This is a genomic window from Aromatoleum sp. (assembly GCF_036675785.1).
Taxonomy (GTDB): domain Bacteria; phylum Pseudomonadota; class Gammaproteobacteria; order Burkholderiales; family Rhodocyclaceae; genus Aromatoleum.
Map to the genome: position 1 here is coordinate 1 of NZ_JAKFEF010000029.1, position 56,622 is coordinate 56,622.

50 protein-coding genes (1 of these 50 only partly in view) are annotated in these 56,622 nt (G+C 68.9%); 37 read left to right on the forward strand and 13 right to left on the reverse strand.

What is annotated here, in order from left to right:
- The 3 genes from V6M37_RS08135 to V6M37_RS08145 form a co-directional block, all read right to left on the reverse strand.
- Window positions 1-944: cation:proton antiporter domain-containing protein (locus V6M37_RS08135; RefSeq protein WP_332672179.1), on the reverse strand; the 944-nt coding region annotated here is incomplete at its 3' end.
- A gap of 121 nt (window positions 945-1,065) precedes the next feature.
- Window positions 1,066-2,880 carry an ABCB family ABC transporter ATP-binding protein/permease gene (locus V6M37_RS08140; protein ID WP_332672180.1) on the reverse strand — a complete coding sequence of 605 codons (1,815 nt, stop codon included), beginning with the start codon at window positions 2,878-2,880 and terminating at the stop codon, window positions 1,066-1,068.
- A 346-nt stretch (window positions 2,881-3,226) separates the two neighbouring features.
- A complete protein-coding gene (locus V6M37_RS08145) occupies window positions 3,227-3,874 on the reverse strand; it encodes a LysE family translocator (RefSeq protein ID WP_332672181.1) in 648 nt (215 codons plus the stop codon).
- Between the two features lie 361 nt (window positions 3,875-4,235).
- On the opposite strand from V6M37_RS08145, the gene V6M37_RS08150 reads away from it, so the two are divergent.
- From V6M37_RS08150 to V6M37_RS08190, 9 genes are all read left to right on the forward strand, one after another.
- Window positions 4,236-4,949, forward strand: a complete 714-nt coding sequence (locus tag V6M37_RS08150) for a TetR/AcrR family transcriptional regulator (RefSeq protein WP_332672182.1) — start codon at window positions 4,236-4,238, stop codon at window positions 4,947-4,949.
- Between the two features lie 149 nt (window positions 4,950-5,098).
- On the forward strand, window positions 5,099-7,651 hold the full coding sequence (locus tag V6M37_RS08155; protein ID WP_332672184.1) for an acyl-CoA dehydrogenase: 2,553 nt from the start codon (window positions 5,099-5,101) through the stop codon (window positions 7,649-7,651).
- The gene (locus V6M37_RS08160) at window positions 7,603-8,883 is read left to right on the forward strand and encodes an acetyl-CoA C-acetyltransferase (protein ID WP_332672185.1); all 1,281 of its coding nucleotides are present in this window, start codon (window positions 7,603-7,605) and stop codon (window positions 8,881-8,883) included. The genes V6M37_RS08155 and V6M37_RS08160 overlap by 49 nt, the downstream gene beginning before the upstream one ends.
- Window positions 8,883-10,898 (forward strand): 3-hydroxyacyl-CoA dehydrogenase NAD-binding domain-containing protein, encoded by a 2,016-nt coding sequence (locus V6M37_RS08165; RefSeq protein ID WP_332672186.1) that lies wholly within the window; start codon window positions 8,883-8,885, stop codon window positions 10,896-10,898. Before V6M37_RS08160 ends, V6M37_RS08165 begins: the two co-directional genes overlap by 1 nt.
- A 19-nt stretch (window positions 10,899-10,917) precedes the next feature.
- Window positions 10,918-11,325: an acyl-CoA thioesterase gene (locus V6M37_RS08170; protein WP_332672188.1), complete on the forward strand. Its 408-nt coding sequence runs from the start codon at window positions 10,918-10,920 to the stop codon at window positions 11,323-11,325.
- A 92-nt stretch (window positions 11,326-11,417) separates the two neighbouring features.
- The gene (locus V6M37_RS08175; protein WP_332672190.1) at window positions 11,418-12,689 is read left to right on the forward strand and encodes an OmpP1/FadL family transporter; all 1,272 of its coding nucleotides are present in this window, start codon (window positions 11,418-11,420) and stop codon (window positions 12,687-12,689) included.
- 94 nt (window positions 12,690-12,783) lie between these two features.
- Entirely contained in the window at window positions 12,784-15,177 is a 2,394-nt protein-coding gene (locus V6M37_RS08180; protein ID WP_332672192.1) for a 3-hydroxyacyl-CoA dehydrogenase/enoyl-CoA hydratase family protein, read from the forward strand.
- Window positions 15,178-15,253: 76 nt separating this feature from the next.
- A complete protein-coding gene (locus tag V6M37_RS08185; RefSeq protein WP_332672194.1) occupies window positions 15,254-16,453 on the forward strand; it encodes an acetyl-CoA C-acyltransferase in 1,200 nt (399 codons plus the stop codon).
- Window positions 16,454-16,542: 89 nt separating this feature from the next.
- Window positions 16,543-17,343 (forward strand): enoyl-CoA hydratase/isomerase family protein, encoded by an 801-nt coding sequence (locus tag V6M37_RS08190; RefSeq protein ID WP_332672196.1) that lies wholly within the window; start codon window positions 16,543-16,545, stop codon window positions 17,341-17,343.
- A 126-nt stretch (window positions 17,344-17,469) separates the two neighbouring features.
- Here the strand turns inward: V6M37_RS08190 and aqpZ are convergent, their stop codons facing one another.
- Together aqpZ and V6M37_RS08200 are read right to left on the reverse strand one after the other, a co-directional pair.
- Entirely contained in the window at window positions 17,470-18,162 is a 693-nt protein-coding gene (gene aqpZ / locus V6M37_RS08195; RefSeq protein WP_332672197.1) for an aquaporin Z, read from the reverse strand.
- 91 nt (window positions 18,163-18,253) lie between these two features.
- Entirely contained in the window at window positions 18,254-19,183 is a 930-nt protein-coding gene (locus V6M37_RS08200) for a pirin family protein (protein ID WP_332672199.1), read from the reverse strand.
- Window positions 19,184-19,408: 225 nt separating this feature from the next.
- On the opposite strand from V6M37_RS08200, the gene wrbA reads away from it, so the two are divergent.
- Window positions 19,409-20,032 (forward strand): NAD(P)H:quinone oxidoreductase, encoded by a 624-nt coding sequence (gene wrbA / locus V6M37_RS08205; RefSeq protein WP_332672201.1) that lies wholly within the window; start codon window positions 19,409-19,411, stop codon window positions 20,030-20,032.
- Between the two features lie 85 nt (window positions 20,033-20,117).
- On the opposite strand, the gene V6M37_RS08210 is transcribed toward wrbA, so the two are convergent.
- Both V6M37_RS08210 and V6M37_RS08215 read right to left on the reverse strand, forming a co-directional pair.
- Window positions 20,118-20,759, reverse strand: coding sequence for a malonic semialdehyde reductase (locus V6M37_RS08210; RefSeq protein ID WP_332672203.1), 642 nt, complete (start codon window positions 20,757-20,759; stop codon window positions 20,118-20,120).
- Window positions 20,760-21,211: 452 nt separating this feature from the next.
- The gene (locus V6M37_RS08215) at window positions 21,212-21,985 is read right to left on the reverse strand and encodes a YdcF family protein (protein ID WP_332672205.1); all 774 of its coding nucleotides are present in this window, start codon (window positions 21,983-21,985) and stop codon (window positions 21,212-21,214) included.
- Between the two features lie 207 nt (window positions 21,986-22,192).
- Between V6M37_RS08215 and V6M37_RS08220 the strand changes: the two genes are divergently transcribed.
- From V6M37_RS08220 to fliW, 3 genes are read left to right on the forward strand one after another with little or no spacing between them, the layout of a single operon-like run.
- Window positions 22,193-22,747, forward strand: coding sequence for a DUF2802 domain-containing protein (locus V6M37_RS08220; protein ID WP_332672207.1), 555 nt, complete (start codon window positions 22,193-22,195; stop codon window positions 22,745-22,747).
- Window positions 22,744-23,685: an SPOR domain-containing protein gene (locus V6M37_RS08225; protein WP_332672208.1), complete on the forward strand. Its 942-nt coding sequence runs from the start codon at window positions 22,744-22,746 to the stop codon at window positions 23,683-23,685. Before V6M37_RS08220 ends, V6M37_RS08225 begins: the two co-directional genes overlap by 4 nt.
- Before the next feature lie 45 nt (window positions 23,686-23,730).
- Window positions 23,731-24,171, forward strand: a complete 441-nt coding sequence (gene fliW / locus V6M37_RS08230) for a flagellar assembly protein FliW (RefSeq protein WP_332672209.1) — start codon at window positions 23,731-23,733, stop codon at window positions 24,169-24,171.
- A gap of 22 nt (window positions 24,172-24,193) precedes the next feature.
- On the opposite strand, the gene V6M37_RS08235 is transcribed toward fliW, so the two are convergent.
- A complete protein-coding gene (locus V6M37_RS08235; protein ID WP_332672211.1) occupies window positions 24,194-24,541 on the reverse strand; it encodes a tetratricopeptide repeat protein in 348 nt (115 codons plus the stop codon).
- 80 nt (window positions 24,542-24,621) lie between these two features.
- Here V6M37_RS08235 and V6M37_RS08240 point away from each other — a divergent pair, with 80 nt between their 5' ends.
- From V6M37_RS08240 to V6M37_RS08275, 8 genes are all read left to right on the forward strand, one after another.
- Window positions 24,622-25,002, forward strand: a complete 381-nt coding sequence (locus V6M37_RS08240) for a RidA family protein (RefSeq protein WP_332672213.1) — start codon at window positions 24,622-24,624, stop codon at window positions 25,000-25,002.
- A complete protein-coding gene (gene recG, locus V6M37_RS08245) occupies window positions 24,999-27,077 on the forward strand; it encodes an ATP-dependent DNA helicase RecG (protein ID WP_332672319.1) in 2,079 nt (692 codons plus the stop codon). Before V6M37_RS08240 ends, recG begins: the two co-directional genes overlap by 4 nt.
- Window positions 27,078-27,148: 71 nt before the next feature.
- Window positions 27,149-27,700 carry a chorismate--pyruvate lyase family protein gene (locus V6M37_RS08250; protein WP_332672214.1) on the forward strand — a complete coding sequence of 184 codons (552 nt, stop codon included), beginning with the start codon at window positions 27,149-27,151 and terminating at the stop codon, window positions 27,698-27,700.
- Window positions 27,697-28,581, forward strand: coding sequence for a 4-hydroxybenzoate octaprenyltransferase (gene ubiA / locus V6M37_RS08255; protein WP_332672216.1), 885 nt, complete (start codon window positions 27,697-27,699; stop codon window positions 28,579-28,581). The genes V6M37_RS08250 and ubiA overlap by 4 nt, the downstream gene beginning before the upstream one ends.
- 70 nt (window positions 28,582-28,651) lie before the next feature.
- Window positions 28,652-28,900 (forward strand): hypothetical protein, encoded by a 249-nt coding sequence (locus V6M37_RS08260; RefSeq protein ID WP_332672217.1) that lies wholly within the window; start codon window positions 28,652-28,654, stop codon window positions 28,898-28,900.
- Between the two features lie 214 nt (window positions 28,901-29,114).
- A complete protein-coding gene (gene pyrF / locus V6M37_RS08265) occupies window positions 29,115-29,930 on the forward strand; it encodes an orotidine-5'-phosphate decarboxylase (RefSeq protein WP_332672219.1) in 816 nt (271 codons plus the stop codon).
- Window positions 29,931-30,060: 130 nt separating this feature from the next.
- Window positions 30,061-31,551 (forward strand): 4-hydroxy-3-polyprenylbenzoate decarboxylase, encoded by a 1,491-nt coding sequence (gene ubiD / locus V6M37_RS08270; protein WP_332672221.1) that lies wholly within the window; start codon window positions 30,061-30,063, stop codon window positions 31,549-31,551.
- Between the two features lie 63 nt (window positions 31,552-31,614).
- The gene (locus V6M37_RS08275) at window positions 31,615-32,040 is read left to right on the forward strand and encodes a DUF4870 family protein (RefSeq protein WP_332672223.1); all 426 of its coding nucleotides are present in this window, start codon (window positions 31,615-31,617) and stop codon (window positions 32,038-32,040) included.
- Between the two features lie 2 nt (window positions 32,041-32,042).
- On the opposite strand, the gene V6M37_RS08280 is transcribed toward V6M37_RS08275, so the two are convergent.
- Window positions 32,043-33,656 (reverse strand): D-alanyl-D-alanine carboxypeptidase/D-alanyl-D-alanine-endopeptidase, encoded by a 1,614-nt coding sequence (locus V6M37_RS08280; protein WP_332672225.1) that lies wholly within the window; start codon window positions 33,654-33,656, stop codon window positions 32,043-32,045.
- A 138-nt stretch (window positions 33,657-33,794) separates the two neighbouring features.
- Here V6M37_RS08280 and rfbB point away from each other — a divergent pair, with 138 nt between their 5' ends.
- From rfbB to V6M37_RS08305, 5 genes are all read left to right on the forward strand, one after another.
- A complete protein-coding gene (gene rfbB, locus V6M37_RS08285) occupies window positions 33,795-34,868 on the forward strand; it encodes a dTDP-glucose 4,6-dehydratase (RefSeq protein WP_332672227.1) in 1,074 nt (357 codons plus the stop codon).
- The gene (gene rfbA, locus V6M37_RS08290) at window positions 34,865-35,746 is read left to right on the forward strand and encodes a glucose-1-phosphate thymidylyltransferase RfbA (protein WP_332672229.1); all 882 of its coding nucleotides are present in this window, start codon (window positions 34,865-34,867) and stop codon (window positions 35,744-35,746) included. Before rfbB ends, rfbA begins: the two co-directional genes overlap by 4 nt.
- Window positions 35,746-36,291, forward strand: coding sequence for a dTDP-4-dehydrorhamnose 3,5-epimerase (gene rfbC / locus V6M37_RS08295; RefSeq protein WP_332672231.1), 546 nt, complete (start codon window positions 35,746-35,748; stop codon window positions 36,289-36,291). The genes rfbA and rfbC overlap by 1 nt, the downstream gene beginning before the upstream one ends.
- Window positions 36,288-37,184: a dTDP-4-dehydrorhamnose reductase gene (gene rfbD, locus V6M37_RS08300; RefSeq protein WP_332672232.1), complete on the forward strand. Its 897-nt coding sequence runs from the start codon at window positions 36,288-36,290 to the stop codon at window positions 37,182-37,184. Before rfbC ends, rfbD begins: the two co-directional genes overlap by 4 nt.
- A gap of 83 nt (window positions 37,185-37,267) precedes the next feature.
- Complete coding sequence (locus tag V6M37_RS08305; RefSeq protein WP_332672234.1) at window positions 37,268-37,624, forward strand: hypothetical protein; 357 nt, start codon at window positions 37,268-37,270, stop codon at window positions 37,622-37,624.
- On the opposite strand, the gene lysA is transcribed toward V6M37_RS08305, so the two are convergent.
- Window positions 37,597-38,859 (reverse strand): diaminopimelate decarboxylase, encoded by a 1,263-nt coding sequence (gene lysA / locus V6M37_RS08310; RefSeq protein ID WP_332672236.1) that lies wholly within the window; start codon window positions 38,857-38,859, stop codon window positions 37,597-37,599. The genes V6M37_RS08305 and lysA overlap by 28 nt on opposite strands.
- On the reverse strand, window positions 38,856-39,161 hold the full coding sequence (gene lptM, locus V6M37_RS08315) for an LPS translocon maturation chaperone LptM (protein WP_332672238.1): 306 nt from the start codon (window positions 39,159-39,161) through the stop codon (window positions 38,856-38,858). Before lptM ends, lysA begins: the two co-directional genes overlap by 4 nt.
- On the opposite strand from lptM, the gene cyaY reads away from it, so the two are divergent.
- Window positions 39,073-39,396, forward strand: coding sequence for an iron donor protein CyaY (gene cyaY, locus V6M37_RS08320; RefSeq protein ID WP_332672240.1), 324 nt, complete (start codon window positions 39,073-39,075; stop codon window positions 39,394-39,396). The two genes, lptM and cyaY, sit on opposite strands and share 89 nt — an antisense overlap.
- A gap of 14 nt (window positions 39,397-39,410) precedes the next feature.
- Here cyaY and V6M37_RS08325 read toward each other — a convergent pair whose 3' ends face one another.
- A complete protein-coding gene (locus V6M37_RS08325; RefSeq protein ID WP_332672242.1) occupies window positions 39,411-41,783 on the reverse strand; it encodes a penicillin-binding protein 1A in 2,373 nt (790 codons plus the stop codon).
- A 176-nt stretch (window positions 41,784-41,959) separates the two neighbouring features.
- Between V6M37_RS08325 and V6M37_RS08330 the strand changes: the two genes are divergently transcribed.
- From V6M37_RS08330 to V6M37_RS08375, 10 genes are all read left to right on the forward strand, one after another.
- Window positions 41,960-43,036, forward strand: coding sequence for a pilus assembly protein PilM (locus V6M37_RS08330; RefSeq protein ID WP_332672243.1), 1,077 nt, complete (start codon window positions 41,960-41,962; stop codon window positions 43,034-43,036).
- Complete coding sequence (locus V6M37_RS08335) at window positions 43,033-43,605, forward strand: PilN domain-containing protein (RefSeq protein WP_332672245.1); 573 nt, start codon at window positions 43,033-43,035, stop codon at window positions 43,603-43,605. Before V6M37_RS08330 ends, V6M37_RS08335 begins: the two co-directional genes overlap by 4 nt.
- Window positions 43,602-44,270, forward strand: a complete 669-nt coding sequence (locus V6M37_RS08340) for a type 4a pilus biogenesis protein PilO (RefSeq protein WP_332672247.1) — start codon at window positions 43,602-43,604, stop codon at window positions 44,268-44,270. Before V6M37_RS08335 ends, V6M37_RS08340 begins: the two co-directional genes overlap by 4 nt.
- Window positions 44,271-44,278: 8 nt before the next feature.
- Window positions 44,279-44,791, forward strand: coding sequence for a pilus assembly protein PilP (locus V6M37_RS08345; RefSeq protein ID WP_332672249.1), 513 nt, complete (start codon window positions 44,279-44,281; stop codon window positions 44,789-44,791).
- On the forward strand, window positions 44,788-46,926 hold the full coding sequence (pilQ, locus tag V6M37_RS08350; protein WP_332672251.1) for a type IV pilus secretin PilQ: 2,139 nt from the start codon (window positions 44,788-44,790) through the stop codon (window positions 46,924-46,926). The genes V6M37_RS08345 and pilQ overlap by 4 nt, the downstream gene beginning before the upstream one ends.
- Before the next feature lie 78 nt (window positions 46,927-47,004).
- Complete coding sequence (locus V6M37_RS08355) at window positions 47,005-47,526, forward strand: shikimate kinase (protein WP_442881000.1); 522 nt, start codon at window positions 47,005-47,007, stop codon at window positions 47,524-47,526.
- Window positions 47,498-48,580: a 3-dehydroquinate synthase gene (gene aroB, locus V6M37_RS08360; protein WP_332672255.1), complete on the forward strand. Its 1,083-nt coding sequence runs from the start codon at window positions 47,498-47,500 to the stop codon at window positions 48,578-48,580. The genes V6M37_RS08355 and aroB overlap by 29 nt, the downstream gene beginning before the upstream one ends.
- A complete protein-coding gene (locus V6M37_RS08365; protein ID WP_332672258.1) occupies window positions 48,577-49,701 on the forward strand; it encodes a deoxyguanosinetriphosphate triphosphohydrolase in 1,125 nt (374 codons plus the stop codon). The genes aroB and V6M37_RS08365 overlap by 4 nt, the downstream gene beginning before the upstream one ends.
- 249 nt (window positions 49,702-49,950) lie before the next feature.
- Entirely contained in the window at window positions 49,951-54,636 is a 4,686-nt protein-coding gene (gene gltB, locus V6M37_RS08370) for a glutamate synthase large subunit (protein ID WP_332672260.1), read from the forward strand.
- 2 nt (window positions 54,637-54,638) lie between these two features.
- A complete protein-coding gene (locus V6M37_RS08375) occupies window positions 54,639-56,102 on the forward strand; it encodes a glutamate synthase subunit beta (protein WP_332672262.1) in 1,464 nt (487 codons plus the stop codon).
- A gap of 100 nt (window positions 56,103-56,202) precedes the next feature.
- On the opposite strand, the gene V6M37_RS08380 is transcribed toward V6M37_RS08375, so the two are convergent.
- A protein-coding gene (locus V6M37_RS08380) for an acetate/propionate family kinase (RefSeq protein WP_332672263.1) crosses the window boundary here: on the reverse strand, window positions 56,203-56,622 show its 3' end. Its footprint extends 765 nt past the window's final position; 420 of the gene's 1,185 nt are visible here — the last part of the coding sequence; the start codon falls outside the window, past its right edge; it ends in the stop codon at window positions 56,203-56,205.

The window sequence follows — 56,622 nt, forward strand, 5'->3', positions numbered from 1 at the left end:
ACCGAAACGGGCAGCAGCAGCGGCTCGGCGAGGATCGAGCTGACGTCGATCCCCATGCCGACCGACATGAAGAACAGACCCATCAAGAGGCCCTTGAACGGCTCGATCGTGACTTCGACCTCGTGGCGGAACTCGGTCTCGGCGATCAAGAGGCCCGCGAGCAGTGCGCCGAGTTCCATCGACAGGCCGGCGGCCTGCGTCAGCAGCGCGACGCCGAGCGCGGTCAGCAGCGTCAGCGCCATGAAGGATTCGGCCTGCCTGTTCGCGGCGATCTGGTGGAACATCGGCCGCACGACGCGACGGCCGATCAGGTAGATCGCCGCGACCGTCGCGACCCCCTTCGCCGCCGCGGTGCCGAGCAGGCCGAGGAAGCTGCCGCTGCCGTCCTGCGCGAGGATCGTCACCAGCACCAGCAGCGGCACGACCATCAGGTCCTGCAGCAGCAGCACCGCGAACGTGCGCTGGCCCAGCGGCGTGCCGAGCTCGCGCCGCTGCGACAGCAGCTGCATCACGACGGCGGTCGACGAGAAGCCGAGCACGAGGCCGAGCACGACCGACGATTCGAGCGCGTTGCCGAACGCGTAGGCGGTCGCGCCGATCACGAGCGCGGTGAGCGCGACCTGCAGCGTGCCGAGCCCGAACACCAGCCGGCGCATCGCCCACAGGCGGTCGACCGACATTTCGAGGCCGATCATGAACATCAGGAAGATCACGCCGAATTCGGCGAACACTTCGACGTCTTCGGCGCGCGAAAACGTCAGGTAGTTCAGCCACGGCGTCTCCGCCGTGAGCCGGCCGAGGCCGAACGGCCCGACGGCCATGCCGACCGCGAGAAAGCCCAGCACCGGGTTGATGCGGCGGTGTTGAAGCAGCGGAATCAGCACCCCGGCGAGGCCGAGAAACAGGATTACTTCGCGCAGGAAAGCGGGGGCGTGCGATTCCATCCGGCCGGGGACTCTACGTGAGGAATCCGCGAGTTTACCGGAATCCGGGATCATGCCGCGCGACACGGGCGCCGGGCGGGCTGCGGACCGACCTCGGTGCCGGGCGCGCTGGAATCCGCCTTCATCCCGCAGCCAGCGTTTCCTCGCCTTCCTGTTGTTGCAGCGCCCACATCCGCGCGTAGTCGCCGTCGCGCGCGAGAAGCTCTCCGTGCTTGCCGCGTTCGACGATGCGGCCCTGGTCGAGCACGATGATCTCGTCGGCGTTCATCACCGTCGACAGGCGGTGCGCGATGACGAGCGCGGTGCGGCCCGCGGCGGCGAGCTCCATCTGCGCCTGGATCGCCTTCTCGGTCTTCGAGTCGAGCGCCGATGTCGCCTCGTCGAAGATTAGGATCGCCGGGTTCTTCAGCAGCGCCCGCGCGATCGCGACGCGCTGCTTCTCGCCGCCCGAGAGCTTCAGCCCGCGCTCGCCGACGCGCGTCTCGTAACCGTCGGGCAGCCGCGCGATGAAGTCCGAAAGCTGTGCCGCGCGCGCGGCGGCCTCGACTTCTTCACGGCTCGCCACCGGCCGGCCGTACTGGATGTTGTAGAACACCGTGTCGTTGAACAGGACTGTGTCCTGCGGGACGATGCCGATCGCCGCGCGCAGGCTCGCCTGCGTGAGTGCGCGCAGATCGTGGCCATTGACGCGGATCGCGCCGCCCTGCACGTCGTAGAAGCGGTACAGCAGCCGCGCGAGCGTCGACTTTCCCGAGCCCGAATGGCCGACGACGGCGAGCGTGCGCCCGGCCGGAATCTCGAAATCGACGCCATGCAGGATCGGCCGCTTCGGATCGTACGCGAAGCGCACGGCCTCGAAGCGCACCGACGCCGGTCCCGCGGCGAGCGTCAGTGCGTCGGGCGCGTCGGCGATCTCGCGGTGCTGGTGCATCAGGCCGAACATGCGCTCGATGTCGGTCAGCGCCTGGCGCAGCTCGCGGTACAGCACGCCGAGGAAGTTCAGCGGGATGTAGAGCTGGATCAGGAAGGCGTTGACGAGGACGATGTCGCCGATCGTCATCTCGCCGCTCGCGACGCGCACCGTCGCCTGCCACATCATCGCCGTCACGCCGACCGCGATGATCGCCGCCTGGCCGACGTTCAGCGCCGACAGCGAGAACTGGTTCCTGACCTGCGCGTTCGCCCACTTCCGCATCTGCTCGTCGTAGCGGCGCGCCTCGAACTCCTCGTTGTTGAAGTACTTCACCGTCTCGAAGTTCAGCAGGCTGTCGATCGCGCGCGCCGACGCGGCCGAGTCGAGCTCGTTCGCGTGGCGGCGCAGCGCGGTGCGCCAGTTCGTGACCTTGACGGTGAACGCGATGTAGATCGTGAGCGTCGCGAGCGTGATCAGCGCGAACACCGCGTCGTACTCGACGAGCAGGATGCCGATCACGAGGCCGATCTCGATCAGCGTCGGGACGATCGAATACAGCGTGTAGCTGATCAGCGAGCCGATCGAACGCGTGCCGCGCTCGATGTCGCGCGTGAGCCCGCCGGTCTGGCGCTCGAGGTGGAAGCGCAGCGACAGCGCGTGCAGATGGCGGAACACGCGCAGCGCGATCTCGCGCACCGCCTGCTGCGTGACGCGCGAGAACACCAGTTCGCGCAGCTCGGTGAACAACGTCGTCGAAAAGCGCAGCGCCCCGTACGCGAGCAGCAGCGCCGCCGGGACTACGATGAACGCCTGCTCCTTCGTCAGCGACAGGCCGTCGACGAGGTGCTTGAAGATGATCGGCACCGTGACGTTCGCGCCTTTCGCCGCGACGAGGCAGACGAGCGCGAAGATCACGCGGCCCTTGTACGCCCAGATGTACGGAACGAGGCTCTTCAGGGTTTGCCAGTCATGGCGTTCGGTCGGCTCGGGGCCGGGCAGGGCGGTCGCGGGGGCTCGTCTCATAAGCGAATTCTACTGTACGGAAGACCGCGGGCGGCTCGCTCGCCGACGCGCGAGGCTTCGGAAGCCACGGATGTCGGACATCGCTGTGCTCAGTCCGACCTACGGTTCGGGGCCGCCGAGGGACCGATCCGGCGTGAGCGCAGGCGAAGGCCGACGCGGAACCTTCCGGGAGCCGTGAAATGTCGGACATCGCTTCGCTCAGCCCGACCTACGCGTGTGGGGTCGATGTCTCGTAGGTCGGCGTGAGGCGCAGGTGAAGGCCAACGCGCGGGTTCTGCCAGCCGCGACGCCGGAATAGCCCCCCGGTCCGGCCGCCGCCGTCACGTGCGCGGGCGCGGCGGCGCGGTCATCCCGCTTCCGGTCCGCCGCGCCCGCCCAACAGCAGATTCGCCGCGAGGCCGATGAAGATCACGCCGGACAGGCGGTCGAGCCACGGGCCGAGGCGCGGGCGGTGCGCGAGGAGCCGTCCGATGCTGCCCGCCGCGAGCGCGATCGCGCCGAAGACGACGACCGTCTGCGCCGCGAACGCCGCGCCGAGGACGAGCATCTGCCACGCCGCGGCGCCGGTCTCGGGCCGCGCGAACTGCGGCAGGAATGCGAGGAAGAACAGCGCGACTTTCGGATTCACCGCATTCGCGATGAAGCCGCGCGCGACGTAACGGCGCCACGGCAGCGCCGTCGCATCGCCGCGTCCGGCGGCGGCGATCCCGCCGCTCCTCAGCGCCTGCACACCGATCCAGACGAGGTACAGCGCGCCGGCGAGCTTCAGCGCGAAGAACGCGTTCGGCGACGCGGCGAGCAGCGCGCTGACGCCGAGCGCCGCCCACAGGGTGTGCGTGAAGCAGCCGAGCGCGCAACCAAGCGCGAGCCCGAAGCCGGCGGCGCGACCGCGCGCAAGGCTCTGGCCGAGCACCATCAGGTTGTCGGGCCCCGGCGCGAGGGTGATCGCGACCGAGATCGCGAGGAAGGCGAGCAGGCTGTCTAGGGGGAGCATCGCGGGATCGTGTCGGGGAGGGAGTCCGATTCTGTCGGCGCTCGGGGCGGGGCGTCAAACCATTCTCGACGTCGACGTCGATGTCGACGTCGGCGTCGCAGCGGTGCGCGGGCGGTCTTGCGCACCAGCGCCAGCACCCTTCCTATAACCGCCCCACGGCCGGGTGACAACGTTGACGGGGCGATCTCCGGCGCCCGCGATGCCCGACTCGAGCTGTCGACAGCCGGCGTCTCGAAGGCCCCGGGGGTTCGGCACGACCGCGGGCTCATCCAATCCCCGCAGGGCGCTCGCCCGGAAAAAAGACCTTGACACTCGATCGATCGAACATACGATTAAAACAACCGTTTGAATGGGTGGCCGCATGAGTGACGCGAGCCGTGCTTCCGTACCGGATACCCGCGACCGCCTTCTCGATGCGGCCGAAGCGCTGTTCGTCGAGCATGGGTTCGAGGGGACGTCGACCCGGATGATCACCGGCGCCGCCCGCGCGAATCTCGCCGCGGTCAATTACCACTTCGGCAGCAAGGACGCGCTGGTCCAGGAAGTGTTCCGCCGGCGCCTCGCGGAGCTGAACCGCCAGCGGCTCGCCGCGCTCGACCGGCTCGAAGCCGAAGCCAGCGGCGCGCCCGTCAGGCCGAGCGGCATCCTCGGCGCGTTTTTCGGCACCGCGCTGCAGCTCGCGGCCGACACCGAGCACGGCGGGCACACTTTCATGCGCCTGCTCGGGCGGACGAATACCGAACCGAACGCCTTCATCCGCCAGTTTCTCGCGGAGGAGTATGCGGGCGTCCTCGGGCGTTTCCTGCCGGCGCTCTACCGGGCGCTTCCGGACGTGCCGCGCGAGGAGATCCTGTGGCGCTTCCATTTCATGATGGGCGCGATGTCCTACGCGATCGCCGGCACGGACGGTCTGCAACTGTTCGCGGGCCGCTTCGACGACGCGGACCCGGCGCGGCTGATCCCGCGGCTGATGTCTTTCCTGCTCGGCGGACTGCGCGCGCCGCTCGCCGAATTCGGCGGTTTCCGGGACGAACGGGCCGGCGAGGGCGACGAGGGCGGGCTCGCGGCGGCGTGAGCGACCGGCGGGATGAGCGACCGGCGGGATGGGCGGGGCGCGCGCACGGCGGCTTCGGCCAAATGCCCGGGGGGTCGGGGAACTGCCGCGGCCGGTGGTGAACCGCCGCGGTGCCCGCACGCGGGCGGGTGCAAATCGAGGAGACGGAAATGGTCTGGTGGTTCGTCGCGCTTCTTCCCGTGCTCGCCGGCGCGCTCGCGTACCGGCGGGCCGCGTTTCCGGTCTGGGCCGCCGTCGGCTTCCTGTGGCTGGTGCTCGTCGGCGCGGCGGGCGGGTGGCCGACCGCCGCGACGCTCACCGTGCTCGTCCTCTACGCCGTCGCGGTCGGCGTCTTCCTGATCCGGCCGCTGCGCCGCGCGCTGGTCACCGCGCCGATCTTCCGTGCGTTCCGCGCCGCGTTGCCGTCGATGTCGCAGACCGAGAAGGATGCGCTCGAGGCCGGCACCGTGTGGTGGGAAGGCGAGCTTTTCGCCGGCAAACCGGACTGGTCAACGCTGCTCGCTTACCCGTGGCCGACGCTCACCGCCGAGGAGCGGTCGTTCCTCGACCACGAGACGGACGAGCTGTGCCGGCTCACCGACGACTGGGCGGCGACGCAGCGCCAGGACCTGTCGCCGGAAGTCTGGCAGTACATCAAGGACCGCGGCTTTCTCGGCATGATCATTCCGAAGGAGTACGGCGGCAAAGGCTTCTCGGCCTTCGCGCATTCGCAGGTGATCACGAAGCTGTCGACGCGCTCGTCGGCGCCGGCGGTGACGGTGATGGTGCCGAACTCGCTCGGGCCGGCGGAGCTGCTGCTGCATTACGGCACGCCCGAGCAGAAGGCGCATTACCTGCCGCGGCTCGCGGCGGGGCTCGAGATCCCGGCGTTCGCGCTGACGAGCCCGTGGGCGGGGTCGGACGCCGCGTCGATCCCCGACGCCGGCGTCGTGTGCAAGGGCGAATGGCAGGGCCGCGAAGTCCTCGGCATGCGCGTGAGCTTCGACAAGCGCTACATCACGCTCGCGCCGGTGTGCACCGTGTTCGGGCTCGCGTTCCGGCTGTACGACCCAGACCGCCTGCTCGGGAGCGAGCCGGACCTCGGCATCACCTGCGCGCTCGTGCCGGCCGACCACCCCGGCGTCGACATCGGCCGGCGGCATCTCCCGCTCAACGCGATCTGGATGAACGGGCCGGTGCGCGGCCGCGACGTGTTCATGCCGCTCGACTTCATCATCGGCGGCCCCGAAATGGCCGGGCAGGGCTGGCGGATGCTGATGGAGTGCCTCGCGGCGGGGCGCTCGATCTCGCTGCCGTCGTCGAACGCCGGGATGCAGAAGCTCACCGCCCGCGCGGTCGGCGCCTACGCACGCGTGCGCCACCAGTTCAAGACCGCGATCGGCCGCTTCGAGGGCGTCGAGGAGGCGCTGACGCGGATCGGCGCGAACACCTACCTGTCGGAAGCGGCGCGGGTGATGACCGCCGGCGCGGTCGACCTCGGCGAGAAGCCCGCGGTCGTCTCGGCGATCGTCAAGTACCACGTCACCGAGCGCGCGCGCCAGACCGTCAATGACGGCATGGACGTCGTCGGCGGCAAGGGGATCTGCCTCGGGCCGCAGAACTTCCTCGGCCGCGCGTACCAGCAGATCCCGATCGGCATCACGGTCGAGGGCGCGAACATCCTGACGCGCAGCCTGATCCTGTTCGGCCAGGGCGCGATCCGCTGCCACCCGTTCGTACTCGCCGAGATGAACGCGGCGCGGGGGAACGACCTCGCCCCGTTCGACCGCGCGTTCTGGGGGCACATCGGCTACACGGTGTCGAACGCGGTGCGCGCGTTCGTGATGGGGCTGACGGGCTCGCATTTCGTCACCGTGCCGGAGAACATCGCGCCCGAGACGCGGCGCTACTACCAGCAGCTCATGCGCTTCTCGGCGGCGTTCGCATTCCTCGCCGACCTCTCGATGGGCACGATGGGCGGCGCGCTGAAGCGCAAGGAAAAGCTCTCGGCACGGCTCGGCGACATCCTGTCGCTGATGTATCTCGCATCGGCGACGCTGAAGCGCTTCGAGGCCGAAGGGCGGCAGGCGGCGGACGCGCCGCTGATGCACTGGGCGATTTGGGACTGCATGTTCCGCGCGCAGAACGCGTTCGAAGGCGTGATCGCGAATTTCCCGAACCGCGTCGCCGCCGCGCTGCTGCGCCGGCTCGTCGTGTTCCCGCTCGGCCGGCCGTACGTCGTGCCGTCGGACGCGCTCGGCCACGAGGTCGCGACGCTCCTGATCGCGCCGTCGCCGACGCGCGACCGCCTGACCGCCGACGTCCATCTGCCGACGAATCTCGACGAGCCGCTCGGCGCGCTCGAAGCGGCGCTCGCGGCGACCGTCGCGGCGGAGCCCGTCGAGGCGAAGCTGAAGGCCGCGCAGAAGGACGGCCGCTTCGACCCGGGGCTGCTCGCCGACGGCGGCGTCGATGCGATCTGGCGGCGCGCACACGAGGCCGGCGTCATCGACGGCGCCGAACTCGCGCTCGTCGAGCGGCGCAACGCGCTGCGCGACAAGGTCATCGGCGTCGACGATTTTCCGTACGACTTCGGCCTGCGCGAGGCGCTCGCCGGCGTCGCCCCGAACGCGTCGCGGCCGCTCAGCGCGGTCGCGCGAGGAGCAGGTCAGGCATGGGTTCCGGCGTCTATATCATCGACGGCGCGCGCACGCCGTTCCTGAAAGCGCGCAACGCGCCCGGGCCGTTCGCGGCGTCCGACCTCGCGACCGCGGCCGGCATCGCGCTGCTCGGGCGGCAGACGTTCGCGCCGGACGAGCTCGACGAAGTGATCCTCGGCTGCGCGAGCCCGTCGCCCGACGAAGTCAATATCGGCCGCGTCGTCGCGTTGCGAATGGGCTGCGGCGACAAGGTGCCGGGCTGGACGGTGATGCGGAACTGCGCGTCCGGCATGCAGGCGCTCGATTCGGCGATCGCGAACATCCGCCTCGGGCGCTCCGGTCTCGTGCTCGCCGGCGGCGTCGACGCGCTGTCCCACGCGCCGCTGCTCCTTTCCGACGCGATGGTGCGCTGGCTGTCGGGCTGGTACGCGGCGAAGTCGGTCGGGCAGAAGGCCGCGCTGCTGCGGCGCTTCCGGCCCGGCTATCTCGCGCCGGTGATCGGCATCATGAAAGGGCTCACCGACCCCGTCGTCGGCGAGCTGATGGGCCAGACCGCCGAGAACCTCGCGTACCGCTTCGGCATCTCGCGCGCCGAGATGGACGGCTACGCGGTGCGCAGCCACCGTCGCGTCGCCGCGGCGCAGGACGCGGGCTTTTTAGAGGAGATCGTCCCGCTGGTCGCCCGCGACGGCACGCTGTACCAGGTCGACGACGGCGTGCGCCGCGATTCGTCGGTCGAGAGCCTTGCGAAGCTGAAGCCGTTCTTCGACCGCAAGTACGGCCGCGTCACCGCCGGCAACAGCTCGCAGGTCACCGACGGCGCCGCGTGGCTGATCCTCGCGTCGGAGGAGGTCGTGCGACAGCGCGGCCTCGCCCCGCTCGCGCGCATCGTCGACACCGAATGGGCGGCGCTTGACCCGGCGCAGATGGGGCTCGGTCCGGTCCATGCCACGACGCCGCTGCTCGCGCGCCACGGCCTCGGCCTGAACGATGTCGACGCGTGGGAGATCAACGAGGCGTTCGCGGCGCAGGTCATCGCGTGCCTGCGCGCATGGGACGATGCCGATTACTGCCGCGACGAACTCGGCCTCGCCGCGCCGCTCGGCCGGCTCGACGAGGACCGGCTCAACGTCGACGGCGGCGCGATCGCGCTCGGCCACCCGGTCGGCGCGAGCGGCGCGCGCATCGTGCTCCATCTCGCGCACCGCCTGCGGCGCGACCAGCTCGCCCGCGGCATCGCGAGCATCTGCATCGGCGGCGGCCAGGGCGGCGCGATGCTCGTGGAGGCCGCGTGATGCCCGCCGATTTCCGCCATCTGACCCTGGTCCGTAACGGCGACGCGGACGGCCTCGCGTGGCTGGTTCTCGACCGGCGCGACGCGTCGACGAACACGCTGTCGCGCGACGTCATCGACGAACTCGCGGCGGCGTTCGCCGCGCTCGAGGAAGCGCCGCCGCAGGGGCTCGTGATCGCGTCGGCCAAACCGGCCGGCTTCATCGCCGGCGCCGACATCGAGGAGTTCACGCGGATCGATTCGCCGGAGGGCGCGCGCCGGCTCGTCGGGCGCGGCTGGGAGCTCTTCGACTGGCTCGCGCGGCTGCCGTTTCCGACACTCGCGCTGATCCGCGGACACTGCATCGGCGGCGGGCTCGAACTCGCGCTCGCGTGCCGCTATCGCGTCGTCGTCGACGAGCCGGCGACCAAGCTCGCGCTGCCCGAAGTGATGCTCGGCATCGTCCCGGGCTGGGGCGGGATGAAGCGGCTCCCGGAGACGATCGGCGCGCCGGCGGCGCTCGATCTGATGCTGACCGGGAAAAGCGTCGACGCGCGGCGCGCGAAGCAGCTCGGCCTCGCCGACGAATGCGTGCCGCTGCGCGTCGCCGAGAACGCCGCGCGGATGCTAGTGAAGTCCGGCCAGCGGCGCCATAAGCCACCGTTCGTGCTGCGGCTGCTGAACGGCCCGCTGAAAGCGCTCGTCGCCGCCCGTGCGCGCAGGCAGCTCGCGAAGAAAGCGCCGCGCGAGCACTATCCGGCGCCGCACGCGATCCTGGAGATCTGGGAGAAGTTCGGCGGCAACGCGCTCGCGCTGCCCGCGGACCATCCGGCCTCGCTCGAAGCGATCTTTCGCTCGCCGACGGCGAAGAACCTGATCCGCGTGTTCTTTCTGCAGGAGCGGCTGAAGGGCTTCGGCAAACCGGACGGGGACGCCGCCGGCTTCGCGCCGCGCCACGTGCATGTCGTCGGTGCCGGCGTGATGGGCGGCGATATCGCCGCGCTGTGCGCCTGGACGGGGATGACGGTCACGCTGCAGGACCGCGGCGTCGCGCGCATCGCACCCGCGATCGCGCGCGCGGCGCAGTTCTTCGACCGCAAGGCGCGCGGCGACAAGGCGGCGAAGGCGCGGCAGGCGCGCTTCGCGCTCGACCGCCTGGTTCCCGACCCGGACGGCCACGGCCTCGCGCGCGCCGACGTCGTCATCGAGGCGATCTTCGAGAACCTCGACGCGAAGCGCGCGCTCTTCGCCGACATCGAGCGGCATGTGAAGCCCGGCGCGCTGCTCGCGACGAACACGTCGAGCCTGCGCATCGAGGACATCGCGACCGCGCTGTCGCACCCCGCGCGCCTCGTCGGCATCCACTTCTTCAACCCGGTCGCGAAGATGCCGCTCGTCGAGGTCGTCGCCGGCGCGGACTCCGACGAGCGCCTGCTCGGCCGCGCCGCCGTGTTCGCACGCCGGCTGGACAAGCTGCCGCTGCCGGTCAGGAGCGCACCGGGCTTCCTCGTCAATGCGGTGCTCGCGCCGTACATGTTCGAAGCGCTGCGCGCGGTCGAGGAGGGGATCGCGCCGGAAACGGTCGATGCGGCGCTCGTCGCGTTTGGCATGCCGGTCGGGCCGGTGGAACTCGTCGACACCGTCGGCCTCGACATCGCGCTCGCGGCCGGCCGCGCGCTCGCCGGCGAAGGGGTCGCACCGCCGCAACGGCTCGCCGCGCTCGTCGCCGCCGGCGATCTCGGCAAGAAGACCGGGCAGGGCTACTACCCGTGGGTCGATGGCAAGGTGCAGAAAGGCGCGGTCGGCGACGTGCCCGCGGGCCTCGCGGAGCGGATCGTCGCGCCGCTCCTCGCGGCCGCCCGCCGCTGCGTCGACGACGGGGTCGTCGCCGATGCCGACCTCGCCGACGCCGGCGTGATCTTCGGCACCGGTTTCGCGCCCTTCACCGGCGGGCCGCTGCATTACGTCGCGTCACAACGCGAAACGTCCGCCGCGCCGGTGCCCGCCGCCGGGGATGCTATCGTTCATGCCCGATGAAAGCGTGGAACGACAACGAATGAACGAAAACCCCGATTTACCGGTGAAATTGCCCGACAACCGCCAGCCGGCGCTACGCGTGATGCCGATGCCCGCCGACCTCAACCCGTCGGGCGACGTGTTCGGCGGCTGGATCATGTCGATGGTCGACATCGCCGGCGGCATCCCCGCCCACCGACGCACACGCGGACGCATCGCGACGGTCGCCGTCAACGCCTTCACGTTCAAGCAGCCGGTGTCGGTCGGCGACGTCGTGAGCTTCTACGCCGAAGTCGTCTCGGTCGGCCGCACGTCGATCACCGTCGACGTCGAGGTCTACGCCGAGCGCAACCCGGAAAACCCCGTCGTCGTGAAGGTGACGGAGGCGAAGCTAACCTACGTCGCGCTCGACGAACGCGGGCAAAAGCGGGTGATTCCCGCCGCGTGAGCTTTTCCGGGCCGGAACGCCGCCCGGATATTCGAAACGGCAGGCACGCGAGTGCCGAAGGTGGCAAAACCCTGAGCGAGGAGACGACAGGTATGCGTGGAACGATGACTGCGCGGCTGATTCCGGCGGCGCTGCTGACGATCGGGGCCGGGGGCGCGTCGGCGTCCGGCTTCCAGTTGCTCGAACAGAACGCCAGCGGCCTCGCCAATGCGTACGCCGGCTCGGCTGCCGTCGCCGAGAACGCGAGCACGATCTTCTTCAACCCCGCTGGAATGACGCAGTTGCAGACGCGTGAAGTGTCGTTCGGCGTCGCGGCGGTGCGGCCGAGCTTCGAGTTCAGGAACCGCGGCTCGCAAGCCGGGGCGCTCACCGGCGACGGCGACGACGCCGGCGGCTGGTCGGCCATCCCGAACGCTTACCTGTCGTGGGCGCTGAACAAGGATTTGTACGTCGGCGTCGGCCTTGGCGCGCCGTTCGGGCTGATCACCGACTACGACGAATCGTGGGTCGGCGGCGCGCAGTCGCTGAAGTTCGAGATCAAGACCTACAATATCAACCCGTCGATCGCGTACCGGGTCAATGACAAGGTGTCGATCGGCGGCGGGGTGAACTGGCAGCGGGCCGAGGCGGAGTACGAGCGGATCGCCGCCGTCGCACCGGGTCTGAGTACGACGTTCGCGACGCTCGATATCGACTCGGACGCGTGGGGCTGGAACATCGGCGCGCTCTTCACGCTATCGCCGGCAATGAAGGTCGGTTTGTCGTACCGCTCGAAGATCGAGCATGAGCTCGACGGCGACCTGAAACTGAAGGGCACGGCGGCGGGGCTGGCGCCCCCGACGACGAGCGGGAAGGCCGAGGCCGACGTCGAGTTGCCCGACACCTTCACCATCAGCGTTGTGCAGAAGCTCGACGATCGCTGGGAGATGCTCGGCGACCTCGCCTGGACCGGCTGGAGCAGCGTCGATTTCGTCGATATCGTCCGCACGTCCGGACCGCTCTCCGGCGTTACCGTGCAAACGCTCGCGCCCGACTTCAAGGACACGTGGCGCCTGGCGCTCGGCGCGAACTACCAGCTCAATGACGCGTGGAAGCTGAAGTTCGGTATCGCGCGGGATCAGTCACCGGTGAAGGACCGGCAGCGCCGGCTGGTCGCGCTCCCCGACCAGGACCGCACGTGGTTCACGTTCGGCGGCCAGTGGAAGACGACGAAGACGACAACGCTCGACCTCGGCGCGGCTTACCTGTACGTGCGCGACACGAAGATCGACAACAACCAGACCGCACAGGGTCGCGGCCGCGTCACCGGCGAATACGAGTCCGACGTCTGGATCCTCGGCGCGCAGTATTCGATGGCGTTCTGATTCCCGCGGCTTGTTCCGCTAAAACGATAACGGGATCGACGTCGAGCGCCGGCCGTGCGGCCGGCGACCGCGAGCCCGCAGGAGGAGAACCCGAATGAGCAAGCTGATCATCCGCAAGGTCGCAGTTCTCGGTGCCGGCGTCATGGGCGCGCAGATCGCCGCGCACTGCGCGAACGCCGACGTGCCGGTCGTGCTGTTCGACCTGCCGGCGAAGGACGGCAAGCCGAACGCGACGGTCGAGCGCGCAATCGGCGGCCTCGCGAAGCTCGACCCGGCCCCGCTCGCGACTTCGGCGCACGCCGCGCAGATCGACGCCGCGAACTACGGCGACGACCTCGAACGGCTGCGCGACTGCGACCTCGTCATCGAGGCGATCGCCGAGAAGCTCGAATGGAAGCGCGACCTGTACGCGAAGATCGTGCCGCACCTCGCGCCGGATGCGATCGTCGCGTCGAACACGTCGGGACTGTCCATCGCGACGCTCGTCGACGCGCTGCCCGAATCGCTGCGGTCGCGCTTTTGCGGCATGCATTTCTTCAACCCGCCGCGCTACATGGCGCTCGTCGAGCTGATCGCGGCGCCGGCGACCGACGCGGCGATGCTCGACGCGCTCGAAAGTTGGCTCGTGACGCGGCTCGGCAAGTCGATCGTGCGCGCGAAGGACACGCCGAACTTCGTCGCGAACCGGATCGGCGTGTTCTCGATCCTCGCGGTGATGCATCACACGGCGCGGCTCGGGCTCGGCTTCGACGAAGTCGATGCGCTGACCGGCCCGTTGATCGGCCGGCCGAAGAGCGCGACCTACCGCACCGCCGACGTCGTCGGCCTCGACACGCTCGCGCACGTCATCGACACGATGGGCGCGACGCTGCCGGACGACCCGTGGCACGGCTACTTCAAGCAGCCCGACTGGCTGCAGGCGCTGATCGCGAAGGGCGCGCTCGGGCAGAAGACGCGCGCGGGCATCTATCGCAAGGAAGGCAAGCAGATCCTCGTGCTCGACCCGAAGCGTGTCGACTACCGGCCGAGCGCCGGCGACGTCGTGTCGGAAGTCGCCGCGGTGCTGCAGACGAAGAACACCGCGGAGAAGTTCGCGTGGCTCGGCGCGAGCGGGCTGCCGGAAGCGCAGTTCCTGTGGGCGATCTTCCGCGACCTGTTCCATTACTGCGCGGTGCATCTCGAAGACATCGCCGACAACGCGCGCGACCTCGATCTGGCGATGCGCTGGGGCTTCGGCTGGACGCGCGGGCCGTTCGAAACCTGGCAGGCGGCCGGCTGGGCGGACGTCGCGAAGGCGATCCAGATGGACATCGACGCCGGTCGCGCGATGTCGAATGCGCCGCTTCCGGCGTGGGTGTTCCTGCGCGGCGGCGTGCATGAGGCCGGCGGCTCGTACGCGGTCGCCGAGAACGCGCTGACGCCGCGTCCGGCGCTGCCGGTCTACCGGCGCCAGCTCTACCCCGACGCGCTGCTCGGCGAAGCGCCGCCCGACCGCGGCGAGACACTGTGGGAGAACGGCGGCGCGGCGGACGGGGTGCGGCTGTGGATGCGGCCCGACATCGATCCCCGCATCGGCATCCTGTCGTTCAAGGCGAAGCTGCACGCGATCGGCGACGAAGTCATCGACGGCATGCTGGAGGCGATCGCGCGCGCCGAACGCGACCTCGACGGCGTCGTGCTGTGGCACGAGGCGCCGTTCGCGATCGGCGCGAACCTGCAGCAGGTCGCCGAAGCCTGCAGAGCCGGGCAGTTCGCGTTGCTCGACGGCAAGGTCGCGAAGTTCCAGCAGGTGTCGATGGCGATCCGCCACGCGCAGGTGCCGGTCGTCGCCGCGGTGCAGGGGATGGCGCTCGGCGGCGGTTGCGAGTTCGCGATGCACGCGGCGCACCGCGTGATGGCGCTCGAGAGTTACGCCGGCCTCGTCGAAGCCGGCGTCGGCCTGATCCCGGCCGGCGGCGGCAGCAAGGCGTTCGCCGTCCAGGCGCACCGCCTCGCACAGCGCGCCGCCGGGCACGATGTGTTCCCGTTCATCCAGCAGAGTTTCCAGACGATCGCGATGGCGATCGTCGCGAAAAGCGCGCTCGAAGCGGTCGAGCTCGGCTTCGCGCAGCCGTCCGACGACGTCGTGTTCCACGCGCACGAGATCCTCTACGTCGCGCTCCGCCGCGCGCGCGCGATCGCCGAAGCCGGCTGGCGCCCGCCGGCGGTCGAGCGCGCGGTGACCGTCGCCGGGCGCAACGGCATCGCGACCTGCGAGCTGATGCTCGTGAACATGGCCGCAGGCGGCTTCATCTCGGAACACGACTACAAGGTCGCGAAAGCCGCCGCGACCGCGCTGTGCGGCGGCGAAGTCGAAACGAACACGCATGTGCCCGAGCAGTGGATCCTCGACGTCGAGCGTGCGCTCTTCGTCGAGCTGCTGAAGACCGAAAAAACCCAGCAGCGCATCGCCCACCTGCTTGAAACCGGCAAGCCGCTGCGCAATTGAGGACGCCGCGTGCGCGACGGGCACCGCTGAAGCGATTCCCCACACCCCGGCGCGTCAGAACATCGAGGAGCTTGAAATGACGAGACAGATCCAGGACGCCTATATCGTCGCCGCGACGCGCACGCCGGTCGGCAAGCGCAAGGGCATGTTCGGGCAGGTGCGGCCCGACGACCTGCTGGCGCACGTGCTGTCGGCGCTTGTCGCGAAAGTGCCGGGGCTCGACCGCGGCGAGATCGCGGACGTCATCGTTGGCTGCGCGATGCCGGAAGCCGAGCAGGGGATGAACGTCGCGCGCATCGGGCTGCTGTTGGCCGGGCTGCCGGATTCGGTGCCGGGGGTCACGATCAACCGCTTCTGCGCGTCCGGGCTGCAGGCGGTGGCGGACGCCGCGGCGCGGATCCGGCTCGGCGAAGCCGACGTCGTCATCGCCGCCGGCACCGAGTCGATGAGTGTGATGCCGCAGATCATGGGCAACAAGGTCAGCCTGAATCCGGTGATCTTCGCCCACCGCGACCACGTCGGCATCGCATTCGGCATGGGCCTGACCGCCGAGAAGGTCGCGCAGCAGTGGAAGGTGAGCCGCGAGGACCAGGACGCGTTCGCGCTCGCTTCGAACCAGCGCGCGAGCGCGGCGATCGCCGCCGGCCGCTTCCGCGCCGAGATCACGCCGTACACGGTGCGCACGCATCTGCCCGGGGACGGCGGCACGGTGCGCGTCGTCGAACGCGTCTGCGACACCGACGAAGGGCCGCGGCGCGACGCGACGCTCGACGCGCTCGCGAAGCTGAAGCCCGTGTTCGCCGCGCGCGGCTCGGTGACGGCCGGCAACAGCTCGCAGATGTCCGATGGTGCCGGAGCGGTGCTGCTGATGAGCGAGGCGGCGGTAAAGCGCTCGGGGGCGACGCCGCTCGCGCGCTTCGTCAGCTATTCGGTCGCCGGCGTCCCGCCGCAGGTGATGGGCATCGGCCCGATCGAGGCAATTCCGCGCGCGCTGCAGGCGGGCGGGGTCGCGCTCGCCGATGTGGGCTGGATCGAATTGAACGAGGCGTTCGCCGCGCAGTCGCTCGCGGTGATGCGCCAGCTCGGGCTCGATCCGGCGAAGGTCAATCCGTTCGGCGGCGCGATCGCGCTCGGCCATCCGCTCGGCGCGACCGGCGCGATCCGCACGGCGACGATCGTCAGCGCGATGCAGCGCGACCCGCGCCTGCGCTACGCGATGGTGACGATGTGCGTCGGCACCGGCATGGGCGCGGCCGGCCTCTTCGAGCGGGTGTAGCTCTCGGCGCGGCTTTTCGCATAACCTCCCGCATCGCCCATTGACCCGCGTCGCGCTTCGCGCGACCGCCCGACCGGAGATCGCCCCGAATGGCCAACACCGTACTGCTCGAAGTCTCGAACGGCGTCGCGACCGTGACGCTGAACCGCCCGGCGCAGCTCAACGCGTTCTCGATCGAGATGATGGAGGACCTGCTCGAAACCGTGCGCGATTTGCGCGAGCGCGACGGCGTCGAGATCGTCGTCCTCACCGGCGCGGGCGAGCACTTCATGGCCGGCGGCGACCTGAAGGATTTCGCGACCCAGTTCCACCTCACGCCGCAGGCGCGGCTCGTGACTTTCCGCGCGCTGATCGAGGAACGCGTCAACGCGTCGGTCGAGATCCTGCAGTCGCTGTCGCAGCCCGTCATCGCGAAAGTGCGCGGCGCCTGCGCCGGTTTCGGGCTGTCGCTGATGCTCGGCTGCGACCTCGCGCTCGCGGCCGACAGCGCGAAGTTCACGACCGCCTATTCGTCGATCGGCCTGCCCGCCGACGGCGGCATGTCGTTCTTCCTGCCGCGCGCGGTGGGCCACCGCAAGGCGATGGAGCTGCTGCTGCTCGCCGAGCGCTTCGACGCCGCCGAAGCGCTGCGGCTCGGCCTCATCAACCGCGCGCTGCCCGCGGGCGATCTCGACGCCGAAACCGACAAGCTCGTCGCGCGCCTGCAGGCCGGCCCGCGCCACGCCTACGGCGAAATCAAGCGCCTGCTCGCGTCGTCGTTCGACATGCGGATCGAATCCCAGCTGCAGAGCGAGGCCGAAGCCTTCGCCCGCTGCAGCGCGACCGGCGATTTCGTCGAAGGCATCAACGCCTTCCTCGAAAAGCGCAAGCCGGGCTTTCGCGGCGCCTGAAAGCGCCGCGCTCGGGTACTCGCGCGCCGACGAGCAGCCGCTCAGCCATATCGCGCAGCCGCTCGCCCCGTGCGACCGTCAGCCCGCGTCGCCGCCGGCGGCGGTCGCGTCGGGTTTGGACGTCGCCTACGACGGCTCGCCGCTGATGACGAAACGGTAGATCGCGGCGCCGATCATGGCGCCGAAAATCGGCGCGAGCCAGAATAGCCACAGCTGCGCCGTCGCCCAGTCGCCGACGTAGAGCGCGACGCCCGTGCTGCGCGCCGGGTTCACCGAGGTGTTCGTCACCGGAATGCTGATCAGGTGGATCAGGGTCAGGCCGAGGCCGATGGCCAGCGGCGCGAGACCTTGCGGGGCGCGTCGGTCGGTCGCGCCGAGGATGATGATCAGGAACATCATCGTCATGACGACTTCGCAGATCACGGCTGCCTGGAGCGAGTACTTGCCGGGCGAGTGGGGGCCGTAACCGTTTGCGGCGAAACCGGCCGCCACGTCGAAGCCGGCCTTGCCGCTGGCGATGAGATAGAGCACGCCGCCCGCGAGGATGCCGCCGACGACCTGCGCGGCGATATAGGGCAGCAACTGATTCGCGGGGAAGCGGCCGCCGGCCCAGAGTCCGATCGAAACGGCCGGATTGAGGTGGCAGCCGGAGATGTGCCCGATGGCGTAGGCCATCGTGAGGACGGTCAGGCCGAAGGCGAGTGACACCCCGAGCAGGCCGATCCCCACGTCGGGAAAGGCTGCCGCGAGCACCGCGCTTCCGCAGCCCCCGAGGACGAGCCAGAAAGTTCCGAACAACTCCGCCGCATACTTGTTCATGTTTCGTCTCCTTCGACAGTCCCGACGTCGATGAGGCGTCGATTCGGCGCGCCGGGCTCGCGCGTGCCCGGACCGCCCGGCGCGCACGCGCTCACGGGTACTGGACCGGCGGCGGGCGATTTTCCGGCAGCGGGATGAACTCGGTCTCGCCGGGCACCGGCGCGAAGCGTCCGGCCTGCCAGTCGGCCTTCGCCTGCTCGATCCGTTCGCGCGAACTCGACACGAAGTTCCACCAGACATGCCGCGGACCGTCGAGCGGTTCGCCGCCGAGCAGCATCAGCCGCGTCGCGGTCGTCGCGGTGAGGACGACGTCGGCGCCGCGGCGGAACACGAGCAGGCGCCCGGCCGGATGGGCGACGCCGTCGATCTCGACCGCGCCGCTGACGAGATACGCCGCGCGCTCCTCATGCTCCGGCGGCACTTGCAGGCGGGCCGGCGGAACGAGCGTGACGTCGGCGTAGAACAGCGGCGAGCGCGTCGCGACCGGCGACTGCGCGCCGAACGCGCTGCCGGCGATCACGCGGATGCCGACGCCGGGTTCGTCGAGGACCGGCAGTTCGGCCGCGCCGTGGTGCACGAACGCCGGCTCGCTCTCCTCGTCGCGCGCTGGCAGGCCGACCCACGCCTGCAGGCCGGCGACATGCGGTCCGGCCGGCCGCAGCGCGGGCGGCGTCCGTTCGGAATGCGCGATGCCCTTGCCCGCGTGCATCCAGTTCAGTTCGCCGCTGCGGATCGGCTGCACGCTGCCGAGGCTGTCGCGGTGCAGGATTTCGCCGTCGAAGAGGTAGGTCACCGTCGCGAGCCCGATGTGCGGGTGCGGGCGCACGTCGAGCCCGTCGCCGGCCGCGAGCTGCACCGGGCCCATCTGGTCGAGGAACACGAACGGCCCGACCATGCGCCGCTGCGCGGCGGGCAGCGCGCGCATCACCTTGAAGCCGCCGCCGAGGTCGCTCGTCCGCGGAACGACCGTGGTCTCGACTGCGGCCTCATCGGGCCTTCCCGACTGCACGTTCTCGCTCATCAATGCTCCCCGAAATGTCGCTGCACCCCGGCGCCCGGCGACGCGGCCGATCCGCATTGCCGCGCTCCTGCTAGTCGTTATAGAAGACCCGCGTCGACGCTGCGCGCCGGCACTCATCCCCCCGGCCGGGCGCCGGCGGTTGAAGGTGCGGAGCCCGTTGACTAGGCTGCCCTATCGGCCGCGCCGCCCGGCACATTCCGACTGCATCGAGTGGAGAGCCATGGCATGAAGGTACAGGTGATTTTCTACAGCATGTACGGCCACATCCATTGCATGGCCGAGGCGGTCGCCGAGGGGGCGCGAAGCGTCGCCGGCGCCGAGGTCGGCGTGTTCCGCGTGCCGGAGCTCGTGCCCGATGAGGTGCTCGAGAAGTCCGGCGCGAAAGCGGCGCAGCAGGCGTTCGCGCATGTCCCGATCGCGAAGGTCGAGCACCTGCCGGATGCGGACGCGCTCATCTTCGGCACGCCGACGCGCTTCGGCAACATGTGCGCGCAGATGCGCAACTTCCTCGACCAGACCGGCGGGCTGTGGCTGAAAGGCAGCCTTGTCGGCAAGGTCGGCAGCGTATTCACGAGCACCGCGACGCAGCACGGCGGTCAGGAGAGCACGGTGCTGTCGACGCACATCACGCTGCTGCACCAGGGCCTGATCCTCGTCGGCCTGCCTTACAGCGAGCAGCGCCAGATGCAGATGGATCAGATCCTCGGCGGTTCGCCGTACGGCGCCGCGACGATCGCCGGCGGCGACGGCAGCCGCATGCCGAGCGAACTCGAACTCGGGATGGCGAAATTCCAGGGCCGGCACGTCGCCGAGATCACGGCCGCGCTGGTGCGCGGGCGGCAGGGCTGACGCCGCCGCAGACGTCCCGGGAAGAGGCCGGACGCGCGGGCCGGGCGACGCTGCGGCGGCCCGCTTCCGCCGCCGGGCTCGGTGCTCAGAGCAGCTTGCACGCCTCGTCGAAGTCGAGCCTCGGGCTGCGCGGGAAGAGCTTCGCCGAGTCGCCGTAGCCGAGGTTGCACAGGAAGTTCGTCTTCACGTGGCTGTCGGGGAAGTACTCCTGGTTGAACTCGCCGCCTTCGACCGTGTGTCGGGGCGCCGGGAAGAATTCGTGGTCGACCTTCGCCTGGTCGAAGCCCGACATCGGCCCGCAGTCGAGGCCGACCGCGCGCGCGGCCATGATGAAGTAGGCGCCTTGCAACGAGCTGTTGCGCTTCGCGGTCGTCTCCGCGAGCTCCGGCGTGTCGGCGAACCACGACCGCGCGTCCGCGTGCGGGAAGAGCTTCGGCAGCAGCTCGTAGAACTTCCCGTCGTAGCCGATGATCGCGGTCACCGGCGCGTGCAGCGTCTTCTCGACGTTGCCCGGTGCGAGCGCGGGGATCAGCCGGTTCTTCGCCTCGGGCGTGCGCAGGAACAGGATGCGCGCCGGGCAGCAGTTCGCGCTCGTCGGACCCCATTTCATCAGGTCGTACAGCTCGAGCAGCGTCTCGTCGCTGACCGGCCTGTCGAGCCAGACGTTATGCGTGCGTGCTTCGCGGAACAGCAGGTTGCGTCCTTCTTCGCTCAATGCGGCGCTCATTGTTCTCTCCTGGAGTCGGTTGTCCCGCGCGCGGGCGCCGGTCCGCGTCGTCGCCGGGGTCGGCGGGAAGCGGGGCGCGACTGCGCTCGTCTGTCCGGCCGGCGTTCGCCGCCGGCCTTGAGGTGATCATAGACGCCGGCACGCCGCGAGACACCCGCGCGACTGAGCCAGCGCTGCGTTGTGGCCGCAGGTCACCGCGACGCGCCGAACCATTTCATTTCCCGGCGTCCCGACAACTCGTTGTGGCGCAGCACCTACGCGGTCGGCGTCCGATCGTGGCCGGCGGTGCCGCCCCGGTCGGAACACATGCCCGCGCGCCCGCGGCCTCGCGAAGCCCGCCTCCACCTGATCATAGACGTCGTCGCCGCGCCGAATACCCACGGCGGCCGGCACGATCTCGCGTGTCAGCGTGTCAGCGTGTCAGCGTGTCAGCGTGTCAGCGTGTCAGCGTGTCAGCGTGTCAGCCGCGCGGCGAGCAGCCCGAGCCACTCGTGGACCGCGTACCAGCCGGCGTAGGCCGACGAGGCGCTCGGCAGCGCGGTCAGCACCTGGTCGCTGGTGTCGAGTCTGCCGAGCCACGCGGTCGGCGCGGCGACGACTTCGATGCCCTGCGCTTCGAATTCGGCGCGCGTGCGCGGCATGTGCGCCGCGTGCGTGACGAGCAGGACCCGCCGCGCGCCGGCGGCCTTCAACATCGGCGCGGAGAACTCGGCGTTCTGCCGCGTGTCGAGCGAGCCGGTCTCGGCCCAGCGCACCGGCACGCCGAAGTCGGTTTCGAGCGTGCGCTTCATCAGCTCGGCCTCGGGCAGTTCGCCGGTCGGTGCGCCGCCGCTGACGAGCACCGGCAGGCCGGTGTCGCGCGCGAGCCGCGCGCCGTAGCGCAGGCGTTCGAGCGCGAGCCGGTTGACGGTCTCGCCGCCGAACTCGGGCGCGAAGCGGCGCTTGCCGGCGCCGACGATGACGATCGCGTCGGCGCTGCGCGCCGCGGTCGCGGCGAGCGGCGGATCGGCTTCGAGTCCGGCAAGCATCCAGCCGACGCTCGCCGGCCAGACGAGGAACAGCGCGGTCGCGAGTCCGATCCACGCCAGCGCGAGTCCGGCGCGCCGCCGCCGTGACGCGATGACGAGGCCGAGCGCGATCAGCAGCAGCGGCGCGAGCGGCGGCTGCAAGAATGCGGAGACGAGCTTTTTCAGCCAGAACAGCAGCGGCGCGAGATCGGGCGGCATCGGCGTTTGTCGCGATGTTTGTCGCGTGAACAGGGGGCCAGTATTATCCGCGACATTCCAACCGCCGCGGCTTTCCGCCCCGCCCGTTTCCCCGTCATGCCCGACCCTCGCTATGGCCTCGCCTCGCCGTGCCTGCACGCCGGCCCGCAGCCCGACCCCGTCGTCCGGATTCTCGACCGCGCGCTGACGAAGGCGGCGGGCTGACGGATGGGCGTGCGCGAAATCCTGTGGTTGGTGATCGCGCTGCTGGCGGTCTACGTCGCGGTGCAGTTGTACCGGGTGTTGAAAATCGGCGCCGCGGAACCGGCGAAGCCGCCATCGCCGCCAGCCGCTGCGAAAGCGGCAGGACGGGCGCGGCGACCGGCGCGCGGCGCGCCCGCGGAGCTGCCCGAAGCCGGCGAGGGCGAGGGAGCGTCACCGGAGTTTGCGCCCGGCGCGGATCAGGCCTCGGGCGACGGTTTCCAGCTCGAACTCGAAACCCAGCAATTGCGCCGCGACGTCGCGCAGTTGCGCGCGGAACTCGGCGAACAGCGCAAGGAAATCGCCGAGCTCGCCGCGCGCCTGCGCGCGCATCAGGAACAGGTCGGGGCCGGCGCGGGGGTGAAGCGCGCGTCGCCGGAGTACGACGAAGCGCTCGTGTTCGCGCGGCGCGGTCTCGACGTCGAGACGATCGCCGAGCGTTGCGGCATCACGGTCGCCGAAGCGGCGCTGGTGCGCGCGCTAGCGCAACGCGACGCGGGTGATGCGGGAGAGCGGCGGTGACGGGCACGGACCGGGTGTCGAGCCTCTATGCGAGCGTCGCCGAAGCCGGCGACGATCCGCTCCGTCCGGCGAATTCCAGCCCCGAGCGCGGCGTCGTGCGCGATACCCCGCAACGGCCGACGGATGTTGCCGGCTTGCAGGACGGGACGGCGGCGCGCGCCATGCGTCGCGGCACGGGATCGGAGCGGGAGGTTGTCTCCAAGGCGAATCCGCGCCCGCGGACCTCGGCGGCAGCGCAAGCCCCATCGCGCAAGGTGTTGCTCCGCCGCGCGGCGCTCGCCGGCGTCGCGATCGTGCTGCTCGGCGTCGGGCTGCTCGTCAGCGAAGAGGACGCGCCGCCGCCGGCCGCGACGGTCGCGCCCGGCGCGAGCACCGCAGATGCGGGACGGGAATCCGCCGCCGGCGGCGATCCGGCCGGAACGGCGAGCGTCCCGGTGTCCGTCGCGGGTGATTCGGAGGAAGGCGTCGCCGATGACCCGTCGCCGGTAGTGGTCGAGCCTGACACCGCGGCAGCGGATGAGGCATCGGCGCAGCTCGAAGCAGCGCCGGGCGCGGCCAGCGCGCCGGCGTCGCATTCGGACGTCGCGGACGCCGGTCCCGCGCCGGAAGCCGGAACGGTGGCGTCAGCACTTCCCGTCGTCGCCGGACAGCCTGCGGGTGCTGCGCCGTCGGCTGCGCCCTCCGTCCCGCCCGCACCGCCTGCGGCCTCCGCTCGCGCGCTCGCGCGGGGATACGTCGTCCAGCTCGGCGTCTTCGGTGATCCGGACAATGCCGAAACCCTGAGCCGCGAGCTCGCCGCGCAGGCTTATCCCGCGCACCTGCAGAGCCGCGTCGTGCTCGGCCCGTTTTCGGATCGGCAGGCGGCGAAAGCCGCGGCGGAAAGGCTGCGTCGCGAACGTAAGCTCGAAGGCATCATCGTTCCACCGCGCAAGCCGTGACGGTACTCCGTCGCGGCTCAAACCCATTCATCCAAGGAGCGTTTCATGAAAATTGAAAGCCCGATGTTCGGCATCGTCGAGGTGTCGGAAGACAAGGTCATCGATTTCCCGGCCGGGCTGCCCGGCTTCGAGCAGTGCAAGCGCTTCGCGCTGGTGCATGAGGAAGGGAAGGCGCCGACCGTCTTCCTGCTGCAAAGCGCCGACGATCCGTCGGTCGCGTTTTCGGTGACCGGCCCCGAGAACCTCGGCGTGAACTACGAGTTCGAACTCGATGACGAAGAGGCCGCGATCCTGCAGCTGTCGACGCCGGCCGACGCGCTCGTCGCGATCATCGTGCACAAGGACGGGACCGACAATTCACCGGAAACCGCCGGCCTGCGCGCGAACTTCATGGCGCCGCTCGTCATCAACGTCGCCGCGCGGCGCGGGCTGCAGAAGGTCATCAACAAGCTCGGCTGCGACATCACGCTGCGCGCGGCGGGCTGACGGCCACGCGGCTTCGCCGCCTTTACGCGGGCGCCCCGCCGTCCGGCGCGGCGAGCGACTTCTCGGCGCGGCGCAGGAAGACTTTCATCTCCTTCGCCGCCTGGACGTTGCCGCGCTGCTCGGCGACGGCGATGCCTTCGCGGTACGCCGCGACCGCTTCCGCCGGGCGGCCTGCGGCCGCGAGCGCCTTGCCGAGCCCCTTCCACGCCGCCGAGTATGTCGGGTCGCGCGTGACTGCGTCGCGGTAATACGCGGCAGCCTTCCCGGCATCGACCGCGACCCACGCGTTGCCGAGCGAGAAGCGCAGCAGCGCGCCGTCGCGCGGGCCGTCGAGGAGTTTTTCGAGGTTCGCGATCATCGGGGTGCTCATGGTGTGGCCTCCGTTCGCGGTGCTTTACAATCGGCCTTCATTTTCCGGCGCCTGCCCCAACCCGATCAAGGAGAACGACCATGAGCCGCAGCATCGTATCGACCCCGAACGCCCCCGCCGCGATCGGCACCTATTCGCAGGCGGTGAAAACCGGCAACACGGTCTATTGCTCGGGCCAGATCGGGCTCGACCCGGCGACGCTGCAACTCGTCGAAGGCTTCGAGGCGCAGACCGTGCGCGTGTTCGAAAACCTGAAGGCGGTCGCCGAGGCGGCCGGCGGCGCGCTGACCGACGCGGTGCGCCTGACGATCTACCTGACCGACCTCGCGAACTTCGCGAAGGTCAACGAGATCATGGCGCGCTATTTCCCCGAGCCGTACCCGGCGCGCGCGGCGGTCGGCGTCAAGGAGCTGCCGAAGGGGGCGCTCGTCGAAGCCGACGCGATCCTGGTGCTCGGCTGAAGCGCGAAAGCCCGCCTCCTGCGGACAAAGGCCGAACGCCGGGCGGCTGGCCCGGTGTCGGCCCGCAACTCGCGGCGCAGCTCGCGAAGCTCGACCTCCGCAGGCCGCAGGACCTCGTCCTGCACCTGCCGCTGCGCTACGAGGACGAGACGCGGCTGACGCCGATCGCCGCCGCGCGCAACGGCGCCGACGCGCAGATCGAGGGCGTCGTCGAGTCGTGCGAAATCACGCTGCGCCCGCGCCGCCAGCTCGTCGCGCGCATCCGCGACGCGTCCGGCACGCTTGTCGCGCGCTGGCTCAATTTCTACCCGTCGCAACAGAAACAGCTCGCGATTGGCCGGCGCGTGCGCCTCTTCGGCCCGGTGCGTGGCGGCTTCTTCGGCGACGAGATGGTCCATCCGCGCGTGCATCCCGTCGCCGAAGGCGAGCCGCTGCCGGACGGGCTGACGCCGGTCTATCCGACGACCGCCGGACTCGCGCAGTCGGCGCTGAGGAAGCTCGTCGGCCGCGCGCTCGCGACCGTTCCGCCCGACGAGCACCTCCCGGACGACCTGCTTGCGGCGCTCGGGCTGCCGGCGTTCGCCGACGCGCTGTCGGCCTTGCATCACCCGCCACCCGACGCCGACGCGGCGTCGCTCGAAGACCGCGAACATCCGGCGTGGCGGCGGATGAAATTCGAGGAGCTGCTCGTCCAGCAACTGTCGCTGCGGCGTGCCTACAACGCGCGGCGCACGCGGCGCGCGCCGGCGCTGCATCGCACCGGGCGGCTCACCGACGCGCTGCTCGCGCAGCTGCCGTTCGCGCTGACCGGCGCGCAGGCGCGCGCGGTCGGCGAGATCGCGGGCGACCTCGCCGCGCCGCACCCGATGCAGCGGCTCTTGCAGGGCGACGTCGGCAGCGGCAAGACCGTCGTTGCCGCGCTCGCGATGCTGCAGGCGGCCGAGAACGGCATGCAGGCGGTGCTGATGGCCCCGACCGAGATCCTCGCCGAGCAGCACTGGAAGAAGCTCGCCGCGTGGCTCGATCCGCTCGGCGTCGACGTCGCGTGGCTGTCCGGCAGCCGCAAGAAACGCGAGCGCGATGCCGAACTCGCGCGCCTCGCGGGCGGCGGCGTGCTGCTCGCGGTCGGCACGCACGCGCTGATCGAGGACCCGGTCGCGTTTCCGCGGCTCGGCCTCGCGATCGTCGACGAGCAGCATCGCTTCGGCGTGCGCCAGCGCCTCGCGCTGCGCGAGAAGGGCACCCTCGGCCTGCATCCGCACATGCTGATGATGTCCGCGACGCCGATCCCGCGCACGCTCGCGATGAGCTACTACGCCGACCTCGACGTCACCGTGCTCGACGAACTGCCGCCGGGGCGTTCGCCGATCGTCACGAAGCTCGTGACCGACGCGCGCCGCGACGAAGTCGTCGCCCGCGTGCGGGAGGCGTGCGCCGCGGGCCGGCAGGCGTACTGGGTGTGCCCGCTGATCGAGGAGTCCGAGGCGCTGCAACTGCAGACGGCGATCGAGACGTTCGAAACGCTGTCGGCCGCGCTGCCCGGCTTGAAGGTCGGCCTCGTCCACGGCCGCCTGAAGGCCGACGAGAAGTCGGCGACGATGGCCGCGTTCGCCGCCGGCGCGCTGCACGTGCTCGTCGCGACGACGGTGATCGAGGTCGGCGTCGACGTGCCGAACGCGAGCCTGATGGTCATCGAGCACGCCGAGCGCTTCGGCCTCGCGCAACTGCACCAGCTGCGCGGCCGCGTCGGGCGCGGTACCGCGGAGTCGGTGTGCGTGCTGCTGTACGCGAAGCCGCTGTCGGAGAACGGACGCGCGCGGCTCAAGGTGATCTTCGAGCACACCGACGGCTTCGCGATCGCGCGAGAGGATCTGCGCATCCGCGGGCCGGGCGAATTCGTCGGCGCGCGCCAGAGCGGCGTCCCGCTGCTGCGCTACGCCGACCTCGAACGCGACGCGGATCTGCTCGAACCGGCGCGCGCGCTCGCCGAACGCATGCTGAAGGACGCGCCGGCGGCCGCGGACCGGCTGATGGACCGCTGGCTCGGCGGGCGCGAAGGGCTGCTGCGCGCGTAGCGCGTCGGCGGTCCGGCTTGGGGCTCCGCTTCCGGTCCCGGTATCATGCGCCCCGTCCCGAAAGTCCAACGATGCGCACCCGACCTCACCGCGAAATCTGGCTGACGCGCCCGCCGCGCGCAACCGTTCCTCGGAAACTCCGTCCCTGGCTGACCGATCCCGGCTCGCTGACTGCGCGCGTGCGGCGCCGCTGCGCGGCGTTCTCGCTCGTCGTCCTCGAACAGCACCTCGCGGTGCCGCACGCGGACGAAGCCGCGCTGCTCGGGCTGCGGCAAGGCGAACTCGCGTGGCTGCGCGAAGTGCTGCTCGTCGCCGACGGCGTGCCGGTCGTGTTCGCGCGCAGCATCCTGCCGCGGCGCAACGTGCGCGGCGCCTGGAACCTCTTTCACGGCCTCGGCGCCCGGCCGCTCGGGGCGGCGCTGTTCGCCGATCCGGCGATCCGCCGCGGCGCGCTCGCGTGCGCGCGCCTCGACCGGCGCGATGCGCGCTATCATCGCGCGCTCGCCGTCTCGCCCCGCCTGCCCCGCGCGGTGTGGGCACGCCGTTCGCTTTTCCGGCTGCGCGGTCGCGCGTTGCTCGTCAGCGAGCTGTTCCTGCTCCCGATTCTGGAGTTGCCGACATGAATCCGTCCGCCGCCCTGTCGACCCGCCTGCCGCTGTACCTGCGCCTGATGCGCCTCGACAAGCCGATCGGCATCCTGCTGCTGCTGTGGCCGACGCTGTGGGCGCTGTGGCTCGCGGCCGACGGCGTGCCGCCGCTCGACGTCCTCGTGATCTTTGTGCTCGGCACCGTGCTGATGCGTTCGGCCGGCTGCGTGATCAACGACTACGCCGACCGGGATTTCGACGGCCACGTCGAGCGCACGAAGCAGCGGCCGCTCGTGACGCGCGCGGTCAGCGTGCGCGAGGCGCTGATGCTCGCGTCGGGCCTCGCCGCGGTGTCGTTCGTGCTGATCCTGCCGCTCGACTCGCTCGTGATGTGGCTGTCGGTGCCGGCGCTGTTCCTCGCCGCGAGCTATCCGTTCATGAAGCGCTTCTTCGCGATTCCGCAGGCCTACCTCGGCATCGCGTTCGGCTTCGGCATCCCGATGGGCTTCGCGGCGGTGCAGGGCGAAGTGCCGGCGGTCGCGTGGCTGCTGCTGCTCGCGAACGTGTTCTGGGCGGTCGCGTACGACACCGAGTACGCGATGGTCGACCGGCCGGACGACCTGAAGATCGGCATCAAGACGTCGGCGATCACGTTCGGCCGCTTCGATGTCGCGGCGGTGATGCTGTGCTATGCCGCCGCGTTCGGCCTGATCGCGCTCGTCGGCCTCGAAGCGGGCCGCGGCGCGTATTTCTTCGCCGGCATCGCGGTCGCCGCCGGCATCGCGGTGTACCACTACCTGCTGATCCGCGGCCGCGAACGCGCGCCGTGCTTCAAGGCTTTCCTGCACAACAACTGGGTCGGCTTCGCGCTGTTCGTCGCGCTCGTCGCCGACTACGTTGCGTTTCCGGCCGCGTGAGCTAGGCTGAACCGACCGCGCCACGTCGGTCGCTTCAGCTGCGGCTCGCCGCGCACCCAAGGAGACAGACATGAAGAAGAGCCTGATTGCGGGCCTGATCGCGATGGCGTTGTCCGGCGCGGCGCTCGCGTTCCACTGTCCTGCCGAGATGAAGAAGATCGACGAAGCGCTGTCGAAGAACCCGCAGCTCAGCGCCGAGCAGATGGCCGAGGTGAAGAAGCTGCGCGCCGAAGGCGAATCGCTGCACAGCGCAGGCAAGCATCAGGAATCGCTCGATACGCTCGAGAAGGCGAAGAAGATCCTGAAGATCGAAAGCTGAGCTGTTCTCCCTCGGTCCGAAGCCCTCCGGACGCCGCGGACGTCGGACATCGCTTCGCTCGGTCCGACCTACGGCTCGGGGACCGACTGATCCGTCCAGGGTAGGTCGGCGTGAACCGCAGGCGAAGGCCGACGCGGGAGGCTTTCGCAAGCCGCGAATGCCGGACACCGCTTTGCGGCTTATCATTCGCTCCGGACAAATTCCGGACGCCCCGATGCATTTCATGACCGCCCTCCGGGCCGCGTGGCAGCGCAACGACAGCCTGCTCTGCGTCGGCCTCGACCCCGACCCCGCACGGTTTCCCGCCCACCTCGAACATCGCCCCGACGCGATCCTCGAATTCTGCACGGGCATCGTCGATGCGACCGCCGACCTCGTGTGCTGCTTCAAGCCGCAGATCGCATATTTCGCGGCCCGCCGCGCCGAGGACCAGCTCGAAGCGCTGATCACGCACATCCACGCGCAGCACCCCGGGATTCCGGTGATCCTCGACGCGAAGCGCGGCGATATCGGCAGCACCGCGACGCAGTACGCGATCGAGGCGTTCGAGCGGTTCGGCGCCGACGCGATCACGGTCAATCCGTACATGGGTCGCGACTCGGTCGAGCCTTATCTCGCGTACGGCGACAAGGGCGTGATCCTGCTGTGCCGCACGTCGAATCCGGGCGGCAGCGACCTGCAGTTCCTCGACGTCGGCGGCGGCGAGCGCTTGTTCGAATGCGTTGCGCGGCTCGTCGCGGACGAATGGAACGCGAGCGGCAACTGCGGCCTCGTCGTCGGCGCGACCTTCCCGAAGGAGATCGCGTGCGTGCGCGAGCTCGTCGGCGACGTGCCGCTGCTCGTTCCGGGTATCGGTGCGCAGGGCGGCGACATCGCCGCGACGGTCGCGGCCGGCCGCGCCAGCGACGGCACGGGGCTGATGATCAACTCGTCGCGCGCGATCCTCTACGCGGGTTCGGGCGAAGGCTACGCGGCGGATGCCCGGCGGGTCGCGCGCGAAACCCGCGACGCGATCAATCGTCACCGCTGACGCCGAACATCTGATCTCGACGGTTTTCCTGCTCGGGTAACGCCACCGGTCCGGAAGACCGCAGTCGGCGCCTCGCAGGACGGTTGCAACTGCACGGTCCGAGTCCCCTCTCCCTTTGATTGACCAGCCGATGAAATACCACGACCTCCGCGACTTCATCGCCCAGCTCGAGCAGCGTGGCGAGCTGAAGCGCATTTCCGTCCCGGTCGATACGCATCTCGAGATGACCGAGATCGCCGACCGCGTGCTGCGCGCCGGCGGCCCGGCGCTGCTGTTCGAAAAACCGCTCACGCGCGGCGTCCCGCGATCGATCCCGGTGCTCGCGAACCTCTTCGGCACGCCGCAGCGCGTCGCGCTCGGCATGGGCGAGGATCTGCCGGACGGCGACTGGCGGACGCCGCTGCGCGAAGTCGGCAAATTGCTCGCGTTCCTGAAGGAGCCCGAGCCGCCGAAGGGGCTCAAGGACGCGTGGGAGAAGCTGCCGGTGTTCCGCCAGGTGCTGAACATGACGCCGTCGGTGCAGCGCTCGGCGCCGTGCCAGGAGATCGTTTGGGAAGGCGCCGACGTCGATCTCGCGAAGCTGCCGATCCAGCACTGCTGGCCCGGCGACGTCGCACCGCTGATCACGTGGGGCCTCGTCGTCACGCGCGGCCCGGGCAAGAAGCGCCAGAACCTCGGCATCTACCGCCAGCAGGTGCTGGGGCCGAACCGCGTGATCATGCGCTGGCTCGCGCACCGCGGCGGCGCGCTGGATTTTCGCGAGCACCGGTTGGCGCATCCCGGCGAGCCGTTCCCGGTCGCGGTCGTGCTCGGCTGCGATCCGGCGACGATCCTCGGCGCGGTGACGCCGGTGCCGGACACGCTGTCCGAGTACCAGTTCGCGGGCCTCTTGCGCGGCGCGAAGACCGAGCTCGTGCAGTGCCTCGGCTCCGACCTGCAGGTGCCGGCATCCGCCGAGATCGTCCTCGAAGGCGTGATCCACGCGGACGACACCGCGCCCGAAGGCCCTTACGGCGACCACACCGGCTACTACAACGAAGTCTCGGAATTCCCGGTGTTCACGGTTGAGCGCGTGACGACGCGGCGCGACCCGATCTACCACTCGACCTACACCGGCAAGCCGCCGGACGAGCCGGCGATGCTCGGGCTCGCGCTGAACGAAGTGTTCGTGCCGCTCTTGCAGAAGCAGTTTCCCGAGATCGTCGATTTCTACCTGCCGCCCGAAGGCTGCTCGTACCGGCTCGCGGTCGTCAGCATCAAGAAGCAGTACCCGGGCCACGCGAAGCGCGTGATGTTCGGCATCTGGAGCTTCCTGCGGCAGTTCATGTACACGAAGTTCATCATCGTCGTCGATGATGACGTCGCGATCCGCGACTGGAAGGAAGTGATCTGGGCGCTGACGACGCGCGTCGATGCGAGCCGCGACACGGTGATGGTCGATAACACGCCGATCGACTACCTCGACTTCGCGAGCCCCGTCGCGAGCCTCGGCAGCAAGATGGGGCTCGACGCGACGAACAAGTGGCCGAGCGAGACGACGCGCGAGTGGGGCCGGCCGATCGTCATGGATGCCGACGTCAAGGCGCGCGTCGATGCGATGTGGGCGGACCTCGGCCTGTAGCGGCGAACGTGCCGGCGCGCCGGGAGTCGATGCAGGAAGCCTTCAACCCGCAAGGAGAGTCGAATGCCTTCGTATGCCCCCGACGGGACGCCGCTCGCGACGCGCGATCTCGGCAACCTCGTCACGCTGACGCACCTGATCTACGGCCTGCACGCGTTCGCGGTTGTCACCGGCATCGCCGGCTCGGCGACGATCATCGGCAGCTTCGTCGCGAGCGTGCCGTCGATCGTCGCGGTGATCCTGAACTACTGGAAGCGCGCCGCGGTGCGCGGCACCTGGCTCGACAGCCACTTCCGCTGGCAGATCCGCACGTTCTGGTTCGCGCTGCTGTGGATCGTCGCGTCCGTGATGCTCGCGCTGACGCTGATCGGCATCCCGTTCGCGCTCGTGCTGATCGCCGGCGCGGGGATCTGGATCGTCTATCGCGTCGCCCGCGGCTGGTGGAACCTGCTGCAGCGGCACACGATGCCGATGCCGCGGGAAGGCTAATGTCATGGACGTGCGCCTTGCCACACCCATTCGATCAGCGCGTCCAGCGCCGGCCGGCTATCGACCGCGCGCGGGTCATTGACGAGCATCGCGACGACGTGGCGGCGGCCGTGGCGGTCGAGCACGTAGCCGGCGATCGCCCGCACGCCGTTGATGTAGCCGGTCTTCACATGCGCATGTCCGCTCGCCGGGCTGCCCTCAAGGCGACCGCGCGCCGTGCCGTCGACGCCGGCGACCGGCAGCGAGGCGACGAATTCCGGCATGTACGGCCGGCGCCAGGCCGCGAGCAGGAGTTCCCCGAGCGTGCGCGCGGTGACGCTTTCGATCCGTGACAACCCGGAGCCGTTGGCGATGACGAGCCCGGTCGTGTCGATGCCCGCCGCGGCGAGCTGCGCGTGCGCGGCGTCGGCGCCGGCCGCGACCATGTCGATCGCGTGCGCTTCGACCGACGCGGTGTCGGAGCGGATGCCATAGGTCTCGATCGGCGCAGCCGGATCGGACGCCGCCGCGACGCTCGCGGGCTCATCCGGGACGACCGCTTCGCCCGGCTTCGCATCCCCGCCGGCGGGAGCATCCGCCGGTGCGCCGCCGGCCCCGTCCGCGGGCGTCGATGCCTCCGGGCCTGCGCCGAGCGATGCGAGCAGCTGGCGCGCGATCACGTTGCTCGACCATTTGTTCATTTCGCGCAGCGCGTCGCCGAGCGGCGGCGAAGTCTCTTCGAGCAGCGGCTTCGCGTCCGCGGGCGCGAAGCCGGGTCGGACGATGCCTTCGACCTTGCCGCCGGTTTCGGCCCACAGCCCGGCGACCGCGGCGACCGCGAAGCGCTCGGGCGCGAACGGCGACACGCTCCAGTCGCGCCGGCCGCAGCGCGCCGGCAGGCTGCCGAGCAGCACGACGCGCTCTCCGGCCGCGCCCGTTTCCAGCCGCGCATCGAGGTTCGCGTACCAGACGCCGCAGTCGCCGTCGGCGGTGGCAATGCGGTTGTCGATCTCGAGCCCCTGCAGCGGCGGATTTGCGGCGACCGTCACCGGCTCCCCGGCGCTGGCCGCGGGCAGCAGCGCGAGCTGCAGCGTGTTGAAATGCACGAGCAGTCCGTGCGCGGCGCTGTTGTAAGGCCGCAGCCCGCGCCCGTCGAACGCCTGCGGGTCGTGCGGCGGCAGCCGCAGCGCCGAGCCGTCGAGCACGATGTCGCCGCGCACCGTCTCGATGCCGAGCGCTTGGATGCGGCGCAGCAGCTTCCACATCCGCTCGTCGGTCAGCATCGGGTCGCCGCCGCCGACGACGAAGAGGTCGCCGTCGAGCACGCCGCCGTGCACGGTGGCGTTCGTCGTGACGCGCGTCGTCCAGGCATGCGCGGGGCCGAAGCGTTCGAGCGCGGCGAACGCGGTCACGAGCTTCATCACCGATGCCGGATTCATCGGCCGGTCAGGGTTTGCGGCGAGCGGCGGCGCGTCGCCGTCGACCGGCTGCACCCAGATCGCGACGTTCGTTTCGGGGATCGCTGCCGCGTCGAGCGCGTCGCGCACCGTGCCGGGGAGCTCGGCGGCATGGACGCCCACGGTCCATGCGAAAAGCATCAGCGCGAGCGAGGGGCGGAACGTGGTGGCGAAGGTCATCGGAGATCCGGGGAGCAGGAGCGGCCGGGGCGACCGAGCGCTCCGTCATCCGGACGCGCTACAATTCGCCCCTTCCAAGGCCGGCAAAAGCGCCGATTCTACGATGCATCAGCCGGATTTCCGTCCAAAGGACCGATCATGATCCTCGTCACCGGCGGCGCCGGCTTCATCGGCGCCAACTTCGTGCTCGACTGGGTGCGCGAGACCGGCGAGCCGCTCGTCACGCTCGACGCGCTGACCTACGCCGGCAACCGCGAGAACCTCGCCTCGCTCGCGGGCGACGCACGCCACGTCTTCGTCCAGGGCGACATCTGCGACCGCGCGCTCGTCGACCGCCTGCTCGCCGGGCACCGGCCGCGCGCCATCGTGCATTTCGCGGCCGAAAGCCACGTCGACCGCTCGATCCACGGCCCCGGCGACTTCGTGCGCACGAACGTCGAAGGCACGTTCACGCTGCTCGAAGCGGCGCGCGCGTACTGGTCGGCGCTCGATACCGACGTGCAGGCCGCGTTCCGCTTCCTGCACGTGTCGACCGACGAAGTCTACGGTTCGCTCGGCCCGAACGACGCGGCCTTCACCGAGACGAAGGCGTTTGAACCGAACAGCCCATACTCGGCGAGCAAGGCCGCGTCCGACCACCTCGTGCGCGCGTGGCACCACACCTACGGGCTGCCGGTGCTGACGACGAACTGCTCGAACAACTACGGCCCGTACCAGTTCCCCGAGAAGCTGATCCCGCTGATGATTGCAAACGCGCTCGCCGGCCGGCCGCTGCCGGTCTACGGCGACGGGCGCAACGTGCGCGACTGGCTGTACGTCGGCGACCACTGCGCGGCGATCCGCGAAGCGCTCGCGCGCGGGCGCGTCGGCGAGACCTACAACGTCGGCGGCTGGAACGAGAAGCCGAACATCGAGATCGTGCAGACGGTCTGCGCGCTGCTCGACGAGCTGCGGCCCGATCCCGCCGGCCCGCACGCGCGGCTCCTGACCTATGTCGCGGACCGTCCCGGGCACGACCGCCGCTACGCGATCGACGCGCGCAAGATCGAGCGTGAGCTCGGCTGGCGGCCGGCCGAGACGTTCGAGACCGGCATCCGCAAGACGGTCGCGTGGTACCTCGAAAACCAGGACTGGGTCGCGCACGTGCAGAGCGGGGAGTACCGCGCATGGGTCGACCGCAACTACGGACAACGCGAAGGGAGTTCGACATGACGCGCAAGGGCATCATCCTCGCCGGCGGTTCCGGCACCCGGCTGCATCCGGCGACGCTCGCCGTATCGAAGCAGCTGTTGCCGGTCTATGACAAACCGATGATCTACTATCCGCTGACGACGCTGATGCTCGCCGGCATCCGCGACATCCTGATCATTTCGACGCCGCAGGACACGCCGCGCTTCGAGCAATTGCTCGGCGACGGCAGCCGCTGGGGGCTCGCCCTGCAGTACGCGGTGCAGCCGAGTCCGGACGGGCTCGCGCAGGCTTTCCTGATCGGCGAGGACTTCATCGCCGGCGGCTCGTCGGCGCTCGTGCTCGGCGACAACCTTTTCTACGGCCACGAGTTCGCCGACGACTTGCGTGCCGCCGGGCAGTGCGAGCGCGGCGCGACCGTGTTCGCGTATCCGGTGCAGGACCCCGAGCGTTACGGCGTCGTCGAGTTCGACGCGAAAGGGCACGCGGTGAGCCTCGAGGAAAAGCCTTTGAGGCCGAAGAGCCGCTACGCGGTGACCGGCCTGTATTTCTACGACGCGCGCGTCGTCGACATCGCGCGCGGGCTCAAGCCCAGCCCGCGCGGAGAGCTCGAGATCACCGACGTCAACCGCGACTATCTCGACGCCGGCCAGCTCGACGTGCAGGTCATGGGCCGCGGCCATGCGTGGCTCGACACCGGCACCCACGAGAGCCTGCTCGACGCGAGCCTGTTCATCCAGACGATCGAGAAGCGGCAGGGCCTGAAGGTCGCGTGTCCCGAGGAGATCGCGTGGCGCTCCGGCTGGATCGACGCTGCGCAGCTCGCCGAGCTCGCGCGCCCGCTCGCGAAGAACGCCTACGGCCAGTACCTGCAGCGCCTGCTCGAAGAGCGGGTGTTCTGATGAAGGCGATCCCGACCGCGATCCCGGACGTGCTCGTCATCGAACCGAAAGTCTTCGGCGATGCCCGCGGCTTCTTCTTCGAGAGCTTCAACGCGCGTGCGTTTCGTGAAGCGACCGGGCTCGACGAGACCTTCGTGCAGGACAACCACTCGCGCTCGGCGCGCGGCGTGCTGCGCGGGCTGCATTACCAGATCCGTCATCCGCAGGGAAAGCTCGTGCGCGTCGTGCGCGGCGCGGTCTTCGACGTCGCCGTCGACCTGCGCCGCGCGTCGCCGACCTTCGGCCGCTGGGCGGGCGTCGAGCTGTCCGAGGACAACCACCGCCAACTGTGGGTGCCGCCGGGCTTCGCGCACGGTTTCGTGGTGCTGACGGAGTCCGCGGATTTTCTCTACAAGACGACCGACTACTACGCGCCGGAGCACGAGCGCTGCCTGAAATGGGACGATCCGGCGGTCAGCATCGACTGGCCGATCGACGCCGAGCCCGTGCTGTCGGCGAAGGACCGCGACGGCAAGGCGCTCGCCGATTGCGAGGTGTTCGCGTGAGGCTGCTCGTCACCGGCGCGAACGGCCAGGTCGGCTGGGAACTCGCGCGCGCCCTGATGCCGCTCGGCGACGTCGTCGCGCTCGACCGCAGCCGTTGCGACCTGTCGCGCCCCGAAACGCTCGCGCGGCTCGTCGCGGACGTCGCCCCGGATGTCATCGTCAATGCCGCGGCCTACACCGCGGTCGACCGCGCAGAAAGCGAGGAAGCGCTCGCGACGACGGTGAACGGCACCGCGGCGGGCGAACTCGCGCGCGCCGCGAAGACCGCCCGTGCGCTGCTCGTGCATTACTCGACCGACTACGTGTTCGACGGCACGAACGCGTCGCCGTACGACGAGGACGACCCGGTCGCGCCCTTGAACGCATACGGCCGCAGCAAGTTCGCCGGCGAGACCGGGGTCCGCGCGAGCGGCTGCGATCACCTGATCCTGCGCACGACGTGGGTGTTCGCGGCGCGCGGCGGCAACTTCGTCCGGACGATGTTGCGCCTGGGCGCCGAGCGCGAGACGCTTCGCGTTGTCGCCGACCAGGTCGGGGCGCCGACGTGGGCGCGAAACATCGCCGATGCGACCGCACTGGTCGTCGCGCAGGCGCAGGCCGAACGGCACCGCGCGGCGTTCGCGTCCGGCGTCTTCAACCTCGCGTCCCGCGGCGCGACGAGCTGGCACGGCTTTGCCGAGGCGATCTTCGCCGAGGCGCGCGCGCGCCTGCCGGAGGGAAGCCTGAAAGTGCGGACGGTCGAGCCGATCCCGTCGGCCGATTACCCGACGCCCGCGGCGCGTCCGGCGAACTCCTGCCTCTCGCCCGGCCGGCTGCAGGCGCGCTTCGGCGTCGTCATGCCGCGCTGGGAGGATGCGCTGGGCCGCTGCCTCGACGAGATGCTTGAGGAATGAGGCTGGGCCGATGAGGCACGGGCAATGAGGCCCGGGCGAAAGCCTCTGCCAACGACCGAAAGCGCGACGATGAGCAAGGGCCGATGAGCGGCTTCGAGCATTTCGCGCGCGACGCGCTCGACCTGGAGCGCGAGATCCTGAAGCGCGGTATCCTGCTCGGGCTCGACTGGTCGGACAAGGCCGCGCTGCGCCGGCTCGCGCGCGAGGCGCTCGACGGCGGCGCCGAGCACACACGCGCGCTGCTGCGCGACCCCGACCCGCAACTGAAAGCGCGCGGCGAACTGTTCGCGTTCGCCGTGCTGATGTTGCGCACGATGCAGGAAAGCGCCGAAACCGGGCTCCACACGCACGGCGGACCGGCGTGGAAGGCGTTCGGCCGCGCGCTGATCGAGGAAGCCGGCGTCGGCCGGGATCAGCGCAGCGGCGACTCCAGCGCGTAGAGCGATTCGACCGTCTCGCGCTCGCGGACGAGGTGGACCTCGGTGCCGTCGACGATCACCTCGGCCGCGCGCGGCCGGGTGTTGTAGTTCGAGCTCATCGCCATGCCGTACGCACCCGCCGACAGCAGCGCGACGAGATCGCCGGGCGCGACGGCGAGCTCACGGTCGTGCGCGAGGAAGTCGCCGCTTTCGCAGATCGGCCCGACGATTTCATAGTTGTGCGGCGGCACGTCGCGCGGATGCACGGCGACCACTTCGTGGTAAGCATCGTAGAGCGCCGGCCGCGCGAGATCGTTCATCGCCGCATCGACGATCGCGAAGCTCTTTTCAACGCCGGGCTTCAGGTATTCGACACGCGCGAGCAGCAAACCGGCGTTGCCGATCAGCGACCGCCCCGGCTCGAAGCACAGCTCCTCGTCGCGCCCGTCGAAGAGGCGCAGCAGCGGGGCGAGGTATTCGGCGACCGACGGCGGGACTTCGTCGCGATAGCGGATGCCGAGGCCGCCCCCGAGGTCGATATGGTCGAGACGGATGCCTTCGGCCGCGAGCCGGTCCACGAGGCCGAGAACCTTGGCGGCTGCTTCGGCGATCGGCGCCGGGTCGAGCAGCTGGGAGCCGATGTGGCACGCGATGCCCGACACGCGCAGGTGCGGCAGCTTCGCGGCGTGACGGTACAGCGCGAGCGCGGCGTCGAACGCGACGCCGAACTTGTTGTTGCGGAGCCCGGTGGAGATGTACGGATGCGTTTTCGGATCGACGTCCGGATTCACGCGCAGCGCGATCGGCGCAACCTGGCCGCAGGCGGCGGCGACCTCGTTCAGCCGGTCGATTTCCGGTTCGGACTCGACGTTGAAGCAGCGGATGCCGGCGGCGAGCGCCTGGCGCATTTCCACCTCGCTCTTGCCGACGCCCGAGAACACGACTTTGCCCGGATCCCCGCCGGCCGCGAGCACGCGCGCCAGCTCGCCGCCCGAGACGATGTCGAACCCGGCGCCGAGCTGCGCGAACGCCGACAGCACGCCGAGGTTGGAATTCGCCTTGACCGCGTAGCAGACGAGCGTGCGTCGGCCGGACAGCGCGTCACGGTAGCCGTCGAACGCCTGCGTCAGGGCCTGGCGCGAATACACGTAGGTCGGCGTGCCGTGCTGCGCGGCGATCGCGGCGAGCGCGACGCCTTCGAGCCGCAGCCCGTCGGGGCCGGATTGCAGCGTGGAGATCGGAAATTGCGGGTTCATCGGGAATCGGCTGGAGCGGAAGGGGCTTTGCTATGATCGGCGCCGGACGACGGGGCAGCCTTCGCGGGCGCGGCGGGAATCTGCGGCAGGTACAGCGGGCCCTTGATGCCGCAACCGGACAGTAACAGCGCGCCGCCGAGCAGGGCCGCGGAGAAAGTCGCTCGCATGGTGTCGTCGATCGGAAAAGCGGGAATCCTAACAGAAGGAGGGAGCATGGAAGAGTCGGAGTTCAATGCGCTGGCCGAAGCGGAACTCGCGCGCATCGAGGCGGCGCTCGAAGACTGCGGCGCCGATATCGACATCGAGCCGAAGCCGGGCGGCGTGCTCGAAATCGAATTCGCGAACGGCACGAAAATGATCATCAACCGGCATTCGGCCGCGCGCGAAATCTGGGTCGCGGCGAAATCGGGCGGCTTTCATTTCCGCCCCGACGGCGGCCGCTGGATCGCGGCGCGGGACGGCGCCGAGCTCTACGCGCTGTTGTCCGAGCTCGTCGGCGAGCAATCCGGGACGCGCGTCACGCTGTCGGCCGGCTGACGCCGGCCGGGCTTTCAGCGCTTCACCGGCACCGGCGCGCGCTCGACGACCGGCGCGGGATTGGCGACGACGGTCGGAATCGCCGGCTGCACCGGCAGCGGAATCGCTTCTTCCGGGGCTTCGCCGGCCGGCGCGAACTCGGTGCCGATCGTCGGCATCTGCTGCGGCAGCGAAGCAACGTTTTCGCGATACACGTATTCCTCGCGCGAGCCGTCGAGCCGCACCTCGAGCAGGCCGTCGGGGCGGGGCTGCGCCTTTTCGGGCACGTCCTTCAGTGCGGCCCGCATGTAGTTGACCCACATCGGCAGCGCCGCCGAGCCGCCGGTCTCGCCGCGCCCGAGGTTGCGCGGCTGGTCATAGCCGATCCAGCTCACCGCGACGAGGTCGGGGTTGTAGCCGGTGAACCACGCATCGACATAGTCGTTCGTCGTCCCGGTCTTGCCCGCCAGGTCGCTGCGCTTCAGCACCAGCGCGCGCGTTGCGGTGCCGCGGCGCACGACGTCCCGCATCATCGAGTCCATCAGCCACGCGTTGCGCGGATCGATCACGCGCGGCGCGCTCTCTCCGGCGATCGGTGGATCGACCTTCGCGACGACGTTGCCCCTGCCGTCGATGATCTCCTTCACGACATAGGGATCGACCCGATAGCCGCCGTTCGCGAACACCGCGTACGCGGAGGCCATCTGCCACGGTGTCACCGAGCCCGCGCCGAGCGCCATCGTCAGGTAGGGCGGGTGCTGCGCCGGCTCGAAGCCGAAGCGCGTGATGTAGTCCTGCGCGTATTCGGGTGTGATCGACTGCAGCAGGCGGATCGACACCATGTTCTTCGAGCGCACGAGCCCGTCGCGCAGCGTCATCAGGCCGTCGTACTTGCCGTCGTAGTTCTTCGGTTCCCAGTCCTTGCTGCCGGTGATGCCGGCGGGGAAGAACAGCGGCGCGTCTTCCTCGATGCTGCCTGGCGAAAACCCGCGCTCGAGGGCCGCCGAGTAGATGAAGGGCTTGAAGCTCGAGCCGGGCTGGCGCACCGCCTGCGTCACGTGGTTGAATTTGCTGCGGTTGAAATCGAAGCCGCCGATCAGCGCGCGGACCGCGCCGGTGTTCGTTTCGAGCGAGATCAGCGATGCTTCGACTTCGGGCAGCTGGAGGATTTCCCAGCCCTTTTCGCCCAGGTCGCGGATCCGCACGATTGCGCCACGCCGGATCCGCCGCGCCTGCGGGGCCCGTTCGTTGAGCATCGGCGCCGCGAACTTCAGCCCGCTGGCGCCGATCTTGATCCTTTCGCCGTGGCGGTAGACCGTGACCTGCTTCGGCGACGCGCTCAGGACGAGTGCGCCGAGAAGATCGTCGTGGTCCTCCATGTCGGCGAGCAGCTCGTCGAGCCGTTCCTCGTCGTCGTTCGCGACGCGTTCGAGGTCGACGAACCCCTCGGGCCCGCGGTAGCCGCGGCGGCGGTCGTAATCGAGAACGCCCTGGCGGACCGCCTTGTACGCCGCCTGCTGGTCGTCGCGCGTCACCGTCGTGATGATCCGGATGCCGGCCTCGTAGGCCTGCTCGCCGAACTGCTCGACCGCGATCTGGCGTGCCATCTCCGCGACGTAATCGCCGCGCAGCTCGTTCCTCGCGGCGCGGGCCCGCGTGAGCTCCAGCTCCTGATTCGCCGCGGCGTCATGCGTCTGCTGGTCGATGAAGCCGGCTTCGAGCATCCGCCGCAGCACGTACTGCTGCCGCAGCGTCGCACGGCGCAGGTTCGCGATCGGGTTGTACGCCGACGGAGCCTTCGGCAGGCCGGCGAGCATCGCCGACTCGGGAAGGGTTAGTTCCTGCAGCGACTTGCCGAAGTAGGTCCGTGCCGCCGTCGAAAAGCCGTAGGCGCGCTGGCCGAGGTAGATCTGGTTGACGTAGAGCTCGAGGATCTGGTCCTTCGTCAGGCTGCGCTCGATCTTCAGCGCGAGCAGGATCTCGTAGAGCTTGCGGTTGTACGTCTTCTCGCGCGACAGGAAGAAGTTGCGCGCGACCTGCATCGTGATCGTCGACGCGCCCTGGCCGCGTGCGCCCGACACGACGTTCGCGAGCGCCGCACGGGCGATGCCGATCACGTCGATGCCGGGGTGCTCGTAGAACCGTTCGTCTTCGGCGGCGAGGATCGCCTGCTTCAATTCGACGGGCACCTCGTCGATCCGGACGACCGCGCGCCGCTCCTCGCCGAACTCCCCGAGAAGGTGTCCGTCGGATGTGTATACTCGCAGCGGAATTTTTGGCCGGTAGTCGGTCAAGGCCTCGAGGGACGGGAGATTCGGCCACGCGAGCGCCGACATTGCTCCCAGCGTCGCGACGCCGAGGATAAGCGCGACGATCAGGGCGGCGAGGGGGTAGAAAACCCAGCGCATTCAAGGTCCAGAACAGGGTAGGGGCCCCGATTATACGGGCGCCCGGAGGTCCCCTCCATCTTCGCGACAAAAGGCCGAAACGTTACATCTATTTACACCCTTCGCGCTTGTTGCTAGCATCCGCCACGCCTGTCCACCGACTGGCGTAACGCCAAGAGATTCAAGGGCTTTTCTTTGTGATCGACTTCTCCCTGTTCCGTCCGAAGGTGCGCCAGCTGGCCGGGCTCGATATTTCATCGTCATCGGTGAAGATGGTCGAGCTGTCCGGAGGCGGGAAGGAGGGGTATCGGATCGAGCGCTACGCGATCGAACCGCTGCCGCGCGACGCCGTCGTCGACGGCAACATCAACAGCATCGAAGCCGTCGGCGACTCGATCCGCCGCGCCCTCAGGCGCATGGGCGCGGGCATCCGCCACGTCGCGGTCGCGCTGCCCGCGTCGGCGGTCATCACGAAGAAGATGATTCTCCCCGCCGGCTTGCGGGACCAGGAGATGGAGCTGCAGGTCGAGTCCGAAGCGAACCAGTACATCCCGTTCGCGCTCGACGAAGTCAATCTCGATTTTCAGACCGTTGGCCCGTCGCCCGGCAGTCCCGACGAAGTCGAAGTGCTGATCGCGGCCTCGCGCAAGGAAAAGGTCGAGGACCGCGTCGCCGTCGTCGAGGCCGCGGGCCTGAAAGCGGTCGTGATGGACGTCGATTCATTCGCCGCGGAAGCCGCGTTCGAACTCGTCGGGCGTCAGCTGCCCGGCGGGAGCGAGAACAAGATCGTCGCCGTCATCGACATCGGCGCGAACGTGATGAACGTGTCGGTGCTGCGGAACGGTCAGCAGATCTACGCGCGCGAGCAGGCGTTCGGCGGCACCCAGCTGACGCAGGACATCGCGCGTCAGTACGGCATGAGCCTCGAGGATGCCGAGTCGGCGAAGCGGTCCGGCGGCTTGCCCGAGGATTACGCGCGCGACCTGATGCGGCCGTTCATGGACAACCTCGCGCTCGAAGTCTCCCGCGCGCTGCAGTTTTTCTTCACGTCGACGCAATACAACCAGGTCGACCACATCGTCCTGGCCGGCGGCTGCGCGATCATGCCCGGCCTCGCCGACGTCGTCGGTGGCAGGACGCAAGTCGCGACCGTCGTCGCCAACCCGTTTGCCGGAATGCTCGCCTCGTCGCGCGTCCGGCCGAAGAATCTGCTTGCTGATGCGCCTTCGCTGATGGTCGCATGCGGTCTGGCGCTACGGAGATTCGACCCATGATTCGAATCAACCTGCTCCCCCACCGAGAATTGAAGCGCCGGGAGCGGCGGCAGCAGTTCTACGTCGTATCCAGTCTCATGGTTCTCGCAGGTCTTGCCGTCGGCGTGCTCGTGCATTCCGTGATGGCGGGTTACGTCGAGCGCCAGGAGCGGCGCAACGACCTCTTCAAGACCGAAATCCACGAGCTCGACGGCGAGATCGCGGAGATCAAGCGCCTGCGCGAGCAGATCGACGCGCTTCTCGCGCGCAAGCAGGTCATCGAATCGCTGCAGACGACGCGCGCCCAGTCGGTCCATCTGCTGAACGAGCTCGGGACGCGCCTGCCCGATGGCGTATTCCTGAAATCGATCAAGCAGACGGGCGCGAAAATCGCGCTGGCGGGATACGCCCAGTCGAACTCGCGCGTCTCCCACCTGATGCGCAACCTCGATGAATCGCCGCACTTCGAACAGCCGAACCTGATCGAAGTGAAGACCGCGAACCTGAACAACCGCCGCGTGAGCGAATTCGCGCTGAACGTCGGGATCGAGAGTCCGGCGGCGCAGGAACAGCAGGGGGCGAAACCGTGAGGCTCGACGACCTCCGCAAGATCGATTTCGAGCGTCTGTCGCAGGACTTCAAGGGTCTCGACCCGAACGACCCCGGGGCCTGGCCGCTCGCGCCGCGGATCGCCGTATTTGTCGCGTTGCTCGTCGCGACGGTGGCGGCGGCCTGGTGGTTCGACTGGCGCGACCAGTCGGCGCTGCTCGAACAGCGCGAAGCGGAGGAAGTCCAGCTGCGCCAGGACTGGCTGTCGAAGAAGAAGCTCGCGGTCAATCTCGGCGCCTACAAGCTCCAGCTCGAGGAGACGGACCGCCAGTTCGGTGCGCTCCTGAAGCAGCTTCCGAACCGCGCCGAAATGGACTCGCTGCTGTCGGACATCAACCAGGCCGGGCTCGGGCGCGGGCTGCAGTTCGAGCTGTTCAAGCCGGGCGCGGATGTCGTCAAGGACTTCTACGCCGAAATGCCGATCGACGTGCGGATCGTCGGCGAGTATGCCGACCTCGGCGCGTTCGCCGAGGACGTCGCCGCGATGCCCCGCATCGTAACGCTCAACAACATCGCGCTCGAAGGGCAAAAGGACGGAATGCTCAAGCTCGATGCGAAGGCGACGACGTACCGCTACCTCGACGAGGAAGAACTCGCCCGCCAGCGCCAGCAGGCGAAGGCGGCGCAGAAGAAGGGGGGCAAGTGAGAAGTCTGGTGAAAAGCCTTCTGATTCTCGCGTCCGCGGTCGCGCTCGGTGCGTGTTCGACCGACCAGGAGGACATCCACGGGTGGATGGCGGAACAGGAGAAAGGCATGAAGGGAACGGTCAAGCCGCTTCCCGAAGTGCACCCTTTCCCCGTCGTCGAATACACCGCCGGCGACGCCACGCCCTTCGCGCCCGCTCGCATCGAACCGGAGGCGAAGGCCCGCGCCGGCAGCGGGCCGGATCTCGGCCGTCTGCGCGAGCCGCTCGAAGCGTTCCCGCTCGAATCGCTCGAACTGGTCGGGGTGATGAAGCAGAGCGCCAAGGAACATGCCCTGGTCAAGGCGGACAAGAGTCTCTATCAGGTCAGGGTCGGAAATTACGTCGGACAGAATTTCGGTCTCGTCACCCACATCACTGAAACCGAAGTCATGGTGAAAGAACTCGTCGAAGACTTGAATGGCGACTGGGTGGAGCGCACCAGCAAGTTGCTGTTGCAGGAGCGCCAGGAGGCAACACGATGATGTACAAGCGTTTCATGTCGCTCGTCTGCACGCTGGTCGCGCTGGTGCTGTCGATTCCGGCCGCGCTCGCGCAGTCCGCGGCGCCCGCGAGTGCCGCGACCAACCGCATCACCGCGATGGATGTTTCGCAGCAGGGCGGCAGCGTCTACGTGAAGCTGACGCTGAAGGAACCGCTGGCGAGCCCGCCGCCGAGCTTCAGCGTCGCCAATCCGCCGCGGCTCGCGTTCGATTTCCACGGCACAGCCAACGGTCTCGGCCGCACGCAGCAGGACATCGGTCAAGGGGATCTGCGCAGCGCGAACATCGTCCAGGTCGGCGACCGCACGCGGCTGGTGCTCAATCTGTCCCGCATCACGCCGTTCGACGTGCGGGTCGACGGACGCGAAGTCGTCATCGCGCTGTCGCCCGTCGACCGCGAGGCGGTCGCGTCGACGTCGGTTTCGGAGGCGATGGCGAACTTCGCCGCACCGAAGGCGCAGGATGGCGCCGGCGAAGGAAAGAGCATCCGCGACGTCACGTTCCGCCGCGGCAAGGACGGAGAGGGCCGCGTGGTCGTGCAGTTGTCCAATCCCAATACCGGCATCGACATCCGGCGGCAGGGCGCGAACCTCGTCGTCGAATTTCTCGACACTTCGATCCCCGAGCACCTTCGCCGCCGCTCCGACGTCACCGATTTTGCGACGCCCGTGACGTCGATAACGACTCAGCCGCAGGGAAAGAACGTGCGGCTGACGGTCGCGCCGACCGGCCAGTGGGAGCACAACGCGTATCAGAGCGACAACCAGTTCGTGCTCGAAGTGCGGCGCGTCGTCGAAGACCCCAACAAGCTCGTGCAGGGTGCCCGCGGGCAGTTCGGGGGCGAAAAGCTGTCGCTGAATTTCCAGAACGTCGATGTCCGCTCGGTGCTGCAGGTCATCGCCGATTTCACCAACTTCAACATCATCACCAGCGACTCGGTGCAGGGGAGCCTGACGCTGCGCCTCAAGGATGTGCCGTGGGATCAGGCCCTCGACATCATCCTCCAGGCGAAGGGCCTGGACATGCGCAAGACCGGCAACGTCATCTGGATCGCGCCGAGCGAGGAACTGGCGACGCGCGAAAAGCTGCAGCTCGAAGCGCAGGCGCAGATCGCGGACCTGGAGCCGCTGCAGACCGAAGGCTTCCAGATCAACTATCACAAGGCGCAGGAAATCTTCGACTTCCTGAAGAGCAAGGACCAGACGGTGTTGTCGAAGCGCGGCAGCGTCGTGTCCGATGAGCGCAGCAACAAGATCTTCGTGACGGACGTTCCGTCCCGGTTGAACGAATTGCGCCGCCTGATCACGGAAATCGACATTCCCCCGCGGCAAGTGATGATCGAGGCGCGGATCGTCGAGGCGAACAAGGATTTCGCGCGCGATCTCGGCGTGAGGCTCGGCTTCCACGGCAGCGACCCTTGGAAGATCGGCGGAAAGAACGTCCTGCCGGGTGCGAGCCTGAACGACACGACCTTTCATTCGGGCCAGATCGTGGATCCGGTGCCGACGCTGGACGATTTCACGAACGTCAATCTTCCCGCGCAACCGGCTGCGGGCACGCCCTCGACGTTCTCGCTGATCCTGTTCAACAATGCGGCGACGCGCTTCCTCAACCTCGAACTGTCCGCGCTCGAATCGGACGCGCGTGGCCGGGTCGTGTCGAGTCCGCGCGTGCTCACCGCGAACCAGGTCGAAGCGTCGATCGAGCAGGGGACCGAGATCCCCTATCAGGAGGCGTCGAGTTCCGGCGCGACGAGCGTGTCGTTCAAGAAGGCCGTGCTGTCGCTGAAGGTCAAGCCGCAGATCACCCCCGACGGCCGGATCCAGCTACAGGTGCTGGTCAACAAGGATCAGCCGCGGACCCTCGCGGGCATCCCGGTGCCGGCGATCGATACCAAGAACATCAAGAGCGAAGTGCTCGTGGAAAACGGCGGGACCGTCATCATCGGCGGCATCTACGAGGAAGAGGAAATAAGCAACGTCGCGAAGGTGCCGGTGCTCGGTGACATTCCGTACCTCGGTGTGCTGTTCCGCAATACGCAGAAGATCTCGAACCGTTCCGAACTGCTGATTTTCATCACCCCGAGGATCGTCGCGGATACACTAACGCTCCGTTAAGGCGTCGCCGGCCGGTGGCCGACGCGCCTGGAAACTCAAACTTCGGATGTTGCGTCGGTGTTAGTCGTTCTCGTTGGCATGATGGGTGCCGGAAAGACCACGGTGGGGCGGGAGTTCGCGAAGCGGCACCAGATGCGCTTCGTCGACTGCGACCACGAAATCGAAGCGCGCACGGGCGTGAAAGTGCCGACGATTTTCGAGATCGAGGGCGAGGCCGGGTTTCGCCGGCGGGAAAGCCAGCTTCTCGACGAGCTCACCCGCGAGTCGGGCCTGGTTCTCGCGACCGGTGGCGGCGTGGTGCTCGCGCCGGTGAACCGTGCTGTCCTGTCGTCGCGCGGTATCGTCGTCTACCTGAACGTGCCGACCTCGGTCCTGTGGGAACGCACGCGGCACGATCGCAACCGGCCGCTGCTCCAGGTCGCGAATCCGCGCGAGCGGATCGAGAGCCTGTTCCGTGAGCGGGACCCGCTGTACCGCGAGGTTGCCGACATCGTCATCGACGGCGGGCGAGGCAATCCCGGCGGGATGGTGCGCCAGATCGAGAAGGCGATCGAAGACTTCAGGAAGAAAGATGCGAACACTGAATGTCGCCCTGGGTGACCGGTCCTACCCGATCCGCATCGGGCGCGGGCTTCTCGACGATCCGGCGCTGATCCGCCCGTTTCTCAAGACGCCACGCGTGGCGATCGTTACGAACGACGTCGTCGGGCCGCTGTACTTCGACCGGCTGCGTGCGACGTTGCAGCGCGCGGACGTTGCGGTGCACGCCGTCGAGCTTCCGGATGGTGAGTCGCACAAGGACTGGCAGACACTCAACCTCATCTTCGACGCGCTGCTCGCCGAGCGCTGCGAGCGCTCGACGACATTGCTCGCGCTCGGCGGCGGCGTGGTCGGCGACATGGCCGGTTTCGCGGCGGCGACCTACCAGCGCGGGATGCCCTTCATCCAGGTGCCGACGACGCTGCTGTCCCAGGTCGATTCATCGGTCGGCGGCAAGACCGCGATCAATCACCCGCTCGGCAAGAACATGATCGGCGCGTTCTACCAGCCGCGCCTGGTGCTGGCCGACATCGGCACGCTCGACACCTTGCCCGATCGCGAACTCCGCGCCGGCCTCGCCGAAGTGATCAAGTACGGGCTAATCCGGGATTTCGGGCTGTTCGAGTGGCTGGAAGCGAACATCGAGGGTCTGCTCGCGCGTGATCCGGACGCGCTCGCGTTCGCCGTCGAACGTTCGTGCGCGAACAAGGCCGATGTCGTCGCAGCCGACGAGACCGAACAGGGCGAGCGCGCGCTGCTGAACCTCGGCCACACGTTCGGCCATGCGATCGAGACCGGCATGGGTTACGGCAACTGGCTGCACGGCGAGGCGGTCGCCGCCGGCACGATGATGGCGGCCGAACTTTCGCGCCGGCTCGGCTGGATCGACGCGGCGGACGTCGCGCGCGTCGAGGCGCTGCACCTGCGCGCGGGGCTGCCGGTATTCGGGCCCCGGTTGCCGGTCGAGCGTTATCTGGATCTGATGGCTAGCGACAAGAAGGTCGAGGCCGGACGCTTGCGATTGATCCTACTGCGCGCGATCGGCAACGCCGTGATCCACGGCGGAGCCGCACCGGACCACATCGCCGCGGCGATCGAAGCGCGCTGCCGATGAGCGCGCTCGCCGCCTTCGCCGTTACCGAGTCGAATTCGCGCGGCCGGGTGCATCCCGAGCCGTCGCCCGGCGTGCGCAGCGAATTCCAGCGGGACCGTGACCGCATCGTCCATTGCACCGCGTTCCGCCGCCTCGAATACAAGACGCAGGTGTTCGTCAATCACGAAGGCGACCTCTTCCGGACCCGCCTGACCCACAGCATCGAGGTTGCGCAGATCAGCCGCAGCGTCGCGCGCACGCTCGGGCTGAACGAGGACCTCGCCGAAGCGATCGCGCTGGCGCACGATCTCGGCCACACGCCGTTCGGCCACGCCGGGCAGGACGCGCTGAATTCGTGCATGAAGGCGCATGGCGGCTTCGAGCACAACCTGCAATCGTTGCGGACAGTCGACCTGCTCGAAGAGCATTACGCGGCTTTCGACGGCCTGAACCTCACATTCGAGACCCGCGAAGGCATCCTGAAGCACTGTTCGCGCGCACGGGCGGAACAGCTCGGCGAACTCGGCCGGCGCTTCCGCGACGGCCTGCAGCCGTCGCTCGAAGCGCAGCTGACGAACCTCGCCGACGAGATCGCGTACAACAACCACGATGTCGACGACGGGCTGCGCTCCGGGCTGATTTCGCTCGAGCAGCTCGAAGCGGTTGCGATCTTCGCCGACTGCCGCCGGGAGGTCGAGGCCGTCTGGTCCGGCCTCGGCGGGCGTCGCCTGATCCACGAGACGATCCGTCGCATGATCAACACGATGGCGCTCGACCTCATCGCCAGGACGCAGGCGAACATCGCGGACGCGGGCATCGGCTGCCTCGCCGACGTGCATCGGGCGTCGCCCCTCGTCGCGTACTCCGACCAACTGCAGCCGCGGCTCAAGGAGCTGAAGCTCTTCCTACGCGACAAGCTCTACCAGCACTACCAGGTCCTGCGCATGACGGACAAGGCGCGGCGGATCGTCAGGGATCTCTTCGACGCGTTCATGAGCGACGCCCGGCTCCTGCCGCCGCAGTATCAGGCTCGGGCGCAGGCCGACAAGCCGCGCGCGATCGCGGACTACATCGCCGGAATGACCGACCGCTACGCGATGAAGGAGCACCGCCGGCTCTTCGCGGTGGGCGAAATTCATTGAATCATCATAGTCTTACCGCAATGCAAAAAATTCTTGAAACACGAGTTTCGCGAATGTATATTCTTTAGCCCGCCTGAAGGGTACGTAGCGGCCGTGTGCTTGCGCACTGGCTGAGGAGAGCCGGTGTGCGAGTGCACCCCGGCTTTTTTGATGTCCGCACTACTTTGGTGCGTTTTTTGCATGCGGCGCCGGTCGCCCAGATTTGTGCCGGGTTTTTCCGGTAAACGTGCTGTGTCGAGGAAGAACGTGATGGATCTCCCCCAAAAGCAGGGTCTGTACGACCCGGCCAATGAACACGATGCCTGTGGCGTGGGTTTCATTGCTCACATCAAGGGCGCCAAGAGCCACGAAATCATCAGTCAGGGGCTCGAGATCCTCAAGAATCTCGATCACCGAGGCGCGGTCGGCGCGGACGTCCTGCAGGGTGACGGCGCCGGCATCCTGATCCAGATTCCCGACACGCTGTATCGCGAAGAAATGGCGAAGCAGGGTGTCACGCTGCCGCCGTCCGGCGAATACGGTGTCGGCATGGTGTTCCTGCCGAAGGAGCAGGCATCGCGGCTCGCGTGCGAGGAAGAGATCGGTCGCGCGGTGCGCGCCGAAGGTCAGGTCGTGCTCGGCTGGCGCGACGTGCCGGTCAATCGCGAAATGCCGATGTCGCCGACGGTGAAGGCCAAGGAGCCGGTCATGCGCCAGGTGTTCATCGGCCGCGGCCCGGAGATCATGGTCACCGACGCGCTCGAGCGCAAGCTCTTCGTCATCCGCCGGCGCGCGGCGAATGCGATCAACGACCTGAACCTCAAGCACGGCAAAGAGTTCTACATGGTGTCGATGTCGGCTCGCACCGTGAATTACAAGGGCCTGCTGCTCGCGACCCAGGTCGGCGAATACTACTGCGACCTCGCCGACGAGCGCGCGGTGTCGGCGCTCGCGCTCGTGCATCAGCGCTTCTCGACGAACACTTTCCCGAAGTGGGACCTGGCGCATCCGTTCCGCTTCATCGCCCACAACGGCGAGATCAACACGCTGCGCGGCAACTACAACTGGATGCGCGCGCGCGAGAAAGGCGTGTCGTCGCCGCTGCTCGGGGCCGATCTCGAAAAGATCTGGCCGCTGATCTACCCTGGTCAGTCGGACTCGGCGTCGTTCGACAACGCGCTCGAACTGCTCGTGATGAGCGGCTATTCGCTCGCCCACGCGATGATGATGATGATTCCCGAAGCGTGGGAGTCGCACACGCTGATGGACGAGCGGCGGCGCGCGTTCTACGAATACCACGCGGCGATGATGGAGCCGTGGGACGGCCCCGCCGCGGTTGCCTTCACCGATGGCCGCCAGATCGGCGCGACCCTCGACCGCAACGGCTTGCGCCCGGCGCGCTACCTCGTCACCGACGACGATTTCGTCGTGATGGCGTCCGAATCGGGCGTGCTGCCGATCCCGGACAGCAAGATCGTCAAGAAGTGGCGCCTGCAGCCGGGCAAGATGTTCATGATCGACCTCGAACAGGGGCGCATCATCGACGACCGCGAGCTGAAGGAGTCGCTTGCAACCGCGAAGCCGTACCGCGAGTGGATCCGCCGCATCAACATCAAGTTCGACGAACTCGCGGCGCCCGCCGACGCGGGAGCGCCGGAGTGCGCCGCTTCGGTGCTCGACCGCCAGCAGGCTTTCGGCTACACGCAGGAGGACATCAAATTCATCCTCGAGCCGATGGGCAAGAGCGGCGAGGAAGCGACCGGCTCGATGGGCAACGACTCGCCGCTCGCGGTGCTGTCGGCGAAGGAAAAGCCGCTCTATAACTACTTCCGTCAACTCTTCGCGCAGGTCACGAACCCGCCGATCGACCCGATCCGCGAGCAGCTCGTGATGTCGCTCGTGTCCTTCATCGGGCCGAAGCCGAACCTGCTGGAGATCAACGAGATCAACCCGCCGTACCGACTGGAAGTCACGCAGCCGGTGCTCGACTTCGCCGACATGGCGAAGATCCGCAACATCGCCGCCTACGCCGACAGCCGCTTCCGCTCGACCGAGCTCGATCTCTGCTACCCGGCCGCGTGGGGCAAGGACGGCGTCGAGGCGCGGCTCGCGACGCTGTGCGCGGAAGCCGAGGACGCGGTCCTCCAGGGCTTCAACATCCTGATCGTCTCGGACCGCAAGGTCGATGCGGACAACGTCGCGATCCCGGCGCTGCTCGCGACCTCCGCGATCCACCAGCACCTGGTGACGAAGGGCCTGCGCACGCGCGCCGGTCTCGTCGTCGAGACGGGCTCGGCCCGCGAAGTCCATCATTTCGCGGTGCTCGCGGGCTACGGCGCCGAAGCGGTGCATCCGTACCTCGCGATGGAAACGCTGCTGCAGGTTTCCGCTCAGTCGCCAAACCCGTCCGAGGCCGGTGAGAAGGCGATCAAGCACTTCGTCAAGGCGATCGGCAAGGGCCTGATGAAGGTCATGTCGAAGATGGGCATCTCGACCTACATGTCGTACACCGGTGCGCAGATCTTCGAGGCGGTCGGCCTGAAGCAGGCGCTTTGCGACAAGTACTTCACGGGCACGACGAGCCAGGTCGAAGGCATCGGCGTGTTCGAAGTCATGGACGAAGCGCTGCGCCTGCACAACAAGGCGTTCGGCCACGACCCGGTGCTCGCCGGCCTGCTCGAAACCGGCGGCGACTACGCGTTCCGCGTGCGCGGCGACGAACACATGTGGACGCCCGACGCGATCGCGAAGCTGCAGCACGCGACCCGCTCCGGCAAGGGCGACACGTACAAGGAATACGCGAAGCTGATCAACGACCAGAGCAAGCGTCACATGACGCTGCGCGGCCTATTCGAGATCAAGCCCGCCGGCAGCGCGGTCCCGCTCGACGAAGTCGAGCCGGCGAAGGAGATCGTCAAGCGCTTCGCGACCGGCGCGATGTCGCTCGGCTCGATCTCGACCGAGGCACACGCGACGCTCGCCGTCGCGATGAACCGCATCGGCGGCAAGTCGAACACCGGCGAGGGCGGCGAGGACCCGATGCGCTTCAAGCCGGTCACGCAGGCATTGCGGATGTCGCAGGTCATCGGCGAAGGCCGGATCGCGCGCGACCTCGAGCTGAAGGCCGGCGACAGCCTGCGCTCGGCGATCAAGCAGGTCGCCTCGGGCCGCTTCGGCGTCACCGCCGAGTACCTCGTCAATGCCGACCAGATCCAGATCAAGATGGCGCAGGGCGCGAAGCCCGGCGAGGGCGGCCAGCTGCCCGGCCACAAGGTCAGCGAGTACATCGGCTTCCTGCGCCACTCGGTGCCGGGCGTCGGCCTGATCTCGCCGCCGCCGCACCATGACATCTACTCGATCGAGGATCTCGCGCAGCTGATCCACGACCTGAAGAACGCGAACCCGGCCGCGTCGATCTCCGTGAAACTCGTCTCCGAGATCGGCGTCGGCACCGTCGCGGCGGGCGTCGCGAAGGCGAAGGCCGACCACGTCGTGATCGCCGGCCACGACGGCGGGACCGGCGCGAGCCCCTGGAGCTCGATCAAGCACGCGGGCTCGCCGTGGGAACTCGGCCTCGCCGAGACGCAGCAGACGCTCGTGCTGAACCGCCTGCGCAGCCGCATCCGCGTGCAGGTCGACGGCCAGATGAAGACCGGCCGCGACGTCATCATCGGCGCCCTGCTCGGCGCCGACGAGTTCGGCTTCGCGACCGCGCCGCTCGTCGTCGAAGGCTGCATCATGATGCGCAAGTGCCACCTGAACACCTGCCCGGTCGGCGTCGCGACGCAGGACCCGGAGCTCCGGAAGCGCTTCACCGGCCAGCCGGAGCACGTCGTCAACTACTTCTTCTTCGTCGCCGAGGAAGTGCGCGAGCTGATGGCGCAGCTCGGTATCCGCAAGTTCGACGACCTGATCGGCCGCGCGGATCTGCTCGACATGAAGAAGGGCCTCGAGCACTGGAAGGCCTGCGGCCTCGACTACAGCCGCATCTTCTACCGGCCGACGGTGCCGGAAACCGTCTCGCTGCGGCAGATCGAGACGCAGGATCACGGCCTCGAAAAGGCACTCGACAACCAGCTCGTCGAACTCGCGAAGCCGGCGCTCGAACGCGGCGAAGCGGTGCGCATCGACCTGCCGGTGAGGAACATCAACCGCACGGTCGGCGCGATGCTGTCCGGCCGCGTCGCCGCGAAATTCGGTCACGCCGGGCTGCCGGACGACACGCTGCACGTCACGCTGACCGGCACGGCCGGCCAGAGCTTCGCGGCCTTCCTCGCGCGCGGCGTCACGCTCGAACTCGTCGGCGAAGGCAACGACTACGTCGGCAAGGGCCTGTCGGGCGGCCGCGTCGTCGTGCGGCCGCAGGCGTCGTTCCGCGGCCTGTCGACCGAGAACATCATCATCGGCAACACCGTGCTGTACGGCGCGATCGAAGGCGAGGCGTACTTCTGCGGGGTCGCCGGGGAGCGCTTCGCGGTGCGCAACTCGGGCGCGACCGCGGTCGTCGAGGGCGTCGGCGACCACGGCTGCGAATACATGACCGGCGGCACGGTCGTCGTGCTCGGGCCGACAGGCCGCAACTTCGCCGCCGGCATGTCGGGCGGCGTCGCGTACGTGCTCGACGAGGACGGCACGTTTGGCCAGCGCTGCAACATGGCGCAGGTCGCGCTCGAACCGGTGCCCGAAGAGATCGAGGCGCGCAAGGGCTCGGAGTCCGGCGACGACCTCGAGTCGCACGGCCGCGTCGACATCGACCATCTCGAGATGGGCGACGAGCTGATCCTGAAGGGGCTGATCGAGCGCCACGCGCGCTACACCGGCAGCGAGCACGCGCGCGAGATCCTCGGAAACTGGTCCGCGTGGCGCTGCAAGTTTGTCAAGGTGATGCCGCATGAATATCGTCGGGCGCTGGCCGAGATGGCCGCGCTGAAGCAGAAGCAACTGGAGGCCGCGTAAAAATGGGCAAGCCCACGGGATTTCTGGAGTATCAGCGTCTTTCCGAGGCCTACGAGCCCGTTGCCGAGCGCGTGACGAAATACAAGGAATTCGTCATGCGCCTGACCGACGAGGAGGCGGCGGTGCAGGGCGCGCGCTGCATGGATTGCGGCATTCCGTTCTGCAACAGCGGCTGCCCGGTGAACAACATCATTCCGGACTGGAATGACCTCGTTTATCGCGACCAGTGGCGCCAGGCGATCGAAGTGCTGCATCAGACGAACAACTTCCCGGAGTTCACCGGCCGCATCTGCCCCGCGCCGTGCGAGGCCGCCTGCACGCTGAACATCAACGCGGACCCGGTCGGCATCAAGTCGATCGAGCACGCGATCATCGACAAGGCGTGGGAAGAGGGCTGGGTCGCGCCGCGTCCGCCGCAGGCGAAAACCGGCAAGACGGTCGCGGTCGTCGGCTCGGGCCCGGCCGGTCTCGCCGCCGCGCAGCAACTCGCGCGCGCCGGCCACGACGTGACCGTGTTCGAGAAGAACGACCGCATTGGCGGCCTGCTGCGCTACGGCATCCCCGACTTCAAGATGGAGAAGGGACTGATCGACCGCCGCGTCGAGCAGATGCAGGCCGAAGGCGTGACGTTCCGCACCGGCGTCGTCGTCGGCTCGGCGGACGTGCCGGCGGGCATCGTCAACGATGCGAAGGAAGTGATCGATGCCGAGACGCTGAAGAAGGAGTTCGACGCGGTGATCCTTGCCGGCGGCTCCGAAGTGCCGCGCGACCTGCTGGTGCCGGGGCGCGAGCTCGACGGGGTGCATTTCGCGCTCGAATTCCTGATCCCGCAGAACAAGGCGGTCGCCGGCGGCGCACCGAATCCGATCTCGGCCGAAGGCAAGCACGTCGTCGTCATTGGCGGCGGCGACACCGGCTCCGACTGCGTCGGCACGTCGAACCGCCACGGTGCGGCGAGCGTGACGCAGTTCGAGCTGATGCCGATGCCGCCCGAGCAGGAGAACAAGGCGCTGACGTGGCCGTACTGGCCGATCAAGTTCCGCACCTCGTCGTCGCACGAGGAAGGCTGCGAGCGCGACTTCGCGGTTGCGACGACGTCGTTCTACGGCGCCGACGGCAAGGTCGAGGGCCTCAAGGCCGTCCGGCTCGAATGGCAGGACGGCAAGATGTCCGAGGTGCCGGGCTCCGAGTTCGACGTGAAGGCGGATCTCGTGTTCTTCGCGATGGGCTTCACGAACCCGGTGGCGAGCCTTCTCGATGCGTTTGGCGTCGAGAAGGACGGCCGCGGCAACGCGAAGGCGACGACCGACGGCGCCGGCTGTTACGCGACGACTTCGCCGAAGGTGTTCGCTGCCGGCGACGTCCGCCGCGGCCAGTCGCTGGTCGTGTGGGCGATTCGCGAGGGGCGTCAATGCGCCCGCGAGGTCGACCAGTTCCTGATGGGCGAGAGCGTCCTGCCGCGCTGAACCACGCGGACCGCCCTTAAGCGGGGCCGGCGGGTTCGAGCAGTACATGATGAAAAAGGCGGCCTCGGCCGCCTTTGCTTTTCGTCGCGACCCCTGCCGCCTACAGCGCGAGGAGCTCCGCGGTGTAGCGCGCGATCATCCCTTCCTCGTTCGTCGGGACGATCGCGACCGCGACGCGGCTGTCCGGGGCGTCGATCCGTCTCGCGTGTGCGGAGTTCGCCTCGGCGTCGATCTTCACGCCCAGCCACGCCGACAGCGTCGCGACCTGCGCGCGCACCGGCGCCGCGTGTTCGCCGATGCCGCCGGTGAAGACGAGCGCGTCGAGCCCGCCCGCCGCTGCCGCGAGCGAGCCGATTTCGCGCGCGATGCGGTAGCAGAAGAGATCGACTGCCTCCTTCGCTGCAGGCGCATCGGACGCGAGCAGCGTGCGCATGTCCTGGCTGATACCCGACACCCCGAGCAGCCCCGACTCCTTGTAGAGCAGGCGCGTCAGCGCTTTCGCGTCCATGCCTTTCTGTTC

What these genes read in the sequence shown, in the direction of transcription:
- V6M37_RS08235 (WP_332672211.1), bottom strand. Translation starts at nt 24,541, where the DNA reads ATGAGCACCCCGATGATCGCGAACCTCGAAAAACTCCTCGACGGCCCG.
- V6M37_RS08210 (WP_332672203.1), bottom strand. Translation starts at nt 20,759, where the DNA reads ATGAGCGCCGCATTGAGCGAAGAAGGACGCAACCTGCTGTTCCGCGAA.
- V6M37_RS08160 (WP_332672185.1), top strand. Translation starts at nt 7,603, where the DNA reads ATGGGTTCCGGCGTCTATATCATCGACGGCGCGCGCACGCCGTTCCTG.
- cyaY (WP_332672240.1), top strand. Translation starts at nt 39,073, where the DNA reads ATGGAAGAGTCGGAGTTCAATGCGCTGGCCGAAGCGGAACTCGCGCGC.
- ubiD (WP_332672221.1), top strand. Translation starts at nt 30,061, where the DNA reads ATGAAATACCACGACCTCCGCGACTTCATCGCCCAGCTCGAGCAGCGT.
- V6M37_RS08200 (WP_332672199.1), bottom strand. Translation starts at nt 19,183, where the DNA reads ATGAGCGAGAACGTGCAGTCGGGAAGGCCCGATGAGGCCGCAGTCGAG.
- V6M37_RS08375 (WP_332672262.1), top strand. Translation starts at nt 54,639, where the DNA reads ATGGGCAAGCCCACGGGATTTCTGGAGTATCAGCGTCTTTCCGAGGCC.
- V6M37_RS08220 (WP_332672207.1), top strand. Translation starts at nt 22,193, where the DNA reads ATGGGCGTGCGCGAAATCCTGTGGTTGGTGATCGCGCTGCTGGCGGTC.
- pyrF (WP_332672219.1), top strand. Translation starts at nt 29,115, where the DNA reads ATGCATTTCATGACCGCCCTCCGGGCCGCGTGGCAGCGCAACGACAGC.
- V6M37_RS08280 (WP_332672225.1), bottom strand. Translation starts at nt 33,656, where the DNA reads ATGACCTTCGCCACCACGTTCCGCCCCTCGCTCGCGCTGATGCTTTTC.
- V6M37_RS08180 (WP_332672192.1), top strand. Translation starts at nt 12,784, where the DNA reads ATGAGCAAGCTGATCATCCGCAAGGTCGCAGTTCTCGGTGCCGGCGTC.
- rfbB (WP_332672227.1), top strand. Translation starts at nt 33,795, where the DNA reads ATGATCCTCGTCACCGGCGGCGCCGGCTTCATCGGCGCCAACTTCGTG.
- rfbA (WP_332672229.1), top strand. Translation starts at nt 34,865, where the DNA reads ATGACGCGCAAGGGCATCATCCTCGCCGGCGGTTCCGGCACCCGGCTG.
- wrbA (WP_332672201.1), top strand. Translation starts at nt 19,409, where the DNA reads ATGAAGGTACAGGTGATTTTCTACAGCATGTACGGCCACATCCATTGC.
- V6M37_RS08335 (WP_332672245.1), top strand. Translation starts at nt 43,033, where the DNA reads ATGATTCGAATCAACCTGCTCCCCCACCGAGAATTGAAGCGCCGGGAG.
- rfbC (WP_332672231.1), top strand. Translation starts at nt 35,746, where the DNA reads ATGAAGGCGATCCCGACCGCGATCCCGGACGTGCTCGTCATCGAACCG.
- aroB (WP_332672255.1), top strand. Translation starts at nt 47,498, where the DNA reads ATGCGAACACTGAATGTCGCCCTGGGTGACCGGTCCTACCCGATCCGC.
- V6M37_RS08190 (WP_332672196.1), top strand. Translation starts at nt 16,543, where the DNA reads ATGGCCAACACCGTACTGCTCGAAGTCTCGAACGGCGTCGCGACCGTG.
- V6M37_RS08155 (WP_332672184.1), top strand. Translation starts at nt 5,099, where the DNA reads ATGGTCTGGTGGTTCGTCGCGCTTCTTCCCGTGCTCGCCGGCGCGCTC.
- V6M37_RS08240 (WP_332672213.1), top strand. Translation starts at nt 24,622, where the DNA reads ATGAGCCGCAGCATCGTATCGACCCCGAACGCCCCCGCCGCGATCGGC.
- V6M37_RS08325 (WP_332672242.1), bottom strand. Translation starts at nt 41,783, where the DNA reads ATGCGCTGGGTTTTCTACCCCCTCGCCGCCCTGATCGTCGCGCTTATC.
- V6M37_RS08355 (WP_442881000.1), top strand. Translation starts at nt 47,005, where the DNA reads ATGATGGGTGCCGGAAAGACCACGGTGGGGCGGGAGTTCGCGAAGCGG.
- V6M37_RS08260 (WP_332672217.1), top strand. Translation starts at nt 28,652, where the DNA reads ATGAAGAAGAGCCTGATTGCGGGCCTGATCGCGATGGCGTTGTCCGGC.
- V6M37_RS08170 (WP_332672188.1), top strand. Translation starts at nt 10,918, where the DNA reads ATGAACGAAAACCCCGATTTACCGGTGAAATTGCCCGACAACCGCCAG.
- V6M37_RS08185 (WP_332672194.1), top strand. Translation starts at nt 15,254, where the DNA reads ATGACGAGACAGATCCAGGACGCCTATATCGTCGCCGCGACGCGCACG.
- aqpZ (WP_332672197.1), bottom strand. Translation starts at nt 18,162, where the DNA reads ATGAACAAGTATGCGGCGGAGTTGTTCGGAACTTTCTGGCTCGTCCTC.
- V6M37_RS08150 (WP_332672182.1), top strand. Translation starts at nt 4,236, where the DNA reads ATGAGTGACGCGAGCCGTGCTTCCGTACCGGATACCCGCGACCGCCTT.
- V6M37_RS08140 (WP_332672180.1), bottom strand. Translation starts at nt 2,880, where the DNA reads ATGAGACGAGCCCCCGCGACCGCCCTGCCCGGCCCCGAGCCGACCGAA.
- lptM (WP_332672238.1), bottom strand. Translation starts at nt 39,161, where the DNA reads ATGTCGATATCGGCGCCGCAGTCTTCGAGCGCCGCCTCGATGCGCGCG.
- fliW (WP_332672209.1), top strand. Translation starts at nt 23,731, where the DNA reads ATGAAAATTGAAAGCCCGATGTTCGGCATCGTCGAGGTGTCGGAAGAC.
- gltB (WP_332672260.1), top strand. Translation starts at nt 49,951, where the DNA reads ATGGATCTCCCCCAAAAGCAGGGTCTGTACGACCCGGCCAATGAACAC.
- ubiA (WP_332672216.1), top strand. Translation starts at nt 27,697, where the DNA reads ATGAATCCGTCCGCCGCCCTGTCGACCCGCCTGCCGCTGTACCTGCGC.
- V6M37_RS08145 (WP_332672181.1), bottom strand. Translation starts at nt 3,874, where the DNA reads ATGCTCCCCCTAGACAGCCTGCTCGCCTTCCTCGCGATCTCGGTCGCG.
- V6M37_RS08275 (WP_332672223.1), top strand. Translation starts at nt 31,615, where the DNA reads ATGCCTTCGTATGCCCCCGACGGGACGCCGCTCGCGACGCGCGATCTC.
- pilQ (WP_332672251.1), top strand. Translation starts at nt 44,788, where the DNA reads ATGATGTACAAGCGTTTCATGTCGCTCGTCTGCACGCTGGTCGCGCTG.
- lysA (WP_332672236.1), bottom strand. Translation starts at nt 38,859, where the DNA reads ATGAACCCGCAATTTCCGATCTCCACGCTGCAATCCGGCCCCGACGGG.
- V6M37_RS08365 (WP_332672258.1), top strand. Translation starts at nt 48,577, where the DNA reads ATGAGCGCGCTCGCCGCCTTCGCCGTTACCGAGTCGAATTCGCGCGGC.
- V6M37_RS08305 (WP_332672234.1), top strand. Translation starts at nt 37,268, where the DNA reads ATGAGCGGCTTCGAGCATTTCGCGCGCGACGCGCTCGACCTGGAGCGC.
- V6M37_RS08250 (WP_332672214.1), top strand. Translation starts at nt 27,149, where the DNA reads ATGCGCACCCGACCTCACCGCGAAATCTGGCTGACGCGCCCGCCGCGC.
- V6M37_RS08165 (WP_332672186.1), top strand. Translation starts at nt 8,883, where the DNA reads ATGCCCGCCGATTTCCGCCATCTGACCCTGGTCCGTAACGGCGACGCG.
- V6M37_RS08215 (WP_332672205.1), bottom strand. Translation starts at nt 21,985, where the DNA reads ATGCCGCCCGATCTCGCGCCGCTGCTGTTCTGGCTGAAAAAGCTCGTC.
- V6M37_RS08175 (WP_332672190.1), top strand. Translation starts at nt 11,418, where the DNA reads ATGCGTGGAACGATGACTGCGCGGCTGATTCCGGCGGCGCTGCTGACG.